We start from the raw sequence: 57,671 nt of genomic DNA on the forward strand, positions 1-57,671 counted from the left end.
GAGGGTGCCGCCCAGATCTAGGATGGTGTTCCAGGCGTAGGCGCCGTCCAGCCGGTCCATGCCGAGACGCGCTTCCGCCATCAGGCGGTCAGAAGTCTGGTGAAGCGGCTGCATCGAGGCGATGATGCCATTGTCGGCGAGCTTGGGCAGGTCTGCCGGATCGACAATCTGGGCATGCTCGACACGCCAGCGCCGGTCGCCGTCGAAGCTCTCCGCAATCTCGTCGATCGCGCTGAGGAGTTCGGCGTTAGCCGCGGTGCCGATGGCATGGACGGCGGGCTGGAACCCACCTTGCGCGGCGCGGACAAGGTTGTTGCGCAGCTGGGCAGGGGTCTGGAGCGGAAGGCCGTAATTGCCCGGATCGTCGGCATAGGGGCGCTTCAGCCACGCCCCGCGGCTACCCAAAGCGCCATCGAGATAGAGCTTCACGCCATTGAGGCGAAGCTTGTCGTCATAGAGCCACAGCGAGGGACCCGATCCGCCGATCAGCACCATCTGTTCCGGACCGAAGGCATAGGACATGATGCGCAGGTTGAGCGAACCTGCATCGCCCGCGCGGCGGAAGGATTGCCAGTCTTCGATGGTCGTTCCCATGTCGGCAACCGAAGTAATACCGTAGCGATGGAAGACCTTCTGCGCCTCTGCCAGCGCGAGATCGCGTTCCACCGCGCGCGGCGCGGGGACCGCCTTGCTCACGAGGTCCATGGCGAGATCGATGAAAACGCCCGATGGCGTCTTCTTGCCGGCGAGGAGTTCGATCTTGCCGCCACTGGGCGATTCGCTGGCGGCGGTGATGCCGGCAGCCTTCATCGCGAGCGTATTGGCCCATCCGGCATGGCCATCGACCCGTTCGAGATAAACGGGGCGATCCGCAATCGCGCTGTCGAGTTCGGCGGCGGTCGGAAAGCGGCCGAGACCCCATTTCTCCTGGTTCCAGCCGCGCCCGAGGATCCAGTGCCGCGCCTCGTTCTCGGCGGCAAAGGTGCGGATTTTTTCCAGCGCCTCGTCGAGCGAATTGGTGTCCGACAGATCCAGCGTCAGCGCACCGAAGCCGACACCCATTACGTGGGCATGCGCGTCGATCATGCCGGGCAGCATGACGCGGCCTTCTCCGTCTTCGCGATAATCCGTGCGCGGCCGGTCTTCCCCGCGTTCGATCAGCTTCGCGATGCGGCCATCGTCGTCGATCACCAGCGCCTCGAAGCGCTTCACCTTGCCTTCTTCATCCATCGTGATGCCCGAGACGTTGTCGACGAGGACGTCGGCGTGAGCGGGGACGGCAATGGTCGTAGCGAGCAAGGCGGCAAGGTACTTCGTCTTCATCAGGCAATCCCAATCCGTAAATTTCTGCCATCGTCGATAAGGCAAAGCTTGGCAGGGGCAAACCCTTTCGCCGATTGCACGCTGCCTTGGCGGCACGTAGGCCTGCCGTATGACCCAGGCAAATCCCATGCCCGCCGGAGACAAGGCCACCGATCTCCTGACACTCGACGATGTGCGCGCAGCTGCAAAGCGCATCGAAGGCGCGGTCGTACGGACCGAGCTGATGCATTCCATCACCCTGTCGGAGATTACCGGCGCGGATATCTGGCTCAAGTTCGAAAACCACCAGTTCACCGCCGCCTACAAGGAACGCGGTGCGTTGAACGCCCTTTTGCACCTTACCGAAGAGCAGCGCAGCCGCGGGGTCATCGCGGCGTCGGCGGGCAATCATTCGCAAGGGCTTTCCTACCATGGCAGGCGCCTTGGCGTGCCGGTGACGATCGTCATGCCGTCGACCACTCCTAGCGTGAAGGTCATGCAGACCGAAAGCGTTGGCGGAAATGTCGTTCTGTTCGGCGAGACTTTCGACGAGGCCTATGGCCATGCGCTTGAGCTGGAGAAAGAGCGCGGCCTCACCTTCGTCCATCCTTTCGATGATCCCAAGGTGGCGGCCGGGCAGGGCACTGTCGCGCTGGAAATGCTGGCCGCGAAAGACGATTTCGATTGCCTCGTCGTGCCGATCGGTGGCGGCGGCCTGATGAGTGGCATGGCAACCGTTGCAAAGGCGCTGCGCCCCGAAATCGAGATGATCGGCGTGCAGGCCCAACTTTATCCGTCGATGTATTCCGCGGTGACCGGAGACGAGCTACCCTGCGGGGGCGATACGCTGGCCGAAGGCATCGCCGTGAAGAAGCCCGGCGACTTCACCCGCCAGATCATTGCCGAACTGGTGGACGAGGTCTTGCTGGTCGGTGAGCCCAAGCTGGAGCAGTCCGTCTCCCTCCTCCTCCAGATCGAAAAAACGGTCGTGGAAGGGGCAGGCGCAGCAGGCCTGGCAGCGGTCCTTTCGAACCCGGAGAAATTCGCCGACAAGAAAGTCGGCCTGGTCCTGTGCGGCGGGAACATCGACACCCGCCTGCTCGCCAACGTTCTGATCCGCGACCTTGCGCGAAGCGGCCGCCTGGCGCGCCTCCGTGTGACACTGCAGGATAGGCCGGGCGCGCTCTACAAGGTGATGCGCGAGTTCAACGACCACAACGTCAACATCATCGAGATCTACCACCAGCGGATTTTCACGACCCTGCCGGCCAAGGGACTCGTGACCGAAATCGAGTGCGAAGCGCGCGATCAGAGCCAGATCGACGGCCTGATCAAGACGCTGGAGGCCAAGGGCTATTCGGTCGAAATGGCCGAGCTGGAATAGAATCGGCTCGCAAGCGGCGGAATCCCAAGGCTTTTCCGCCGGCGGATCCTTTTTCATGGTTAAGAGACTTTTAACCGGGCCTTCGATCCTGCATAAAGAATGCGTTAAACATAAATAATCGCACGCAATTCGAAGGATGCCTTGCACTCGTGACGGCCCCGATCCGCTTCCCCCGCTTTTTCGTGACGAGCCCTGCGCCGTGCCCCTATTTGCCGGGCAAGAGCGAACGCAAGGTCTTTACCGAATTGCGCGGCGAAAGCGCTGACGAGCTGAACGAAGCGCTCGGGCGCATCGGATTCCGGCGGAGCCAGACTGTTGCCTATCGGCCTTCGTGCCTCGATTGCCAGGCTTGCGTGTCCGTCCGTGTGGTAGCCGACGAATTCAAGCCTTCGTCCAGCCAGAAACGCACCATGAAGGCGAACGACGATCTCGTGGTCAGCGAATGCCGTCCGTGGGCGACCGACGAACAGTACGAATTGCTGCGCAAATATCTCGCCCATCGCCACCCGGGAGGGGGCATGGCCGAGATGGACGAATCCGACTTTGCAGATATGGTGGAACATACGCCCGTATCCAGCTATGTGGTTGAATATAGGGAGCCGGGAGTTGGATCGGAGCCAGGTCGTCTGGTCGGTGCCTGCCTCACGGACATTCAGGGTGACGGGCTGTCGATGATCTACAGCTTCTACGACCCTGAAATCGAGGATCGCGCGGGACTTGGGAACTTCATCATCCTGGATCATATCCGCCGTGCGGGCGCGCATGGCCTCCCCTATGTCTACCTCGGATATTGGGTCGAAGGCTCTGACCGGATGCAATACAAGGTTCGCTACCGCCCGCTCGAACGGCTTACCCGTGGCGGATGGGAGCGCATGCCCGAATTCGAACAGAAGCGCCTCATCGCCGCAGCAACCAGGCCGCGCGAGCAGCGCGATTCGGAACCGCTTCCAGCAAAGGATGGAAGCCAGCGCGAATACAAGCTCGCAGACTAAGGGCCCAAGCCTGATCCTCAGAACCTGCACCGCTGCGCTGGCCTTGATCAGCTATCCCGTGCTCGCGCAGGATCCGCAGGCGCCCGAGCGTCTCGAAGACCTAATTCCCGACAGCGCGCTGGAGGATCCGGAAGCCTGGGCGCAGCAAGGCGTAGATGCACCCGCCGAGGATACATCCGAGGACATTCCAGACCCGAGCACCCCGATCGCGGATCCCATCGGGATCGAGATCGCATGGCCGGACGAGCTGGAAATCGACGGGTTCGAAGCCCTCGAGCCCGAAGAAGAGATAGAGTTTGCCGATCTCGACACCGGCGCGCCCGTCATCGCCTTCGAAGATGCAGAAGTCGAAAAGCTCGCCGACAATCTGGTCCTCGGCTTTCCTCAGGCCGAACCACCGTTCTCCGAACGCGGAGATTTCGTCGCGCGGTACGAGGCGCTCTCCACGATCGAGGAACTGGACGATTCCGATGCCAACGTCGCGCAGCTCGCAGCGCGCGCGCGTGAAGACGAGGAACTGCTCGGCAATCTCCTGCGCGTCTATGGCTATTACGATGGCGAGATCATCCGATCGATCGGGACTGTTGCCCCGGGTGACGAAGTAGCTCTCGAGCGCCCGTCAGTCCGTTTCGACATCATTCCCGGTGCGCGCTTCCGTTACGGCACGATCAATCTAGGCAATCTCGATGCAGCGCCAGATTACGCCTTGCTGCGTGACACTTTCGATATCCAGCCCGGCGACTTCCTTCAGAGCGACAAGATACTGCAAGAGCAGTTCAACCTCGATCGCGCGCTGGGCGAGAACGGATACGCTTTTGCCGAAATCGACGAGCCCGAACTGCTGATCGATCACGATCGGAATGAAGGCGACCTTACCCTCGCGGTCGAGCCGGGCGGAAAATACGTGTTCGGTGAGGTGGTCAGCAGCGATCCCGACTTCCTTTCGGGGCGGCACATCGCCTCGATCGCGCGCTTCGAGCCGGGCGAAACCTACCAGCGCAGCCTGTCTCTCGACCTGCGGCGCGCAGTGACCGCTACCGGCCTCGTATCGGCAGTCTCGGTCACGCCGCGCGAAGTCCAGGCGCCCGTAGGCGACGAGCCCGGCGTTGTGGCGATGGACGTCGAGATGACCCGCGCCAAGCTGCGGACCATCGCCGGGGCAATCGGCTACGGCTCCGAAGAAGGCTTCCGCGTCCAGGCGAGCTGGGAGCACCGGAACATCTTCCCTCCGGAAGGTTCTCTGAGGGTTCGAGGTATCGCGGGCACGCAGGAGCAGCTGGCAGGGATCACCTTCCGCAAGAACAATTTCGGCGGCAGGGACAAGGTCCTTACGCTGGACGCCTACGCGTCGAACGTCGACAATGTCGCCTACGAGGCTCGTACGGTTGCCATAACGGGGACCTACGAGCGTTCATCGACGCTGCTGTTCCAGAAACCGCTGGCGTGGGCGCTCGGCGCGGAAATCCTTGCCACGGATGAGCGCAACCGTGTCATCTCGGGTATTCCCCGCCCCAGGCAGACCTATCTCATCGCGGCAGTCTTCGGGCGCGCCACGATCGATACAACGGATTCCCTCCTCAATCCGACCGAAGGTTTCCGCCTGACCGGATATCTGGCACCCGAAACTTCCCGCACTGCGGGACAGCAGTATTACTACCTGCGCAACCAGGCAGACGCGTCCTATTACCAGTCGGTAGGTAGCGATACCGTCCTCGCCGGACGGGTGCGCTTCGCCAGCATTCCCGGGGCTCCGCTGTTCGCCATCGCGCCCTCACGCCGGCTCTACGCCGGTGGTGGCGCATCGGTACGAGGTTATGGCTATCAAGCCGTCGGTCCGCGCAACGATCTGGGCGAACCGGTCGGCGGTCGCAGTCTCGTGGAGGCTTCCGTCGAAGCCCGGGTCGGGACCGGCTTTTTCGATGGAGCGCTGTCCGTGGTTCCCTTCTTCGATGTCGGGTCGGTATCCATCGAATCCACTCCCAATTTCAGGTACATCAAATACGGCGCGGGTGTCGGCGTCCGCTATGAATCCGGTTTCGGGCCTCTGCGCCTCGATGTCGGCGTACCTCTCAATCCCGAACCCGACGACGCGCCTGTCGCGGTGTATGTTTCCTTGGGCCAGGCATTCTGATGTCGGACGTTGAAACCCAGGCCGAGGCCAGGCCGCAGAAGCGCCGCTCGCGCGTTGGGCGCGCGGGTAAGTGGTTGTTCGGCCTTCTTGGCGCAGCCCTGCTCCTGATCGCCGGGGCCCTGGTCATCCTGAACACCCCCATCGGCGAGCGTTTCCTCGCGGACCGGATTGCGCGGCAGACCTTCCCTAACGGGCTCAATATTTCCATCGGCCGGATTGACGGGAATATCTACGGTGAAGCGGTGCTCCACGATGTGCGACTGTCCGATCCGCAAGGCGTATTCCTGACGATCCCGCGTGCCGAGATCGACTGGAACCCTCGAGGCTGGCTCAACAACCGGCTCGACATCGACAGCTTCGTGGCGCGGCGTGCGACCCTGGCGCGCTTGCCGGAATTCCTCCCGAGCGAAGAGGAAGGCCCGATCCTGCCGGGTTTCGACATTGCCGTCGACGAGCTCGAGATCGACAATCTCATGCTAGCGCCCGGCATCGCCGGTAACGAGGCGCAGCGCGTCGACCTCACGGCACAAGTCCAGGTTGAGGACCGTCGCCTCTTCGTGGACGGAGATGCCCGCCTGGGACAGTCGGACAGGCTCGCAGTCCTGATCGACGCGGAACCTGACGGGGACAATTTCGATATAGAGGCCGATGTCTCCGCATCCGCAGAAGGCGCCATCGCCTCCCTGCTTGGCCTTTCGGCTCCTTACGAGGCGAGGATCAGCGGAGATGGCACCTGGTCTGCATGGAACGGGTATCTCTACGCTGAAAGCGAAGGCGAACGCGTGGCTGCTCTCAAGCTGTCGAACCGCGAAGGCACCTTCGGCCTGCTGGGCAAGATCGACCCATCGGATTTTCTCGAGGGTATCCCTGCCGATGCACTTGGCAACGATGTTGCGCTGAGTTCCCGAGTGACAATCGATAATCGGGCGTTCGACGGGCGCACTATCGTGTCGGGGCGGGGAATCTACCTCGATGGCGAAGGCCTCATCGACCTCGCCGAGAACAGGCTGGGCGACTACGATGTTTCCGCTCGATTGCGTGACCCAGCCCTATTCGGTGAGAGCCTGAGGCTTGAGAATACGACGGCCACTGCAACATTGAACGGTGCATTCAGCGACCTGGACATAGCCCATGACTTGCGTGTGGGGGCGCTCGTATCAGGTGAGACGCGACTGACCGGGCTCGCGCAGCAAGGCACGGCCCGCTTCGACGGCAGCACCTGGACGTTACCATTGTCGGTGAGCGTCGAACGCGTTTCGACCGGAAATGCGCTCGTCGATCCGCGCTTGGTCAACGGCGATCTCAGGGGCCGGCTGCAACTGGCAGGTGACCGTTTGACCGGGGACGACTTGCGGGTCGCATTCCAGGGTCTTGCCGCCAACCTCGCTTTAAGAGGCGATCTTGCCGCCGGGCGATACCAGATACGCGGCCCTGTGCGGGCCGACGGCCTCCCGCTCGAAAATGTCGGAAGGGCGGGCGGAACTGCCATGATCGATTTCGATCTCCTGCCTTCGGGATGGCGACTTGGCGCGGAACTGGATGCGCGGGTAGCGCCGGTGACCAACGACACCCTCGCCAATCTCGCCGGCAGCACCATCCGTGTGCGCGGCGGTATCGCGACGGGCAGCAGGTCCGCGCTCGATTTCCGGACCATGCGGGTCAACGCCGAGAAGCTGCGCATGCAGCTTGACGGTTCCATTGCCGGGGGGACCACGCAGCTGGCGGGGACAGGCACGCATACCGAATATGGCGACTTCACAGTCGAGGCGAGCATCGCCGATGACGGACCGACTGCCGAGCTCGTGTTCGCGCGCCCGCTCACGGGGCTGGAGGATGTTCGTGTCGCGATCGCGCCCACCGATGAAGGTTTCGCTATCGACACGCGGGGCGGTTCGGTCCTCGGCCCGTTCGACGGGACGCTCGCGCTCTTCGCTCCCGCCGACGGTCCTACCCGCATCGACGTCGAGCGGCTGACACTGTCCGACACTTCGGTCGAGGGCAGCCTCACCCTGGCCGAAGGCGGTGCGGACGGCGTCCTGAACCTTTCCGGTGGCGGGCTGTCCGGCACGATCGCTCTCGCGCCGCGCGGCGACCAGCAATTCGTCGATCTCGATGTAACAGCCCGCAACGCCAGTTTCGGTGGAGACACGCCGATCACGGTTGCACGCGCGGAAGTCGACGCCGAAGGATTGATTGGCGGCGGAACCACTAATTTCAGCGGATCGGCAAATGCGCAGGGCCTGCAATACGGAAACATTTTCATCGCGAGGCTGGCGGCCCAAAGCGAAGTGGAGAACGGGGTCGGCAGCGTCGATGCACGCATCACCGGGCAGCGAGGGGTGCGCTTCGCATTCGATCTCAACGCGCGTTTCCAGCCCGAACGGATTGCGGTGGCGGCACAGGGCGAATTCGCCGGTCGCTCGATCGAAATGCCGCGTCGCGCCGTTCTGACGGCACAGGAAGGGGGCGGCTGGATCCTCGCGCCGACGCAGATTTCCTACGGCGATGGTGGTGCGATCGCGTCGGGCCGATTTGGCGGAGGCGACCTGGCGGTCGACCTCAAACTGGCGCGGATGCCGCTCTCGCTTGCCGATGTCGCTCTTTCCGATCTCGGGCTTGGCGGCACTATTTCCGGGACTGTCGAATACAGGAGCCCGAAGGGCGCCCTGCCGACCGGACTGGCACGAGTGAAGGTCGACAATCTGACACGCTCGGGGCTCGTGCTTTCGTCAAAGCCGATGGACATGGCACTCGTCGCGCGGCTCGATACCGACCGCTTCCAGGCGAGGGCGACCCTGGACAACGAGGACATTCAGCGCGGCCGGATCCAGGCACTGATCACGAACCTCCCCGCGCAGGGCGACATTACTCAGCGGCTGCGAGCGGGGCGGCTCGATGGTCAGATGCGTTTCCAGGGCGCTGCCGAAAGCCTGTGGAGGCTGGCAGCTATCGACGCGTTCGATCTTACCGGGCCGGTGTCGATCGCGGCGAATGCGACGGGCTCGCTCGCGGAGCCTCGTGTCAGGGGAACCGTAAACAGCGACAGCCTGCGCGTGCGCAGCTCGCTTTCGGGGACGGACATCCGCGAGGTGGAGCTGCGCGGGACCTTCGCCGGGTCGCTATTGCGGTTGCGTAGTTTCGCGGGGACGACGGCCAATGGCGGCCGCGTTTCCGGAAGTGGCACGGTGGATCTCGAAGGCTTGGGAGAACGTGTCGAGGGCAGGTTCGTCGAGATCCGGGGTCCCTCGCTCGATTTGCGGGCGGCTGCCGACAATGCCCAATTGCTCGACGCGAACGGACTGTCGGCAACGATTACCGGTCCTCTTCGCATCGTGTCCAATGGCCTTGGGGGGATTATTGCGGGGCGGGTTCGCGTGAACCGGGCGAGCTGGAAGCTGGGCACTGCAAGCGACGATCTGCGCCTGCCGCGCATCAGCACCCGCGAAGTGAACCTGCCTGCGGACCGGAGACGCCGCGTGGCAGCATCGAGGCCATGGCGGTACCTGATCGATGCCAGGGCGGACAGCAGGATCGACGTCGACGGGATGGGCCTCGATAGCGAATGGGGCGCGGACATCATCCTGCGCGGCACCACCGACGATCCACGGATCGGCGGAACGGCAGAGGTGGTGCGCGGGGATTATACCTTTGCCGGGACGCGGTTCGAGCTCACCCGCGGCGAAATCGACTTCGATGAAAACGTGCCGGTCGATCCGCGCCTCGACATACGCGCCGAGACGGAAGCGAACGGCGTCAACGTCATTGTCACGATCACGGGCAGCGCGACACAGCCGGAAGTAGCTTTCAATTCCGATCCGGCACTTCCGGAGGAGGAAATTCTCGCACGCCTGCTGTTCGGCGGCTCGATCACGTCCCTTTCCGCCACCGACGCACTGCAACTGGGCGCGGCTGTCGCAAGCTTGCGCGGAGGCGGCGGGATGGACCCGATCAACCAGCTGCGCTCGGCAATCGGCCTCGACCGGTTGCGCATCGTGGGCGCAGATGCCGCGCTGGGCCGGGGAACCGGTGTCGCACTAGGCAAGAACATCGGACGACGTTTCTACGTCGAGATCATCACCGACGGACGCGGCTATAGCGCGACACAGCTGGAATTCCGCGTCACCAGCTGGCTTTCTCTCTTGGCCAGCGTCTCGACCATCGGGCGCGACAGCGTGGTCGCCGAGGTAAGCCGCGACTACTAAGGGGCGAGGACGCCGTCGATCGGGATAATCACCCCGTTGGTGGCTGCTTCCGCATTGCCGACAAAGGTGGCGCTTGTCCCATCATCTCGCGTCACGGTGAGAGTATCACCTTCGCTGCTGAAAACGACATCACCGCCGCCCATCGTGGTAACCGTCACTTCGCCTCCCTGACTCTCGATCGCAGAGAGAATATCCTCCGGACGCAGGTACCCAGGCAGCATGTGGTCGCGCAGCAGGCCGACGAGCAACGGACGCTGCTCTTCAGTCATCAACTGTTCCCCTGCTTCGCCCAAGGCCTCAAAGGCCTCGTCTCGGGGAGCAAGCAATGTGTAGCTGCCGACCCCGTCGAAAACGCCCATGAGGTCGGAGTTCACAAAGGCTTTGTTGATCGTCGAGAGATCGGAGGCCGCACCGAGGGTTGCAGCCATGGTCTGGCTACCATTCGAGTGTGTGGCGCCATCAGTTTCGACATCGCTGCCGGTGTCACCGCAGGCCGGCAAAAGGACCAGTCCACTGAGGGCGAGCGATAGGGCGAAGCGGTTTCGTATCTTCGTCATTGGTTGAGATCCCTCAGGTGAGCAAATCGATGGCGGCCGCGACAAGCCGGGTTTCGGGATCGACCCGATACACATAGCCATCGGAATAGCGGTACATCGCGTCCGGCGTGTCGTAATAGCGATCGCGATAGGGCGCGGGCACGTTGTAGACGTCGTAACCCCTTGGCATGGGCTGACCCACACTGAATTCGTCGCCGGTGATCAGAGCGGCAACCGACATGATCGCTGCATCTTCCGGATCGACGCGGTAGATCACATTGTCGGCATAGCGATAGCGATCGCGACTGCCGAGGCCGTAATAGTCGACGTAATAGTCGGGCACATCGTAGCTGGCGTAACCGCTAGGCCAGACATTCCCGATGCCCAGCGCACCGCCAAGCAGCGGCAGCCAGCCGGAAATGCCGCTGTCGCCGTAACGCACGAGATAACCGTCACGGTAATAATAGTCGCCGCGACCGTAATTGCTCAGGCCGAACAGGCTCGGGCGATATTCGTTGCCGAAGAGGCTGCGGCGGTAGTCGTCCTTGACCTGTCCCGGCGGGTTGCAGCCGTTACGCTTTTTCGCAAGGCCAGGGGGGCACCCGTCTACCAGGCCGCGGTCGCGCTGCTCGCGCTCGAGCCAGAAACCGCGCCCGTCGTATGAGACACGGACGTCGCGATAGTCGTTGCCGCGATCATTATAGCGGACGCCATTGCTGTTGCCGTTATTACCGTTTCCCTGACCATTGCCGCGGTCATAGCTGAGCACGGCATTACGGTTCGCGTTGCCGTTTCCATTTCCGTTGCCGCGGTTGGAATTTGCGGACTGTACCAGACGGCGATCGGGGCCACGGTCGGCCTTCGCGTTTCCGTTTCCATTCCCACGGGCCTGTTGCTGCTGCGGGCCGCGATTAGCCTTTGCATTGCCGCCGCCCTTGTTCTGGGCAGCCGCGGGCGGACCGCCCCCGCGATCGTTTCCATTGCCCTTGCCGTTACCGTTGCCGTTTCCTTGGGCGTAAGCTCCGCTTGCGGCGAGCGCGAAAGCAGCTGCTCCTGCCAGCAAAATACGCATTTGTTAGTCTCCTTTGCGAGCTTCAACGGAGGGTCGGCCCATCCGGTTCCGGTTCATTTTTCGGCAAGGTTTTCAACCGCGAAGCCTAAGACCGATAAATCCGTGCTTCTGCTGCGCGTCTTCTGACCAGACCCTTCAGCACCTTGCCCCCCGCATGCTTCCAGCGCGCGAACTCCTGCGCCGCCTCGTCGAAGCGACCGGCGCGATGCAGGCGGGTGAGGGTGGCGCGGCGGATAGCTCCGGTGTTGTAATGGAAGCTGACAAGCGCATCGAACTGGCCTTGCGTGGTCGATGCGTCGCCGATGGCGGCCGAGACTTCTACCGCATAGCGTTCCAAGTCGGCTTCGAGCCGAGCGTCGCACTCCTCCTTTGTCCAGACGGTGTCGGGGCCTATCCCGGGGCCTGTCGCCCCCCAGCCTATGGTCCAGGGGGCTCCGCCGGTTCCGGGATCTGGATAGGCTTCGATCATGCCGTCGCGGCGCAAGCGCGCGCAGCCTTCGAAACTCTTGATCAATTGGATTCCCGCTTCGCCGATCCGACAGATTGGAACGGGTGGAACACGGTCCTGGGACAAAACTTCCGAGGACCGGTCGATCGCCTGGTCCAGAGCCTCGACTTCGGATTGCCGAAAGCTCCGGCCGAGCAGGCGGCGGACAAGATCGAATATCGGTTTGCGGTTCATTTTTCTCGTACCTCGCAGATTGGTGAGGCCGAGGGATTAGGCAGATTCCAGCCGAGTAGGAAAATAGCGAGCGAAGCGCTGTCGCAGTGCCGGACGAATACTGCGGCCAAAATAAAGGGCGCCCGGATTTCTCCGGACGCCCACTCGGTGATCACTGCGCTATAATGCTGAAAGATTAAGCGCTTATGTATCGTTTTGCCGGCGCAGATCAGGCGCTGTAATACATGTCGAACTCGGCCGGGCACGGCGTGGTTTCGACACGCAGCACTTCTTCCCACTTGAGCTCGCAGTAAGCCTCGATCTGGTCCTTGGTGAACACTTCGCCCTTGAGCAGGAAGTCGTGGTCGGCTTCCAGCGCTTCGAGAGCTTCGCGCAAGCTGCCGCAGACGGTCGGCACTTCTGCCAGTTCTGCCGGCGGCAGGTCGTAGAGGTTCTTGTCCATCGCTTCGCCCGGGTGGATCTTGTTGGTGATCCCGTCGAGACCGGCCATGAGCAGGGCCGCATAGGCAAGGTAGGGGTTTGCCATCGCGTCGGGGAAGCGGAATTCCACGCGCTTCGCCTTGTCGCCCGTGCCGTAGGGAATACGGCAGGATGCCGAACGGTTGCGTGCCGAATAGGCCAGCAGGACCGGCGCTTCGAAGCCCGGGACCAAGCGCTTATAGCTGTTGGTCGTCGGGTTGGTGAAGGCGTTCAGCGCCTTGGCATGCTTGATGACGCCTCCGATGTAATAGAGGCAGTTTTCCGACAGACCGCCGTACTGGTTGCCCGCGAAGGTCGGCTTGCCACCGTCCCAGATCGACATGTGGGTGTGCATGCCGCTGCCGTTATCGTCCTTGATGGGCTTGGGCATGAAGGTCGCGGTCTTGCCGTAAATATGCGCGACCTGGTGCACGACGTACTTGTAAATCTGCATCTGGTCGGCGGTTTCAACGAGCGTGCCGAAGGTGAGGCCCAGCTCGTGCTGCGCTGCGGCCACTTCGTGGTGGTGCTTGTCGCAGTTGAGGCCCATTTCGATCATGGTCGAAACCATCTCGCCGCGGATGTCGACGGCGCTGTCGACCGGAGCGACGGGGAAGTAGCCGCCCTTGGCACGCGGACGGTGTGCGAGGTTGCCGCTCTCGTATTCCTTGCCGCTGTTGGTCGGCAATTCGATGTCGTCGATCGCGTAGCCCGAACCGGCATAGCCATCTTCGAAACGCACATCGTCGAACATGAAGAATTCGGCTTCGGGGCCGACGTAGATGGTGTCACCGATGCCGGTCGACTTGAGATAGTTCTCGGCGCGCTTGGCGGTGGTGCGCGGGTCGCGCGAATACCAGTCGCCGGTCGACGGTTCGACGATGTCGCAGAACATGATGAGCATCGGTTCGGCGCTGAAGGGGTCGACATAGACGCGTTCCAGATCGGGCTTCAGGATCATGTCGCTTTCGTTGATGACCTTCCAGCCGGCGATCGAGGAACCGTCGAACATGAGGCCGTCTTCAAGCTGGTCTTCGTCGAGCGTTTTGGCGACCATGGTGAGGTGCTGCCACTTGCCCTTCGGGTCCGTGAAGCGCAGGTCGACCCATTCGATTTCCTCGTCCTTGATACGCTTCAGGACGTCCTTCGCATTTGCCATTAGATTGCCTCCTGTAGGGGTAGTTCGTGTTGGTCCCGGCTTTGGGCCGGTTTGAAATTCAGATTGCGTCTTCGTCTTTTTCGCCGGTGCGGATGCGCAGCGCGCTCTCGATGGCGGAAACGAAGATCTTGCCGTCGCCGATGCGTCCGGTCTGGGCGGCTGCGGCGATGGCTTCGACGGTGCGTTCGGCGATATCGCTGGAAACGATCACCTCGAGTTTCACCTTCGGCAGGAAGTCGACGACGTATTCGGCGCCGCGATAGAGTTCGGTATGGCCTTTCTGGCGGCCGAAACCCTTGGCCTCGGTCACGGTGATGCCGGACACGCCGATTTCGTGCAGCGCCTCCTTCACCTCGTCGAGCTTGAAGGGTTTGATGATCGCTTCGATCTTTTTCACGTCTATCCGATTCCCGCCTGCTTGTGTGAGTGCGCCCTCGATAAACGAATGCGCCTCTGCGCGCGGTGTTCCAAGAATCGTGCCAAGCTGGAGAGGCAAGGTCTCGGCAGGCGGAATCGCGTAATTGCGTGGTCCCGCGAGAGATGGCCTCTTCCTAGCCGGAAGCGACTGCCCAATGCGCAGTCTGGCGCTGCCTAATTTTTAGGCATCTGGAAGAGCCAAGCCCGCCGTTTCAGGAAGACCGCACAGCAGGTTCAGGTTCTGCACGGCGGCCCCGCTGGCACCCTTACCGAGGTTGTCCAGCCGTGCCACGAGACGTGCGTGCCAGCCGCCTTCATTGCCGAATACGAACAGCTCCATCGCATCCGTTGGCTCTGCATTTTTCTCCAGGACGAGCTTGTCGACACCGGCGCTCTCGCGCACCGAGACGACCGCGCTGTCGGCATAGAATTCGCGCAGTGCCTCGCGCAGCGCGTCGGCTGTGGGATCGCCTTCCATTGCGCCGAGGTGCAGGGGCACTTCCACGATCATGCCGCGATAGGCGGGGACGACGGACGGCGCGAAGATCACCCCGTGAGTGAGCCCTGCATGGGCTTTCATTTCGGGGCGATGCTTGTGCGCCATGGAATAGCCATAGCTCTGCAAGGCAGGCGCGCCATCCTGCTCGAATTGCGCGATCATGGCCTTGCCGCCACCGGAATATCCGCTCGTCGCGTTGATCGTGTACGGCCAGTCGGCAGGTAGCAGGCTCTGCTTCACGAGCGGGGCGACGAGCGCGAGGAAGCCGGTCGGATAGCAACCGGGATTGCTCACCCGCCGCGCATCGGCAACGCGTTCGCGGCCGACAAGCTCGGGGAAACCGTAACACCAGCCCTCGGCGGTGCGATGGGCGCTGGAGGCGTCGATGACGCGGGTGCCGCCAACCGGATCGATCAGCTCGACAGCCTCGCGTGCGGCATCGTCAGGCAGACACAGGATGGCGACGTCCGCCTCGTTCAACGCCTCGCGTCGTGCACCTGTGTCCTTGCGCCTCTCGTCGTCGAGAGTGATGAGTTCGAATTCGCGGCGACCTTCGAGACGCGCGGCGATCTCCAGGCCGGTGGTCCCGGCAGCGCCGTCGATGAAGACCTTATGCACCGGTGTCGGGCGCGAGGGCGTTCATGCGGACATAGCCGCTCGGCCCTTCCGGTCCCTTGGTAATCCAGGCCCAGTCGCCGGCCACGTCGAGCAATTCGACATCGCTGTTTGCCGCGAGAGTGGAGCCATCGTCCGCATCGTCGCGCATGGCCAGTTTCAGCACGGCGTCACTGGCACCGATCGCACGTTTCACGGGAACGACATAATGCGCTGCCAGATAGCGACCGGCCAGCGCGATATGCGCCAGGTCGCCTCTGAGCGGCAGGGTGCCGGGCGCAGGCCGATCCACCGGACCTTTCAGTCCGACAATACCGTCCGGCAGGGAATACTGTGCGTCTTCGCTCACGAAACCTGTCTGGCTTGATATTTGTTACAAGCTCGGGCGCTTAGCCGCGCGCGCCCGTTCTCGCAAGACATGCGCCGGTCATGTCCCCGTATAGCGCGCTTTGAGCATGTGCCACGCAGCGCGCAGGCCATAGGCATCGCCGCCCTTGGGGCGTCCGGGCTTGGCAGCGGGTCGCCACGCGAAGGTATCGAAATGGGCCCAATCCAGTCCCTCGCCCACGAACTTGTCGAGGAAGAGACCGGCAACGCTGGCACCTGCAAAGGAATTGCCATGCGCATTGTTCGTATCGGCAATGTCGGATGCCAGCCATTCCTTGTAGGCGTCGGGAAGCGGCAGCCTCCACGGCTCGTCGTCGACACCCCGTCCGGCTTCGATCAGCGCGTCTGCCGTTTCGTCGCGGCGGGTCATGAGGGCCGGGTAATCGGGACCGAGTGCCACGCGGGCCGCGCCTGTCAGCGTCGCGAAATCGAGGATCAGGTCGGGGTTCTCCTCGCTCGCCCGCGTCAGGGCATCGCCCAGGATCAGGCGGCCTTCCGCATCGGTATTGCCGATTTCCACCGTCAGTCCCTTGCGGGACGACAGCACGTCGCCGGGACGGAAGGCATTGCCTGCAATGGCATTTTCGACCGCGGGCACCAGCAGGTGCAGGCGGACGGGCAGCTTGCCGCCCATGATCAGCCCGCCGAGAGCCAGCGCGTGGGCGGCGCCGCCCATGTCCTTTTTCATCAGCTTCATTCCGGCTGCGCTCTTCACGTCGAGCCCGCCACTATCGAAGCAGACCCCCTTGCCGACGACGGCCAGCACCGGATCGCTTTCCTTGCCCCAGGTGAGGTGGATGAGACGCGGTGCGTGCTTGCGTTCGGCAGCGCGGCCGACTGCGTGGACCAAGGGATAGTCCTGCTCCAGCGCATCGCCGCGGACGACCTTGAGATCTGCGCCATGGGCCTTGGCGAGCTTTTCCGCCTGCGCTTCGAGCGAGGCTGGTCCCATGTCTTCGGCAGGCGTGTTGACCAGATCGCGCACGAGGCACACGGCTTTCGCTTCCGCGATCGCGCCTTCGATACGTCCGGCCTGTTTGGTCAGGAGGATGCGCGGCCCGGTCGGGTTTTCCGGCTTCTTGTAGCGTTCGAACGTATATTGCGCCGTCTGCCAGCCATGCATGGCAGGTCCGGGCTCTCCCTCGGCGCGGCGATAGGTGCCTTCCGGCAGGACCTCGGCCAGCTTGGCCATGCACCAGCTTGAAAGCTCGTCCGGGTTCGCTACACCGCCGACAGCAAACCATCCGTCACCATCGGGCACGATCGCGGTCTGGTAGCCGCCACCATCGAATTTCTGCGCCTTCAGGGCCTCGCGTTGGCCTGCGGACAGTTTTTTCGCCCAATTTTCGAACCCGTCCTTGTTAACAAGGTGGATAAGCGTTGCGTCCTGGCCCTGGTCGGGCTGGATGAGAGCTGCGGTTTCGGCCATTGGTATTCACCCCGTACTAATTTGATCTCGGGCATGGAAATGAGATGCGGCACCGCCTGTTCCTGATTTCACTCGCCCTGTCGAGTGCTGCTTGTACGCAATCGCCCGCCTTTACCGAGGTCCAGGACGATGCGCCTGCGGCTACGGCAAAAGCCAGCGCCGATGCCGCGCCGGCCAGTGACGCCGCGCCTGCCGCGGTGATCTTCGAGGACGATGCGCGCAACGGGGATGCGGCTCGCGAATTCGCTTACAGCTGGCCCGCGGAAGTGTCCGCTATTCCTGCGCTGGAAAAAATCCTGCGCAGCGAGCGGGACCAAGCGCTGGCCGAGCAAAAGGCAGAGTGGAAGCGCTCGCTGGCCGAGTTCGCCGGCGAGGATTGCGTGAGCTGCGTGGGCCGGGGCTATGAAGTCACGTGGAAGGTCGCTGCCGACATTCCCGGCTGGCTCAGCCTGACCCGCGATATGTATCTCTATACCGGCGGCGCGCACGGAATGTCCGGCCGCACCTCGCTGGTCTGGGACCGTGCTAATGGAGTCGGGATAAAAGGAGTGGAGCTTTTCGAATCCGCAGTGGCCCTTGAGAACGCGCTCGGCGCGAAGCTTTGCGCGACCCTCAACAAGGAACGCGAAGAGCGGCGCGGCAGCCCGGTCGATCCGCAAAGCGATGCGATATTCGAGGATTGCCCCAGTCTCGATGAAGCCAGCATCTTCATCGGCTCGTCCGACGGGAAGCATTTCGACCGCATCGGTATCTATTTCGGTCCCTATGTCGCGGGTCCATACGCCGAAGGCAGCTACGAGCTGGATTTTCCCGTCACCGCATCGGTGCTCGACGCAGTGAAGCCCGCCTATGCCGCAGCGTTTCGCGTCCGCAACTGACGGACCTCGCAATTTGCGCGCATCATCGCTACATGGGCGCGCATGACCGAATATCAGGTAATCGAGAGCGACCAGACCGTCTATCGTGACGGCACGATCAAGCTGCACGGAGCGGAAGGCTTCGAGGGCATGCGCAAGGCTGGACGGCTGGCTGCGGAAATCCTCGACGAATTGACCGGTTTCGTGAAGCCCGGCGTCACCACCGGCGAGATCGACGACCTCGTGCGCACCATGACGCTCGATGGCGGCGCGGTTCCTGCGACCATGGGCTATCGCGGTTATGCGCATAGCTGCTGCACCTCGATCAACCACGTGATCTGCCATGGCATCCCGAGTGAAAAGGCGCTCAAGGATGGCGACATCGTCAATGTCGACGTGACCCCGCTGCTCGACGGCTGGCACGGCGATACCAGCCGGATGTTCTTCGTCGGCGACGTGCCGCTCAAGGCGCGCAAGCTGGTCGACGTGACTTACGAATGCCTCATGCTCGGCATCGAGGCCGCCTCGAAGCCCGGCGCGCGGCTGGGCGATATCGGTGCGGTCATCGAATCGCATGCGCGCCAGCACCGCTATGGCGTGGTGCAGGAATTTTGCGGGCACGGTCTCGGCCGCCTGTTCCACGATGCGCCCGAGGTGATCCACACCGGCCGCATGGGCACGGGTCCGGAACTCAAGCCCGGCATGTTCTTCACCATCGAACCGATGATCAATCTCGGCCGCCCGCACGCGAAGCTGCTGCGTGACGGCTGGACCGCGGTAACGCGCGACAAGTCGCTTTCGGCCCAGTTCGAACACTCGATCGGGATTACCGAAAACGGGGTGGAGATCTTTACCGAAAGCCCCAAGGGCCTCCACAAGCCGCCTTATTCGTAAGCGCCCTCAGTCGCCGGGCGCAGTGCGTCCGCACTGCTTGGCTACCTCGCAATGGCTCGGGCGGGCGGTCGCCCTTGCGACACTGCGTGTCGTAGGTCCCGTCAGCTTTCGCGCGCTGCCTTGATCGCGGCACCTGCTGCCAACGGGGCGAGTGCACATAGCCCAAGACTGATTGCTGCCGTCAGCAACAGGCCGCTCGGGTCCGGGCGGGCCAGCGTGCCCGCGCCGAAAATCAGGATCGGCACTGCCAGCGGGATAACCATCAGACCGGCCAGCGCAGCGCCACCCCTGAGGCTGGCAGTCAGGGCTGCGACCGCAAGGCCCACTGCAGCAAGGCCGGGCGTCCCGGCCAGCAGGCCCAGCAGCACGGTGCGGGTGGTCTCTCCCGAAAGGCCGAGCAACGCCGCTGCGGGCAGCGTTGCGACCAGCAGCAGCGGCGCAAAGGCCAGCCAGTGCGCGAAAAGGCGCGACAGCATGGCCCATTCCTCGGCAACGCCGCGCAGGGCGAGCTGGTCGAAGACACCGGCTTCCAGATCGCCCGACACAAGCTTCTCCAGCGGCAGGATCGCAGCCAGCAGGGCAGCCACCCAGATGACGCCGCCACCGGTACGGGCCAGCAATTGCGCATCGGGGCCGACAGCGAATGGGTAAAGCATGGCGACGGCGAGGAAGAAAAGGAGCGGAAGGACACCCGCTCCGCCGCGACCACCGGGCAGCAGCAGGCCGAGATCGCGGCGAAGGAGAGTGGCGAGAGCGCTCATGCCGCGTACTCGGCGAGGTCGATGGTCCTTACGTCAGGCAGGGCCATCGCCTGGTGCGATGCCACCACTGCAATACCTCCGGTATCGCAGTGCTGCGCCACCAGCGTTTCCACGCTCGCGACGGCCTGCGCGTCCAGGCCGTTCAACGGCTCGTCTAGCAGCCAGATCGGACAATTGCCATTGAGCAGGCGGGCAAGGGCCGCACGCTTTTTCTGACCGGTCGAAAGGTAACGAACGGGCACATCCATGAGGGGGCCCAGCTGCAACAGGTCGAACGCGCGTCCCGGATCGCGGCACCCGTCGAGTTTCTCGTAAAAAGCGAGCGCCTTGCCCAGCGACAGGTTCTGGTCGAGCGCCAATCGCTCGTCGACCAGGCCCATTGCGCCATCGCTTTCCACGGTTCCGGCGAAGGGGCGCAGCAGGCCGGCGAGGATGCGGATCAGGCTCGACTTGCCGATCCCGTTTGCGCCCGCGATGTGGATGGCGCTGCCGGAGATGGCCTCGAACGACAGCGCGCGGAACAGCAGCCGCTCGCCGCGGCGGCAGGCGAGGTCGGATGCTGCTAGGCGCGCTTGCATGGGCGGGAGCGATAGGCAAAAGCGCTGCCAGCGACAAGCAGGAGAGATTCGCAAATGGGTTCCGTCGAACAGCTCACCCAGGAAGAACGCGACAGCTGGCTGCGGGCATTGCCTGACTGGTCGCTGGCGCGCGACGGCGACGCGATCGAGCGCAAGTTCGAATTCGACGACTTTTCCAAGGCCTTCGCATTCATGACCCGTGTCGCGATGATCGCCGAGACGCGCGACCACCATCCCGAATGGTTCAACGTCTACAACCGCGTGGAGATCACGCTGACCACGCATGACGCAGGCGGATTGAGCCTGCGCGACGTGAAAATGGCCCGCAAGATCGACGCGCTACTCGCCTAGATTGCCTTCGCGCGGCGTCGGGCCGAGCTCCAGCAACAAGCAGCGGTAATAGATCGCCTCGCGGGCCCGCTCCGCCGTGCCTGGCGTCATCGCGATGCTGTTTTCGCGCGTGCATTCCTGTTCGAGAAGCGCATTTTCCTCGGCACTGCGCTCCCTGATTTCCGGGCCGCCGATGAGCGGATAGCTGCGATATTCGCGGCTGGGCGTGCCGTAGAGGGCGCGGAAAGCGTCGAGGGCCATCGGGTGATAGAGCGTTCCGTGGGTCTCGCTTTCGCCGGCATCGATGAAGGTCCATGTCAGGTTTTCGGGAGCATGCAGCCGTAGTGCGGCGATCAGGTGCTCGGTCCCCTCGCGGTGCCAGTCGCCTTCGTTGGCGGTCGAAAGATACAGCCGTTTTGCACCGGAGCCCATGGTCTCAAGGTAGCCACCGGCTTCGCGGCCATACTTCATCTTTTCCCACCACATGCTTGGCGAAATGGCGATGTAATCGTCGAACAGCGCCGGCTCTTCGAGCAGCGTTTCCACCACGAACAGCGCGGCGAGAGATTCTCCCATGATTGCATCGCGTCCATCGGTGCGGAACTGCGCTTCGACCATCGGCTTGAGTTCTTCCTTCAGGAAGCGCCGGTAGTCCGCCGAACCACCGGGGGTGGCCCTCAAGGCCTCTTCATATGGCGCGGGATCGGCAGCGGGAGGCGAAAGTTCGTGCCTGCGGTTCACGCTCTGGATGCCAACCAGGATGAAAGGCTCGAACGAATAATTCATCTCGCGGCTCTGCGCGATGCCGGCGATGTGAGCGAAGTCCTGCTCCGGTCCGCCATCGAGGAGGTACACGACGGGAAAAGCGCGCTCCGGCTCGACATCGTACTCGGCCGGCAAACGCACAGTTATCTTGCGCGTGCCTTCTTTCAGTATCGCGCTTTCGAGCGTGTAGGTCTGGCCGAGGACATAGGGCTCGGCCTCGGTGAGCTGGGCGCTAACGGGCGTGGCAAGCAGCAGCGCTGCCAGCGACAGGATAACTCGCATGATTGTGGGTCCTTACTGGCCGAGGGGGCGGGCCGACTGGCGTGTCTGCTTGCGCACGCGGCCGGGCATCCAGCGCGATCCGAAAGCGATACGCTTTGCCGTCTTGCCGACGGTCGTGTGAAGTTTGTCGCCGTGCACCGCATCCCACGCTGCCTGCGCAACCTCGACCACCGGAGTGATCTCGAGCCCTGCGTCCTTCACGCGCTGGCGAATGCCCTCGTTGCTCTGTGCATTGGGTGTGTGATCGAGCAGCGGCGTGTCGATAAAGCTCGGCATGATCGAGCGGACGTTGATACCGTCTTCCGCCCATTCGCCATCGAGGCTTTCGGTAATCGCCCGCACGCCGAACTTGGTCGCGGAATAGACGCTTGCGCCGGGCGTGCCGTAGATCCCGGCAGCGCTCGCGGTGTTGAGCAGGCATGATCCCGGAGCGGTCTTCTTGAGATGCGGATAGGCTGCCTGCGCGCCGAAAAGGACGCCCTTCAGGTTGATGTCGAGGCATCTCTCGATCTCGGCTGTCGAGTTTTCCATCAGCGATCCGCCGAGCGGAATGCCCGCGTTGTTGGCCAAAACGTCGATCCGGCCACCGCTCGCGGTGGCAAAGCCGTCGAGTGCGTGGTCCCATGCCTCGCGATCACGCACGTCGAACTTGTGGGCGAAGGTGAACCCGTTCTCGATCAGGGATAGCGTCTCGTCCATGCCTGCCTGGTCGATATCGCCAAGGCCCACGAACCAGCCTTCATCCGCGAATTTCAGCGCGATCGCGCGGCCGATGCCAGATCCGCCACCCGTGATGAAAATCGCTTTGCGTTCGCTCATGTCTCTCTCCCTCCCGCGCCCGTCAAAGCGCGGCATTGTTGTAGGTGTGCCATGTGAAAATGGCCATGGCTCCGCGATAGGGACGCCATTGTTCGCCCAACTCGCGGGTGTGTTTCTCGCTCGGACGCTCGGGCAAGCCAAGCAGGCGTCCCACCGCTTCCTGGACTGCCAGATCTCCTGCGGGCCAGATGTCCTGCCGACCTTCTGCGAACAGCAGGTAGATCTCGGCCGACCAGCGTCCGATGCCCTTGATGCGGACCAGTTCGGCGATGGCTTCCTCGTCATCCTGCGGTAGGCTCTCCAGGTCGAGTTCCCCACTCTCGACGAGTTCGCACAGCGACCTCGCATACCCCTGTTTCTGGCGCGAAAGCCCGCACGCCCTCAATGTATCGAAGTCGCGGTCGAGCAGTTCGCGCGCCGCCATGTCCTCGCCCAGTTCCGCCTCCAGTCTGTTCCAAACCGAGGCTGCCGCAGCGACGCTGACCTGCTGTCCCACGATGGTGCGAAGCAGGGTGCGATAGCCGGTCGGGCGGATGCGTTCTTCCGGATAGCCGCAGCGCTCAAGAGCCGCTGCTACCACCGCGTCCTTTACGGCCACGGCATCGAGATGCTCGCGCAGTTGCGAATTGGTCAGGCCCACCTTGCGCTTCCGCTCCCTATTGAATAGCAGCGCAACGCATAGGGCCCGTTTGGCGGGCGAGGCAACAAGGATACGCAATCGATGCCCAAGCTGATCGTCACCACCCGCGAAGGCGAGACGAGCGAGATCGAAGTCGAAGACGGCCTGACCGTTATGGAAGCCATTCGCGACAACGGCTTCGACGAATTGCTGGCACTGTGCGGCGGCTGCTGCTCGTGTGCGACCTGCCACGTCCATGTCGATCCCGCCTTTCAGGACAAGCTTCCCGAGATGAGCGAAGACGAGGACGACCTGCTGGAATCGACCGAGCACCGCGTCGAGACTTCGCGCCTTTCGTGCCAGATTCCCTTCACCGGAGAACTGGACGGGTTGAAGGTTACTATCGCCCCTGAAGATTGATGTTGTTTGCGAGGTAGGTCGGCCGCGCCTACCTCACGCAGCATGACACAAATTCCCATTCGCGAGCATGCGCTCGACCTGATCGGCAACACGCCGCTCGTCCTCCTCGAAGGGCCGAGCGCGGAAGCCGGCTGCGATATTTACGGCAAGTGCGAATTCGCCAATCCGGGCGCCTCGGTAAAGGACCGGGCTGCGCTTTACATCATTCGTGATGCAGAGGCACGCGGCGAACTTAAGCCGGGTGGCTGCGTGGTCGAAGGCACGGCTGGCAACACCGGCATCGGTATCGCGCTGGTGGCCAATGCCCTCGGCTATCGCACGATCATCGTGATGCCGGACAACCAGTCCAAGGAGAAGATGGACACGCTGCGCGCTCTGGGCGCGGAGCTGGTTACCGTCCCGCCGACTAAGTTCGCCGACAGCAATCACTTCGTGCACACCTCGCGCCGCCTGGCAGAGGAGACCGAAGGCGCGGTCTGGGCGAACCAGTTCGACAATACCGCGAACCGCAAGGCCCATATCGAGGGCACGGCGAAGGAAATCTGGGAACAGACCGGCGGCAAGGTCGATGGGTTCACCTGCGCGGCAGGCACCGGCGGCACCATCGCCGGCGTGGGCATGGGCCTTAAGGAGCTGGACGAAAATGTCGTCATCGCGCTGACCGATCCGCACGGCGCGGCGCTCTACAGCTATTATGCGAGCGGCGAGCTGAAGGCCGAAGGCTCTTCGGTTGCCGAAGGGATCGGGCAGGGCCGGATCACCGGCAACCTGGAAGGCGCGCCGATCGACACGCAATTCCGTATCTCGGACGAAGAAGGTCTCGACTGGGTCGCACGCCTGCTGCGCGAGGAAGGGCTGTGCCTCGGCCTGTCCAGCGGCATCAATGTCGCGGGCGCGGTCGCGCTCGGGAAACAGCTCGTCGCGGAAGGACGGGAAAGTCCGAAAGTCGTCACAATCCTTTGCGACACCGGCTTCCGCTACCTTTCCAGCCTCTACAATGCAGAGTGGCTGGAGGCCAAGGGCCTGCCGGTATTCGACTGGTTGAAGGCTTCCGATTGACGAGAGGCTCGAAGGAGCGCAGAATCATGAAAATGCCGCGCTATTTCGATCTTTCCTCCAGCAAGCCGCAGATTGGCGGCCTACCTGAAGCTCCGCTGGGCGGTTCGCGAGCGCAGGCGGTCCATCGCCTGCAGATCGGGATCGCCGGCGTAGTCCTCATGGTCCTGCTCGTCGGATTGGCGAGCCTGGTGCAGGATCGCGCGCGCGAAGTCGACGCGTCCTCCGTACCCCAGGCTGCCGCCACCACCGAACCCAGCGCCGAGCCAACGCAGGCCGACCCCCTGGTCGAAGCCGGTGTGGTCCCCGATCTACCTGCCGAGCCCGTACCTTCGAGCACGCAGAGCCCTGCCGTGGTGCCCGAACAGGGTATCGGCGATCCGAATGCCCCTGCTGAATAAGGCGGCTCTTCTTTCGGCCTTCCTTTTGCTCGCAGGCTGCGCGGCCAGCGAGGAGGAGGCGCGCGGCGGGGCGGATATCGAACAAGAACCGCTGGGCCTGTTTACCTCCCTCCCGATCTATTGGGCGGAAGGGCAGGACATTGCCGCCATGCTGGAAAGCAATTCGCAAGAGCCGAGCTGGGTGCGCTCCCTGCTCGAAGAGCGATACGATCTGACGCCTCTCGACACGCTTGAAAAAGATGCCATCGACGGTCTCGACCGGCTTGTCATCGCACAGCCGCGGGCATTGGCGCCGTCCGAAAACGTAGCGCTCGACGAATGGGTGCGAGGTGGGGGCAGGGCGCTGGTGTTCGCCGATCCGTTCCTTACCCAGCATTCCGAATTCGCGCTCGGCGATCCGCGTCGCCCGTTCGACGTCGTGCTGGTTTCGCCGATCCTGGCGCGCTGGGGTCTGACGCTCGAATTCGACGACACGCAGAGCCAGGACGAACGGGTCGTCGCAGGGCCGGACGGCGATTTTCCCGTGCAGCTGGCAGGCCGTTTCGCACTTGGCGACGGGGGAGAGGATGCGCGCTGCAGCCTGTCTTCCGATGCGCTTGTTGCGGACTGCGCGATCGGCGCAGGGCGGGTGTTGCTGGTCGCGGATGCCGCCGTGCTCGACACGGAGAGTGGCGATGCGCAGCGGCGGGCCGCGTTGTCCGGGCTGCTCAAGCGACTCGACTGAAGGATATCCCGCGGGATTTCACGGGAAGGAACCCGGGAAAGCACGGGCCGGATGACGATTCCCCGTATAAAACCGGCACTTGCGTTAGGATGATGGTAAGAATGACAGTCGCCATGAAGAGAAATTAATCCATATAAATCAGATATTTGCGGGTTTATCCCGTAAAATCCCGCAATTTTCCCTTCCATCCCCGCGTCTCCCGCGATAAATCTTTCCCACATCGGACAGCCAGTGTCTTTGCGCGCTCTCCCAATCGGGTTGGCGAGCCGGTCGAGCACGTGCTTGGGCGGACGGGGAGGATGTGTCCGAGGGGGATTTGAACACAAGCCGGGGACAAGGCGTTGCAATTCGGAGGGTATAGCGGACAAGCCTACTCGCCTGCTGGCGACAAGGGCCGCTTTGTGCTCCCGCCGATCTTCCGCAAGGCCTTGAAGGAATCGAGCGACGGCCGCGTGCTGTGCCTGATGAAGCACACCAGCTGGGATTGCCTCGTCGGCTTCGGCCTGTCCCGCAAGGAAGAACTCAACGCACAGCTCGACCGCGAAGAAGAACTGGCCGTCCGTCTCGGCAAGGAATTCGACCGCGACACGCGCGCCAGCCAGCTTTTCGGCTTCCTTGAAATGCCCTTCGACGACAGCGGTCGCTTCGTGATGCCCGAACATTTGCGCGCTCTCGGCAAGATCGAGGACGGGCTTTATTTCCAGGGCGGTGGACGCTTCTTCACGCTGTGGAACCCCGCCGAACTCGCCAAGATGGGCGATGACTGGGCCGGCGCGAAAGCTGCCTGCGAAAGCTTCCTTTCCGACGCGAAGGCGAAGGGCAAATGACCGGCGCGCCCCACATCCCCGTCCTCCTCGACGAAGTGATCGAAGCGCTCGATCCGCAGCCCGGCGACGTCATCATCGACGCGACCTTCGGGGCGGGCGGCTATACGCGCGCGTTGCTGGAGCGCGGCGCGACCGTGCATGCGTTCGACAGGGATCCCGACGCAATCGCTTCTGGTCGCACATGGCGCGAGACGGGGGAAAACCCGCCGCGCCTTATTCTCCATCCCCATCGTTTCTCCGAAATGCTCGACGTCATGACGTCGGCCGGATTGGCGCGAGTCGATGGCGTGGTGATGGATATCGGCGTGTCTTCAATGCAGCTTGACCAGGCGGAGCGCGGCTTTGCCTTTTCCTCGGACGGGCCGCTCGACATGCGGATGAGCCAGGACGGCGAAAGCGCTGCCGACTTTCTCAATTCCGCCGACGAAAGCACGATCGCGGACGTCATCTACCAGTATGGTGAAGAGCGCCAGTCGCGCCGCGTGGCCCGCGCCATCGTTGCTGCGCGTCCCCTGGAGACGACCGGAGAGCTGGCGCGCGTCGTGCGCAAGGCGCTGGGTCACAAGCCGCATGACAAGAAAGACCCGGCCACCCGCACATTCCAGGCCATCAGAATTCACGTGAACGGCGAACTCGACGAACTGTCCCAAGGGTTGTCGGCTGCCGAACACCTGCTGTGCGAAGGGGGCCGCCTTGCGGTGGTCAGCTTCCACAGCCTCGAAGACCGGATCGTCAAGCGTTACCTTCGCGAGGCCTCCTCAACCCCGAGTGCTTCGCGTCATGTCCCAATGGTGACGCAGGACGATCCGGTTTTTTCGAAAGTCAGCAAGGCGATCAAGCCCGGCAAGGCCGAGCTGGAGCGCAACCCGCGCGCGCGGTCCTCGGTCCTGCGCCACGCCACGCGTACCGCCACCCCGGCAAGGGAGGCCGCGTAATGGTGCGCTCCTCCCGCCTCCGCCAGATCGGCTGGCTCCTTGCGCTTGGCGCCTGCCTCGCCGCCTTGCTTGCGCTCACGTTCAAGGTGAATGCGGTGAAGAGCGACGTGCGCCTGGTCGAGCGCCAGATCATCGCTGCCGAACGCTCCAAGCTCATGCTCGAAACCGAATTCCAGACGCGTGCCAGCCAGCACCAGCTGGCGGCCTGGAACCAGGTAGAATTCGGATATTCCGCGCCCCGTGCCGACCAGTATGTCGAGCAGGAGCGCCAACTGGCCGTGCTGGGAACGCCGCGCGGTCACGACGCCCCGCAGCCCATTCGTGTCGCGATGCTGCGCCCTGTCAGCCAGGGTGAAGACGAAGAGAGCCTCTTCGGGGACTGGCTCGGCGAGGAGGAACAACCTCCCGCCGTCGCCAGCACCACGCCTGCGCGTGGTCTCGCCACGTCGCTCGCCCAGCGACTGGCTGAGCCGGGTAACGCCTCCCTTGCGTCGGCAGAGGTGGCGCGGTGAACGCTTTTTCCGCCATCAATGGCGGACCGGGCGCAGTCAGCATGGCCGTTGCCAGCGGCCGGGTCCAACTGGTTACCCTGCGTGAACGCTCGCTCGACCTGGCGCGCTGGCGCGTCCTGTGGATCGTTGCGGCATTCGCCTTCCTCGCCCTGATCGCGGTGATGCGCATCTCCTACCTCGGCATGAACGGTGCCGAGGCGCGGGCGACCACGCTGGCCGACGCGCTGCTGCCCCCGCGCGGTGAAATTACCGACCGCAACGGCGTGCCGATGGCGCGTGCCTTCCCGGCCTATGCCCTGTGGTTCAATCCCAAGGCGCTGGGTGAAGACGGCGAACCTCTGGTGCGTGCACCCGAAGAAGTCGCCGCGAAGCTGGGTGAGATATTCCCCGATCTCGATCAGGCCAAGGTCGCGCGGCAACTCGCTGCAGGCAAGCAGGGTTACCTGCGCAGAAGGTTGCTCCCCGAAGAAGCAAATCGGGTGCAGGAAATCGGTGAACTGGCTCTTGAAATCCCGATGGAAGAGGACCGTCACTACCCGCAGGGCAAGATGGCGGCCCACGTGCTGGGCTATGTGGCCGCCGATGGCAGCGGCCGCGTCGGCATGGAGCAGGTCCTCGACGAACACTTGAGCAATCCCGACACGCGCGGAACGCCCGTCGCCCTGTCGATCGACGTTCGCGTTCAGGGCGCCCTCGAAGACGAACTGCGCCGCGGCATGAAACTCACGCAGGCGCAGGGCGGGGCGGGGATCGTGCTCGACGTGGATACGGGCGAGGTCCTCGCGCTGGCATCGCTTCCCGAATTCGATCCGAACAAGATCGACAAGGACGGCCAGTCGCTGATGTTCAACCGTGTGACAAACCAGGTTTACGAGCTGGGTTCGACCTTCAAGCCGTTGTCTGTCGCAGCCGCGATCGACGCGGGCGTCGTGCGCGATCTGGGCAAACGCTACGACGCCTCGCCAGTGAAAGTCGGCAGATTCTCGATCAAGGACAGCCACGCGATGGGGCCGGACCTCAACGTGGTCGAAACGCTCATCCATTCCTCGAACACTACAACCGCGCGGATCGCGGACGAACTCGGCCCGGAACGCCTGCGGCGCTACATGATAGACATGGGTATGAACGAGCGCCCGCATATCGAATTGCCGGCCAAGGGTTTCCCGATCTGGCCGGGCGAGAAATGGCCGCGCCTGCGCAGCATGACGGTCAGCTACGGACACGGCATCGCGGTTACCCCGCTTCACCTTGCGAGCGCCTATGCAGCGATGGTCAATGGCGGGGTGTGGCGCCCGGCCACCCTGCACAAGCTGGGTGCGGGCGAAGCGCCCAAGGGTCGCCGCGTGTTCAAGGCTTCGACCTCCAGCCGGATGCGCCAGATGCTGCGAGCGACGGCAATCTACGGGACGGGCCGCAATGCGGACGCTCCGGGCTACCGCGTCGGCGGAAAGACCGGCTCGGCCGAAAAGCCGGGCGGCAAGGGAGGCTATCGCCGGACCGCTCTGGTCTCGACCTTTGCAGCCGCCTTCCCGATGGATCGCCCGCGCTATGTCGTGATCGCCATGCTCGACGAGCCGCGCGGCACGCTCGCCAGTTCCTACCAGCGCACGGCGGCATGGAACGCGGCGCCCATCGTTGGTCGCCTGGTTCCTCGCATCGGCCCGCTGATCGGCGTGCGTCCTGACGACACGCGCGACATCGACATTTCTGCAATCAAGCCGCTTATCCCGGGAGCCATGGAATGAGGCTCGACAAGCTTTGCGAAAAAGCGGGCATCGCTTGCCCGGGTGACGGTAGCGCCAACGTCACCGGTTTCGCCATCGACAACCGCAAGGTCGCGCCCGGCACCGTGTTCGGTGCTTTCCAAGGCAGCGTGGTCAATGGCGAGGACTTTATTCCCGCCGCTATCGAAGCGGGCGCGATTGCCGTCGTCGCCCGGCCAGAGGCCAAGGTGGAAGGCGCGATCCACATCGCGAGCGAAGAACCGCGCAAGGATTTCGCCAAGCTCGGCGCGCAGTTCTTCACGCCGGTGCCGGAACACATTGTCGCGGTTACGGGCACGAATGGTAAGACATCGACCGTCGAGATGACGCGCCAGATCTGGCGCATGGCGGGCGAGCGGGCTGCCAGCATCGGGACGCTCGGCGTCACGACCCCCGACGAGAGCGTGTCTACCGGCCTGACCACGCCCGACATCGTAACCTTCCTGTCGAACATGAGCGGCCTCGCTCGCGAGGGCGTCACGCATGTCGCCTACGAGGCGTCGAGCCATGGCCTGTCGCAATCGCGCAACGAGGGCGTTCCGGTCCAGGCGGCGGCGTTCACCAACTTCAGCCGCGATCATCTCGACTATCACAAGGACATGGAAGATTACTTCGCGGCCAAGATGCGGCTGTTCGACGAAGTGGTATCGGACGGAGCGACCGCGGTTGTCTGGCTCGACGGCAGCGAATGGAATGCGCGCGTGGTCGAGCATGCCAAGGGCCGTGGCCTCAATGTAATGACGGTGGGCGAGAAGGGCGAGGATATCTGCCTGATCGACCGCCAGCCCACCCAGCTCGGCCAGACCCTCAAGGTCTCACACGAAGGGACCGAGCACACGATCAACCTGCCGCTGATCGGCGCCTACCAAGTGTCGAATGCCCTGACCGCCGCGGGTCTTGCTCTTGCAACGGGCATCGATGCGGGCCGCGTATGGGACGGTGTCGCCCGCCTCCAGCCGGTTCGCGGACGGCTTGAGCGAGCAGCCATCGCGCCCAGCGGAGCGCCTGTCTATATCGATTATGCACACACGCCGGATGCGATCGAGGCGGCAATCGCCGCGCTTCGCCCCCATGTTGGCGGACGGCTCATCACCGTATTCGGCGCCGGCGGCGACCGCGATCACGGCAAGCGCAAACCCATGGGTGAAGCAGCAGCCAAGGCGAGCGACGTGGTTATCGTCACGGATGACAATCCGCGCGGCGAGGATCCTGCGGATATCCGCCGCGCCGTGCTTGAAGGCGCGCCCGAAGCCAGAGAAATAGGCGGCCGTCGCGAAGCAATACATGCCGCCATTGCAGAAGCCGGACCCGACGACATCGTGCTTGTCGCGGGCAAGGGTCATGAAACGGGTCAGATCATCGGATCGGGAGAAAACATGAAGGTCCTTCCCTTCGACGACGTGGAAGTCGCCCGCGAATGTGCGGCTGCCATCGCCAGAGGTGATGCATGAGCGCGGCTATCCTGCGCCACCCCGCCTATGTCGAATGGACGAGCGATCCGCGCGATCGCCTGCCCCTGACCCTGTGGGATTCCAATACGATAGCCGAAGTCACCGGCGGCACGGCAAGCTGCGATTTTCAGGTTTCCGGTGTAGAGATGGATAGCCGTGACGTAGTGCACGGAGACCTTTTTGTAGCCCTGAAGGGCGAAGCGATGGACGGACATCGCTTCATCGACAAGGCATTCGAAAACGGCGCGGCGGCAGCCATCGTAGACCGCGTGGTCGATTATCCTCACGTGCTGGTCGACGACACCACCGAAGCTCTCGCAGCGCTCGCCAGGGCAGCCCGCAGCCGGACCGAGGCGCGGATCATCGGTGTCACCGGATCGGTCGGCAAGACCGGCGTGAAGGAAGCGATTTTTGCAGCGCTGGAACGTGCCAGTCGCGGTGCGGCGCATCGGTCGACCCGCAGCTACAACAACCATGTCGGCGTCCCGCTCAGCCTCGCGCGGATGGGAGCGCGCAGCCGCTTTGGCGTGTTCGAGATGGGCATGAACCATGCCGGCGAGATCGAAGGGCTGACCGCGCAAGTCCGCCCGCATGTCGCCGTCATCACCACCATCGCTCCCGCGCACATCGAGAACCTCGGTTCGATGAAGGCGATCGCCAACGCCAAGGCGGAAATCTTCTCCGGCCTCGAACCGGGCGGCACGGCAGTAATCCCTGCCGACAGCGAGCATTACGAACAGCTCAAACTCGCCGCCCTGCGTGTCGGCGCGAAGGTCGTCAGCTTCGGCAAGTCACGCCATGCCGATATGCGCCTGCTCGATGCGATCCCGAGCGCCAATGGCGGCAGCCTCGTGACCTGCGAATTCGACACCGGACGGTTGTGCTACACCGTGGCCGAACCGGGCGAGCACTGGGTCGCCAACTCGCTTGCCGTCATGGCGGCAGTGCGCGCCGCGGGCGGCGATATGGCCGCAGCCGGTCTCGCGCTTGCCGAAATGGGCGGTCTGAAGGGCCGGGGCGAACGGCACGGCATCGATGCACCTGGCGGCAAGGCGCTGATGATCGACGAAAGCTACAACGCCAATCCTGCCAGCATGCGCGCAACGCTGGCGCAACTCGGCACCACGCCTTCGACCCGTCGCATCGCCGTCCTCGGTGCGATGAAGGAGCTGGGCGACTTCGCTCCCAAGTTCCATGCCGCGCTTGCAGAGCACGTCATTGCAGCGGATATCGACTATGCGGTGCTGGTGGGCGACGAGATGGGCGCTTTGGCCCGCGAACTGGGGAAACCCGTCCTCAACTCGCTTGGCAAGCCGCTAGAGTGGGAGCATTGCTTGACTGCCGACGAGGCGATCGGATTGCTCGAGGATTTCGGCATCGTGGCGGGCGACGCGGTGCTGGTCAAAGGTTCCAATTCGGTCGGGCTCGGCCGGCTCGTGGACCGTTTCACCCGCCCTGAATAGGAGGCCCCGCGCGGCCCGATGCTCTACCTCCTCGCCGAGTATTTCAATTTCGAAGGCCTGTTCAACCTGGTCCGCTACCAGACGGCGCGGGCAGGGGCGACGCTGCTTACCGCGCTGCTGATCGGCTTGCTGATCGGCCCGCGCTTCATCGATATGCTGCGCGTGCGCCAGGGTAAGGGCCAGCCGATCCGCGAAGACGGACCGCAGACGCACCTGGCGAAGGTCGGCACGCCGACCATGGGCGGCCTGATGATACTCGTCAGCCTGTTCATTTCGATGATCTTGTGGATGGACCTGTCCAACCCCTTCATCTGGGCCTGCCTCGCGGTGACCGGCGGGTTCGGCCTGATCGGTTTCCTCGACGATTACGACAAGGTGTCCAAGGCCAGCCACAAGGGCGTTTCGGGCCGCACCCGCCTGTTGTTCGAATTCATCGTCGCAGGCGCGGCCAGCTGGATCATCGTCAGCCAGATCAACACCTTCGTCTACGTCCCCTTCATCAACGATTTCGGGGTCGAGCTGGGGCCGTTTTATTACGTCTTCGCCGCCTTCGTGATCGTAGGCGCAGGAAATGCGGTGAACCTTACCGACGGGCTGGACGGGCTTGCAACCATGCCGGTCATTATCGCTGCCGGTACCTTTGCGATCATCGCCTATCTCGTGGGCCGGGTGGACTATTCCGAGTATCTCGGCATTCCGCATGTTGCGGGTGCTGGCGAACTGGCGATAATGTGCGCGGCGATCATCGGCGCGGGTCTCGCCTTCCTCTGGTTCAACGCCCCGCCTGCCGCCGTTTTCATGGGCGACACGGGGTCGCTGGCCCTGGGCGGTGCGCTCGGCGCGATTGCCGTGGCAACGCACCATGAAGTCGTGCTGGCCATCGTCGGCGGCCTGTTCGTGTTCGAGGCGCTTTCGGTCATCATCCAGGTCTTCTGGTTCAAGCGCACGGGCAAGCGGGTCTTCCGCATGGCGCCCATCCACCACCATTTCGAGCAGCTCGGCTGGTCCGAGAGCAAGGTCGTTATCCGCTTCTGGATTGTCGCCATCGTGCTCGCACTCCTGGGGCTGGCAACGCTCAAGCTCAGATGATCACTTCACCTGCCTGGAAGGACAAGAGATACGCGGTGCTCGGCCTCGCGCGGTCCGGCCGGGCGACGGTCGAGGCCTTGCTCGCGGTTGGCGCGGAGGTGCTCGTGTGGGACGACCGCCCCGAAGCGCGCGAGCCTTACAACGGGCGCTGCGCTATCGGCGATCCGCTGGAGGCTGACCTTACCGGCTATGCGGGTGTGGTGGTCAGTCCCGGCGTCCCGCTCAACACGCATCCGATCAAGCCTCATGCCGATAGTTTCGGCGTGCCCGTGATCGGTGATGTGGAGCTGTTTGCGCAGGCGCGCGCCGATTTACCGGCTCACCGCGTCGTCGGCATCACCGGCACCAATGGCAAATCGACCACCACGGCGCTGGTCTACCACATCCTGAAACAAGCTGGCGTGCCGACCACGATGGGCGGCAATATCGGCCTGCCGATCCTCGAGCAGGAGCCGCTACCCGAGGGTGGCGTCTATGTGCTAGAGCTGTCGAGCTACCAGATCGACCTGACCTATTCGCTCGATTGCGAAGTGGCGGTGCTGCTCAACATCACGCCGGACCATCTGGATCGGTACGATGGCGACTTTGCAAAATACGCCGCGAGCAAGTTTCGCCTGCTTTCCATGCAGACGCGGGGGCACAATTCCATCGCCCGGTTCAAGGATGCGCGGTCGCTCGGAAAGTTCGCCGAGGGCTCGATTGCGAGCATCCTCGAAGACGTCTTCGAGAACCGGGGTATCGCTCCCGAAGAGCAGGCCAACTGGCCCTCGCTCCAAGGCCCGCACAATCATGAAAACGCTGCTGCGGCTATCGAGGTGTGCGACATTCTCGGCCTGTCGCAGAGCCAGATCAAGGCAGGCCTCGAAAGCTACCGCGGCCTTCCGCACCGCATGGAGCGGGTCGCCGAAATCGCGGGCGTAGCCTACGTCAACGACAGCAAGGGCACCAACACTGCTGCCTCTGCCCCCGCGCTCGCAGCATTCGACAATATCCACTGGATCCTCGGCGGGCTCGCCAAGGAGCCGGGGCTGGGCGAATGCGAGGCCGAACTTCCTCGCGTGAAAGCCGCCTACACGATCGGCAAGGCCGGACCGGACTTTGCAGCGCTGCTGGAAGGCCGCGTGCCGGTGGAGCAGTGCGAAACGCTGGATCGCGCGGTTTCAGCCGCCGCTGACAGCGCGGAAGATGGCGATACCGTGCTCCTCTCGCCCGCCTGTGCCAGCTTCGACCAATATTCCGATTTCGAGAAACGCGGCGAGCATTTCCGCGCACTGGTGGAGGGGCTGGAATGAGCACCATGCAGCCCTACGTCCCCGGCGCGAAACGCAAGCCTGCGCACATCCCTTCGGGCAAGATATCCCGCTGGAGCGAGATCAAGATCTGGTGGCGCGAGATCGACCGCGTGCTGCTCGGCCTCGTCCTGCTGGTGATGACGCTCGGCACGATCGCGGTTGCTGCCGCAAGCCCCGCCAGCGCGGATCGCCTGTCCACATCGAGCACCACGCTCGACCCGCTCTATTTCTTCTATCGCCATGTCGTATGGCAGGCGCTTGCGCTGGGCGTGCTGTTCGGCGTCTCCATGCTCAGCCGCGAAAATGCGCGGCGCCTCGGCGTGGTGCTGGCTGCCGCAATGCTCGGCCTCCTCTTCCTCGTTCCCTTCATCGGGGTGGAGATCAACGGCGCAAGGCGCTGGATTAACCTGGGCATGCAATTCCAGCCATCCGAATTCCTGAAGCCCGGCTTCGCGATCACCATGGCGTGGATCCTGTCCTGGCGCATGCGCGATCCCAACCTGCCGGTGCTGATGATCTCGACCGCCTTGCTGGTCCTCATCGCGGCCCTGATGATGCTGCAGCCCAATTTCGGCGGCACCATCCTGTTCGGCGGCGTGTGGTTCGTGATGGTGATCCTTTCGGGCGTTCCGGTGAAGCGCCTTGGCGCGGTCATCGGCGGCGGGATCGCGGGCATCACCGCGACCTATTTCCTCTATGACAATGCGCGCCACCGTATCGATGCCTTTTTCGGCGGCGGCACCGCTTTCGACCAGGTCGACCTTGCCAGCCGCACCCTGCTGGCCGGCGGCTGGACGGGCGCAGGATATGGCCTTGGCATTCGCAAGATGAGCCTGCCCGAAGCGCATACGGACTACATCTTCTCCGTCATCGGCGAGGAATTCGGCCTGATCGCCTGTGCGCTGATCGTGCTGCTCTACCTCGCCATAGTGGTGCGCGTGCTGATGAGGCTGGTGGACGAGGACGATCTGTTCGCGCTGCTGGCCGGAACGGGCCTCGTCTCGCTGCTTGGCGGGCAGGCCTTCATCAACATGCTTGTGAACCTCCAACTCTTTCCGTCCAAGGGCATGACGCTGCCGCTGGTGAGCTATGGCGGCTCGTCCACCATCGCCGTGTGCCTTGCCATCGGGCTGCTGATCGCGATCACGCGGCGCAATCCCTATCTGAAAAGGTCCACCCGGGGGCTTGGCGACCTGATCGGTTTCGGGCAGGCGGACCGGATGAACGACAAACCATCGCATCTGTCGCGCGATATCTACCAATGACGACATCGAACCGACATTACGTGCTGGCCGCCGGGGGCACCGGAGGGCACTTGCTGCCCGCCTTCGCGCTGGCCGCTGAACTTGACCGGCGTGGCCATCACGTCGCGCTGATCACTGACGAGCGCGGAGCCGAAATTCCCGGCAAGGCCGATTTCATGCCCGCGCATGTCCTGCCCGCCGGGCGCTTCGGCAAGAACCCGCTGCAATGGGTGAAGGGCACCAAGGCGGTGCTGGAAGGTCGCAAGATGGCGCTGCGCCTGTTCGAGAGTTTCGAGCCGAGCGCGGTCGTCGGCTTCGGCGGCTATCCCTCGCTTCCGGCCGTGCTTGCCTCCACCTCGGCGAAGATCCCGACGGTGCTGCATGAACAGAACGCCGTGCTGGGCCGGGTGAACCGCCTACTGTCGGGCCGCGTTCAGGCTATCGCCACCGCTTATCCCGACGTGCAGCGGCTGAAGCCCAAGCATGGCGACAAGGTCCACCTCGTCGGCAATCCGGTGCGCGCAGAGGTGCTGTCCCTGCGCGAGGAACCGTTTCCTTCCTATGGCGAAGACGGCCTGCTCAGGGTGCTGGTCACCGGCGGCAGCCAGGGCGCGCGGGTCCTGTCCGAGATCGTGCCCGACGGGCTCGCCATGCTGCCCCCCGCCATTCGCGAGCGGTTGCAGGTCACCCAGCAATGCCGCCCCGAAGACCTCGACACCGTGCGCGAACGTTATCGCAGCCACGGCATTCCGGCAGAGCTCGCGACCTATTTCGAAGACATGGCCACGCGCCTTGCCGATGCGCACCTGTTCATCGGGCGCGCTGGTGCATCGACCATCGCAGAGCTGACTGCCGTGGGTCGGCCGGGCATCTTGATCCCGCTCCCCATCGCGACCGACGACCACCAGGCGGCCAATACCCGCGAAATGGTGAAGGCGGGCGGCGCGCGCATGATCCGGCAGGACAGGTTCGAGGCGAAGGAACTGGCGAAACAGATCCGCGTGCTGGCCGATGATCCCAAGGGTCTCGCCAATGCCGCGCATGCCGCATGGAATTGCGGCCGTCCGCGTGCGGTCGAAGACCTCGCCGATCTCGTCGAAAGCTTCGGCGGGGCGGACATGATGGACGTCATCCGCGTCGGCGGAAACAATGCCCGCGGCACAACGCAGGGCGCGCCCGCCGGGCAGGGCGCAAGCAGGGAGATCTCGGAATGAAGGGTGTCCCCACCGACATCGGAACGATCCACTTCGTCGGCATCGGCGGCATCGGCATGTCGGGCATCGCCGAAGTGATGAACAACCTGGGCTATACGGTGCAGGGTTCCGACATCAACGAAGGCCCGACGGTCGAACGCCTGCGCTCGCAAGGCATTGCCGTGAAGATCGGCCACGAGAAGGAAAACGTGGAAGGCGCGGCTGTCGTCGTCACCTCCACCGCCGTGCGCCGGACCAATCCGGAAGTCGCGCACGCGCTCGAAAACCGCATCCCCGTGGTGCGCCGCGCGGAAATGCTGGCCGAACTCATGCGTTTGAAATCGACGGTCGCCGTTGCCGGGACGCATGGCAAGACGACCACGACCAGCATGATCGCGGCGCTGCTCGATGCGGGCAATGTCGATCCCACCGTCATCAACGGCGGCATCATCGAACAGTACGGCTCCAATGCGCGCCTTGGCGACAGCGACTGGATGGTCGTGGAAGCCGACGAAAGCGACGGCAGCTTTCTGCGCCTCGATGGCACGATCGCGGTGGTCACCAATATCGATCCCGAACACCTCGACCATTACGGCGATTTCGACGGCGTGAAGGACGCTTTCGTCGAGTTCATCCACAATGTGCCGTTCTACGGCGCGGCGATCCTTTGCATCGACCATCCCGAAGTGCAGGCGGTGATCGGAAAGGTCCGCGACCGGCGCGTGATGACCTATGGCTTCAGCCTGCAGGCGGACATCTGCGGCGTGAACGTGCAGCCGCACGAAGGCGGCAACCGCTTCGACGTGATCGTGCGCCAGCGCGGTGAGGAAGACCGCCGGATCGAGAACGTGACCCTGCCCATGCCGGGCCGCCACAATGTCCAGAACGCGCTGGCCGCGATCGCCGTGGCGATCGAAATGGGCTGTCCCGACGAAGTCATCTGCAACGGCTTTTCCAGCTTCGGCGGCGTGCGGCGCCGCTTCACCAAGGTCGGCGAAGTGCCGTGCCGCGAAGGCAAGGTCACCATCATCGACGATTACGGCCACCACCCGGTCGAGATCCGCGCAGTGCTGGCGGCAGCGCGCGAAGCGACGAAGAGCCGCGTGATCGCCGTTATGCAGCCGCACCGCTATACCCGCCTGCAGGACCTGATGGACGACTTCCAGAGCGCCTTCAACGAGGCCGATGTCGTCTATGTCACGCCGGTCTATGCAGCTGGCGAAGACCCTATCGAAGGCGTCGATGCCAATGCGCTGGTCGAAGGCATCAAATCGCGCGGCCACCGCGCCGTCTCGACGGTCGAGGACCAAGGCGACCTTGCACAGAAACTCGCCGGAGAGATCGAGCAGGGCGACATCGTCGTATGCCTCGGCGCAGGCGACATCACGAAATGGGCCGCTGGCCTTGCCGACGCGATCATCGAGGAGCGCGCCGCGTGATGCAGCAGCCCGATGACGTGCCCAATTGGGATAGCGGTATGGCCCCGGACTGCGAAGTCGAGGGCAGCGTTGCCGCGCCGGTCTCGACCCAAGGGCTGCGCGGCAAGCTGACGGCGCAGGCCCCGCTGGCGAAACTGGTCTGGTTCAAGACAGGCGGCTGCGCGGACTGGCTGTTCGAACCGGAAGACCTCGAAGATCTGCGCCTCTTCCTCGAACGCCTGGACGGTGATCTTCCCGTCATGGCGCTGGGGCTCGGCTCCAACATGATCATCCGCGACGGCGGCGTACCGGGCGTGGTCATCAAGCTCGGCAAGCCCTTCGCGAACGTCTCGATCGAGGATCAGGTCGTAAGCTGCGGCGGCGGTGCACACGGCATCCTCGTCGCCAGCGCGGCGCGCGATGCTGGCGTCGCAGGGCTCGAATTTATGCGCGGCATCCCTGGCACGGTCGGCGGGTTCGTGCGCATGAACGGCGGCGCCTACGGGCGCGAAGTGTCCGACGTGCTGATCGATTGCGATGTCATCCTGCCGGGCGGCGAACTTGTCACGCTGCCCGCGACCGATCTCGAATACACGTATCGCCACTCGGCCCTACCGGAAGGCGCCGTGGTCGTCTCCGCCCGGTTCCAGGGGCACCCGGGCGATCCCGAAGACATCGGCGCGGAGATGGACCGGATCGCCGAAGCGCGCGAAAATTCGCAGCCGCTACGCACCAAGACCGGCGGTTCGACCTTCAAGAACCCGCCGGGCAAAAAGGCATGGGAACTGGTCGATGCGGCCGGGTGTCGCGGTCTCACCATGGGCGGCGCACAGGTGAGCGAGAAACACACCAATTTCCTGATCAATACCGGCGATGCCACCAGCGCCGATATCGAAGGGCTGGGCGAGGAAGTCCGGCGCCGCGTCTACGAGCATTCGGGCGTCGAACTCGAATGGGAAATCCAGCGGGTAGGAAGGCCGTGAGCGAGCGTCCTCTCAGCGAGTTCGAGCAGGGCATCCTCGAAAATATCGAGAAGTCCGGATGTCAGGTGAATACCATCTTCGACCCAGAGGGTTTTGAGCCAACCTTCAGTTACTCGATCGGTTTTCCGGAAACGGTCGGTCAACCCGAAGTCATCATTTTTGGACTGAGACGCGAGGTCATGCATGCCATGATCAACGTTCTTCTAGACAAGTGCCGTCAAGGCCTGACTTTAAAAGATGGGCTGACGGTCGAGGGCCTGCTTGACGGGTACACTTGCATCACAAGATCGGTCTTGAGCGACAACATCGTAAGGGACTATTTCAATTCTGCCATCTGGTACGAGAAATATCGCACCGGCAGCGATATGGAAGAAGCCTACCAGATCGTCTGGCCAGGCGTGCAGCAGCGCCTGTTTCCTTGGGACAAAGGCTGCGATCAGATCGTCATCGATAGCCAACCTTCTCTTTATCTACCGGAATCCGTGCATTGACCGATCTCCCCAAACTCCATGTCGCCGTCCTGATGGGCGGCTGGGCCAACGAACGCCCCGTCAGCCTGATGTCGGGCGAAGGCGTTGCGAAAGCGCTGGAAGAGCGCGGTCACAAAGTCACGCGCATCGACATGGACCGGCAGGTCGCCGCGCGGATAGCCGAGGCTGCGCCCGACGTCGTTTTCAACGCACTCCACGGCGTTCCCGGTGAAGACGGGACGGTTCAGGGCATGCTCGACCTGATGGGCGTGCCTTATACCCATTCGGGCCTCGCCACATCGGTCGTCGCCATCGACAAGCAGCTGACCAAGCAGGCGCTTGTCCCCCACGGTATCCCCATGCCCGGCGGGCGCATCGTAAAGAGCGCGGACCTGTTCGAACGCGATCCGATGCCGCGCCCCTATGTGCTCAAGCCCGTCAACGAAGGCAGCTCGGTCGGGGTCGCCATCGTTACCGATGACGGAAATTATGGCAATCCGATCGCGCGAGACGCGAAGGGGCCGTGGCAGGATTTCGACGAGCTCCTGGCGGAACCGTTCATTCGCGGGCTTGAGCTGACCTCCGCCGTGGTGGATTTCGAGGACGGGCCGCGCGCACTGGCCGTGACCGAACTCAAACCCAAGAGCGGGTTCTACGATTTCGATGCCAAATATACCGACGGCATGACCGACCACATCTGCCCGGCCGAAATCCCGGAGCAGATCGAGAAACTGTGCCTCGAAATTGCCCTGAAGGCGCACAGACTGCTCGGCTGCAAGGGTACCAGCCGTACCGACTTCCGCTGGGACGATACGCAGGGCGAAGACGGTCTGTTCGTGCTGGAAACCAACACGCAGCCCGGCATGACCCGGCTCAGCCTCGTGCCCGAACAGGGCCGTTATGCGGGGATGGAATATGGCGAGCTGGTAGAAACCATAATTGCCGCCGCGCTGCGCGATTTCGCCGCGCGCAAAGGGGGCGGCGATGGCTAAGGTCAAGCGCAAGCCGACGGGTGTGCGGCGCTCTGCCGCCGCCCGCAATCGCAGCCAGAAGGCGCGCGCGGCCAAGCGGCACACGTCCGGCTTCCTCGACCGGGCCATGGCAGCACTGCCCTTCACAGAAGAGCAGTGGCACAAGTTCTTCCTGTTCCTGATCGCGGCGGCAGGGCTGGCCATAGCCTGGACGGTCGCGAGCTATGCGGGCGTGCCGGAACTTGCCCGCACCGAACTGGCGAAGTCGGCCAGCCGTGCAGGCTACGAAGTCCGCACGGTGCGCGTCACCGGCGTCGAGCGGATGAGCGAGCAACTGGTCTACCAGCGCGTGCTTGGCGAAACCGACCGGCCCATGCCGCTGGTCGATGTGGAAGAGGTGCGGGAACGCCTGCTGGAGCTGTCCTGGGTCAAGGATGCGCGGGTTTCGCGGCAGCTGCCCGATACCTTGCGGATCGACATTGTCGAACGCGCGCCTCACGCCGTCCTGGTCAAGCCCGACCGGCTCGTCCTGGTCGACCCGGAGGGCCATGAGCTCGAGCCCGTGTCGTCGGAAGATGCCAAGGGGCAGCTGCTCATTTCCGGTCCCGGCGCGCAGAAACAGGTCGCCGAACTCGGCAAGCTGCTGGATGCGGCGCCTGCCTTGAAGCCTCAGATCGTGGCCGCCGAATGGGTGGGCAACCGCCGCTGGAACCTGACTTTCAAGACCGGCCAGCTCCTGGCCCTGCCGGAAGGCGACCAGGGACCTGCCGCGCTGGTGAAGTTTGCGGAGATGGACGGGCGCAACCGCCTGATCGGGGGCAAGGCCGTGGCGATCGACATGCGGGTGCCCGACCGTGCCTATCTGCGCTGCCAGGACGGCCCGTGTCCCAAAGGGATGAGCGCACAGTAATGGCGTCCGCAGCTCCCCTTCCGCGCGTCAATCGCGTCTTCGGCGCCGTCAACATCGGCTCCTTCCGCGTGTCGGCCATGATCATGGGTCAGGCGGAAGACGGCGAAATGGTCGTGCTCGGCTCCTCGCACCGCAAGAGCGAGGGTATCAAGCGCGGCTATGTCACCGATATGCGCGCTGCGACGCATGCGATCCGCAATGCGGTCGAGAAGGCGGAAGCGAACGCGAACACGTCTGTTTCCAGCGTCTGGATCGGCTGCGCGGGAGCAGGCCTATCGAGCAAGGTCGCGAGCGTGGAAATAGCCATCGGCGGACGGCGGATCGACGAAGACGATATCGAACACCTGCTGTTTGCCGCGCGCGACCATATCCAGCCCGACGGGCGCATGGTCCTCCATGCACAGCCAGCGCATTATTCGCTCGACGGGGCGCATGGCATCGCGAACCCTTCGGGGCTGCACGCGGAATCGCTCGGCGTCGATGTCCACGTGACGCTGGCCGAAGGCGCGCCGGTACGGAACCTCATCGAAGCGGTGCAGAGCGCGCACCTGGACGTCGAAGGCGTGGTCGCCAGCCCGCTCGCCGCCGCCTATGCCTGCCTCAGCGCCGAGGAACGCGATCTCGGCGTCGCGCTGGTCGAAATCGGCGCGCAGGTTACGAACGTCTCCGTCCATGCAGGCGGCATGCTTCTGGGGCTGAGGTCCATTGCCGTCGGCTCCAACGACATTACCGATGCCATCGCGTCGTCACTTGGCATCAGGCGCAGCCAGGCGGAGCGCCTGAAATGCGTGTCCGGCTCAGCCATCGCCACGCCCAGCGACCACCGCGAGATGATCCCCGTCAATTCGCCGGAGGAAGAGCCGAGCGGCCAGCCTGCGCGCGGGGCGGACGAACACAATCGCATCCCGCGTGCCGAGCTCGTCTCGATCGTCACCGACCGTCTCGGTGCGCTGACCAGCGAAGTCGGCAAGAGCCTGAAGGGCATGGGATTTTCGGGTGCGAGCGGGGGGCAGGTCGTTTTGAGCGGCGGCGGGGCGGAATTGCACGGCATCGCGGAATTCATGCAGGGTGCGCTAGGCATGCCCGTTCGCATCGGAAAACCGCCATCCTTGCGCGGTTTGCCCGAAGCGCACGCAACCCCGGGTTTCGCCACGCTGGCGGGCCTGTGCCTCTACGCGGCGGAAGATCCGGTCGACATCCGGTCCATTGGCCCGGGTTACCAACCGACCCGCCGCTATTCGGGGCTGGGACTGGTCAATCGCGTCATGCAGGCAGTGAGAGAGTATTTTTAGGGGGTGATACGTAGCGTAACCCCTGCTTCAGCCCTTGTGGATAAGGCTATTTACCAAGGTCACAGCGATTCGCTTTTGCGCTTAGGTGTGACATAACCGTTTTCAGGCGACTTTTTACTTCGAGGAAAGCTCAATGAGCATCAATATCGGTCCCGCATCCAGCGACGATCTCCGCCCCAAGATCATGGTCATCGGCGTTGGCGGTGCAGGCGGCAACGCAATCGCGAACATGATCGAAGCCCAGATCGAGGGCGTCGACTTCCTCGTGGCGAATACCGATGCGCAGGCGCTTTCCACTTCCGCATCGGAAAAGCGCATCCAGCTCGGCCCCGACATTACCGGCGGCCTCGGTGCAGGCGCCCGTCCCGAAGTGGGCAAGGCAGCGGCCGAAGAAACGGTCGAGGACCTCGAAGACGCGCTTGAAGGCTGCAACATGCTCTTCATCGCGGCCGGCATGGGCGGCGGCACCGGCACCGGTGCAGCGCCCGTCATCGCCGAAGCTGCGCGCCGCAAGGGCGTCCTCACCGTCGGTGTCGTGACGAAGCCGTTCCTGTTCGAAGGGTCGCGCCGCATGCGCGCCGCCGAAGCAGGTATCGAAGAACTGCAGAAGCACGTCGACACGCTGATTGTCATTCCGAACCAGAACCTGTTCCTGGTCGCCAAGGCGGAAACCACCTTCAAGGAAGCCTTCATGCTCGCCGACGAGGTGCTGCAGCAGGGCGTCCGCTCGATCACCGACCTCATGGTCATGCCCGGCCTCATCAACCTCGACTTCGCCGACGTGCGTTCGGTGATGAGCGAAATGGGCAAGGCGATGATGGGTACCGGCGAAGGCGAAGGCGACAATCGCGCGCTCGAAGCTGCGGAACTGGCCATTGCCAACCCGCTGCTCGACGGCGTCAGCATGACCGGCGCGAAGGGCGTCATCATCTCGATCATCGGCGGTGAAGACATGAAGCTGCTCGAAGTCGACGAGGCGGCCAATCACATCCGCGAACTGGTCGACGAAGATGCCAACATCATCTGGGGTAGTGCGTTCAACCCCGATCTCGAAGGCAAGATCCGCGTATCCGTGGTCGCCACCGGGATCGAACAGTCCGGCATCGGTGCCGCTCCGCAGTCGCAGAGCTTCTCGATGTCCGACGCGCGCGCACCGCAGCGCCCGGTCCTCGACCTGCCGAGCGACAGTGTCGAAGAAGACGACGAGCCGTTCGAGTTGAGCGAAGGTCTCTCCGCCGGCCTCGACGACGAGCCGCAGGAAGACACCCACGATAACGGGGTGAGCTCGACCGGCCTCTCCGCCGCAAGTGCCGACGATTTCGGTGACGAGGGCGAGGAAGAAGACGATGTCGACGGCATCGTCGACCCGCTCGCAGGCCTGCGCAACGAAGAGACCGAAAAGTTCGATTCCTTCGGCGGCGAGGCACCCGAACCGGCCGAAGACGGCTCGTTCGGATCGGGCGACGGCTGGACCGACGAAGGCGAGGGCGCATCGGGCTCACCGCTCGACCTGTCCGATCCGATCGACGATGGTGCGGGCCAGGACGAACTCCAGCTCGGTGCGGACCAGTTCGCCGACGGCGACAGCCCGCTGCAGAGCAAGCCCGCGAAGAAGCAGCCGGTGCTTGGCGGCGGCAATGAAGGCGGCGCATCGCAGGGCAGCACGCTGTTCGAGCGCATGGCCAACCTGTCGCGCGGTTCCGGTTCTTCCGAAAGCGAAGTCGACAGTGACGACGAAGACGATGATGGCGACAACAGCAGCAGCGGTTCGCTCAACATCCCGCGCTTCCTCGGTCGCCAGAACAACCAGTAATCTCCTGAAACTCTCGCGGCGCGTCAGGCGTTGCAAGGGGAGATCATGACCAGTTCCGTGACATATCGTGCCCTGCGCCTGGCTGCCAGCGCTCTTGCGCTCGGTGTGCCGGGCCAGTTGGCTGCGCAGGAAGTCGTCCAGCCGCTGCCGCCCGAAGGCACGAGCGAGTTGAATTCGGCTTTGCAGCGACTGGCCCGCGATTCCGGCGATGTCGGCGCCTTGCTCGATGCCGGGGAAGCGGCGCTCAAGCTCGGCGATATTCCGGCCGCGATCGGCTTTTTCGGCAGGGCGCAGGACATTTCGCCCAACAATAGCCGCGTGACCCTCGGGCTTGCGCAAGCCTACACTTATTCGCGCCGTCCGGTCGAAGCCCTGCAATTGTTCGCGCAAGCAGAGCGGGCTGGCGTGCAGCCGCAGCGCATGGCGAAAACCCGTGCGCTTGCCTTCGACCTGGTAGGGGATTCCGCCAGTGCGCAGTCGCTTTACCGGCTTGCCCTCCAACAAGGCGAAGATGCCGACGTGCGTCGCAACCTCGCGCTGAGCCAGGCAATTTCGGGTGACAAGGCGGGCTTCGAGGCGACCTTGCTCCCGCTCTTGCAGCAAGGCGACAATGCCGCTTTCCGCACGCGCGCCTTTGGCCTTGCCGTTCTTGGCGAAACGGACGCAGCGATCCAGATCGCCCGCGACATGATGCCACGCGGCATGGCGAGCAGGGTCGAACCCTACCTCAGATACATGCCGCAGCTTACGGCTGCACAACAGGCAGCTGCCGGTACTCTCGGCGTGTTTCCGCGCACGGCGGCGATCGGGCGCGATGATCCGGCCATCGCGCGCTATGACAGCCCTTCGGTGCGATCCGCCGACGTGGCACTCGCTCCGACCGGTCCTGCGATGGGTCAGCCGAGCGTACCGCGCAGGGCTGAGGAGTCCACGCGCCAGCGGACGGCACCGCCGCGTGAACGTGCAGAGCAGCCGAGCACCAGCTCAGACCGTTCGATCTTCCGGCCCGCCCGCAGTGCGGATCGCCCGGCAAGGGTGGAGCAACCTGCCCAGGCCGCGGCTCCGGTAGCGCCGCCGTCTGCCCGGCCGCAAGCGGCGCCGCCAAGGCAGGCAACCACCGTGGCAACTGTCTCGCCCACGACCCCGCCCGAGGCCCTGCTCCCCCAGCGCGAGGAAGAAGTAAGCGTTGCCGACGCCTTCGCCGGCTTCGACCTTGCAGAGGCGAGCGCGGCGCCGCGGCAGGGTGCGGTCGACATCACGCGCATCCAGGCGCCTCGCGAAGTGGCCGAGCCGCCTGCGCCGCCGCCGCCCGCGCACCCGGCGCGCCACTGGGTCCAGGTCGCGACGGGCCGCGATACGTCTGCCCTGCGCTTCGACTGGCGCCGCATCGCCCGCAATGCCGACGGCTTGCTGGACGGCAAAGGGCCTTTCGTCACGCCCTGGGGGGAAGCCAACCGCCTGCTTTCCGGGCCTTACGAATCGCGCGATGCCGCGCGCGAGGTGGTAAACCGTTTGCGCGCTCTCGAAATCGACAGCTTCCCGTTTTCGAGCGACGAAGGTCAGGAAATCGCCGAGCTCGATTAGCCTGTCCGCCCATCCGTAAGTTGGGCTTGTGCACAAGCTTTGCACAAGCCGATTGCGTTCTCCCCAACCCGCTTGGGACCTTCGATTGCCAAGCGGGCGGGGCGACCTGCACAAGGCTCGCATGAGAGCCACGGGATCGCCACGATGAGAACCTCCGAAAGCCGTTTCGAGGCAGAAGAGGACGCAGCTCCGCTTGAAATGCTGACCGCCCTGTTCGAGGCGCGCGGCTGGCCGTGCGGGTCCACCGGCGACGAGATGAGCGGCGAAGTGCAGGGCAGCTGGACCACCTACCAGCTGCGCGGGATCTGGCGTCCCGAGGATATGGTCCTGCAATTGCTGTGCCTTCCGGAAATCCGGATTTCCGATGAAAAACGGGCGGTTGCGCAGGAACTCGTCACCATGGTCAACGAGCAGATGTGGCTCGGCCATTTCGATATCTGGTCGAACGGCGGCGTGCTTCTCTATCGCAATGGCACAATGCTGGGGGACGAGGGGCTACTGAGCCTCGGCCAGGCGCAATCGCTGGTCGAAATCGCGGTCGAGGAATGCGACCGCTTCTATCCAGCCTTCCAGTTCGTCCTGTGGGGCGACAAGAGCCCAGCCGATGCCTTGAAAGCCGCGATGGTGGACGCGGCGGGCGAAGCCTGAGCGACGCTAGTGGCTGCTCGGCATGCAAATGGTTGATTTCCATTAGTCAAACCGCGTCCGGTTTCGCTTGAAATCGGCGGGAATAATGCCGATATTCCCCCAAGAAGCGGGGTGAATTGTCCCCGCAATTGGGAGTTTTTGAAAATGGCCGATTGGAACGACACCGACCAGAGGCAGGCGACCTCGTCCGTGCCGCGCGCGGGTGATGCCGTATCCCGCCAGACCACTTTCGACGCTGGCCTGCGCCAGCACATGCTGTCGATCTACAACATGATGGCTTCGGGCGTGCTGCTGACCGGCATCGTCGCCCTGCTGTTCGTCCAAACCGGACTGTTCGAAGCGGCCTATCAGGTCATTCAGACGCCGCGCGGTGCTGCGGTTCAGCCGACCATGCTTGGCTGGATCATCTCGCTTTCGCCGCTCGCCTTCATCCTGGTGCTGAGCTTCGGGGGGGTACAGCGGTTCAGCAAGACCACGCTGCAAGTCTTCTTCTGGAGCTTCGCCGTGCTGTTCGGCATGTCGATGTCGACGATTTTTGCCACCTACACCGGTGAATCGATCGCTTCCGCCTTCTTCGCTTCGGCCGCGGCCTTCGCGGGCCTGAGCCTGTTCGGCTACACCACGAAGAAGAACCTTTCGGGTTGGGGCAGCTTCCTGCTCATGGGCCTGATCGGCATCATCGTGGCGATGCTGCTCAACGCGTTCTTCTTCCAGTCGGGCGCGATGGGCCTCGTGATCAACATCCTCGGCGTACTGATCTTCGCAGGCTTCACCGCCTACGATACGCAGCGCCTGAAGAATGAATATCACTATGTCCGCGGCACCGAATATGCGGGCAAGGCGATCGTGATGGGCGCACTCAGCCTCTATCTCGACTTCATCAACCTGTTCATGTTCCTGCTGCAGTTCCTCGGCAGCCGGGAATAATCCCAACCGCCGACCGCAACAGCGAGTCGTTTGATCGTGCCCGGGGCGTAACTCGCGCCCCGGGCATTTTCTTTGTCCGCTCAAGGGGGTAGGAGAGTGAAACGCTTCATCGCGGGTCAATCAAGACGCTTTCATGGTGAAGACAGAAAATTCCTTGAGGAGGGTACGCGCGCCGTGAGCCGCAATTCGCACATCACCATCCGCTTCGCCGCCATCGCCGGCGGTTTGCTTGCACTTTCGGCCTGCGCGACGCCGCCACCACCTCCTCCTCCGCCGCCTCCCCCGCCACCGCCTGCGCCGGTCGTGATCCCGCCGCGCCCGGTTCCGCCGATGGGTGCGACGACGGGAATGACCATTCCGCTGGTTGCTGCCGATGGCGTGCGCCAGACGGTGAATGCGAACCTGACCCCGGCACAGACGGTGTGGAACCTGCGCTCGGCCCTCAATGTCGCGGCGCTCAACTGCCCCGAACCGCAAGCGACCATGCTGGTGGACAATTACGGTGCCTTCCTGAAGCGCAATGCGCGCCAGCTTTCGGCCACCAACCGCGCGCTGCAGGGGGAATTCCGCCAGAAGTACGGTGCGACCTACCGCGACGTGCAGGATTCCTACATGACGCAGGTCTACAACTATTTCGCCCTGCCGCCCGCCATGGGCAACTTCTGCGATACGGCGCTGGCCGTGAGCCGCGATGCGCTGACTGCGGAAGTAGGCACGCTCGATAGCTTCGCTGCTATCGCGCTGCCGCGGATCGAAAGCGTCTTCAACGATTTCTACCGTGCCTACGAACAGTACCGCGTGAACCTTGCCGCGTGGGATTCGAAGTATGGTCCGCCCACCGTCACCACGACCGTGCAGGGTTACACCAACCCGCTTAGCCCGGATGTCGACATCGCACCGGGGGAAACCGTCGTGAATTCCATGCCCGCAACGGCACCCGTTACCGTGGCCAGCGAAACGCAGGCTCCGGTGGACCTGCCGCCCGCAGCAGGGGTTCAGCCCGTGATCGTCGCGACGCAGGATGACGCAACCGGAGAGACGGTGTCGACGCTGCCCACCGAAGGTCCGATTTTCCAGTCGGGTGAAGTGGTACAGGGCCAAGCGCAGGCCGGGCCGGACGACACGCCCGATCCGCAAAGCTGAGCTTGCCTAAACCGGAGCGTACTCCGGAAAATTGAGCGCGCAGGCGGCCAGCATCTTGCCGGTCGCCTCGCGATCCGCAACGTCCAGCCCGGGTGGTGGCTCCTGCATCTTGGCAGGCGGCGGGAATGTTCCATAGCCTGCGAACAGCGCATGCCAACTCATCGGCGCGTAGGGTGCGGCTGGGCCATAGGCCTTGGCATTGACCTCCTCGATCGAGCCGTGCGTGAACCAGGCCGTCATCATCGCCTTGAGATTGTCCGATAGCGACTGGTTGGTGGCATTCTCGCGCCAGTAGTCCGTGTCGGTCCGCTGGTTCATGCGATAGTGCGCCACGATATAGTCGCGAATACCTTCGTAACGCGCGGCGATCCTCTGGTTGAAAGTCTCGCGGTGGGCGTCGGTAAATCCGCCGCTTTCGTATGCCTTCGCAAAATCGAGCGCGGTCGCGATGACGATATGGAGAGCGGTTGCTTCCAGCGGCTCGATAAAGCCTTGCGAGAGCCCGGTGGCAAGGCAGTTGCGGACCCAGCTGTTCTCCAGCCGTCCGACCTTCATCTTGAGGAAACGCGGCTGCGCCTTGTCGGCCGCTACCCCCAGCGCGCTAGCCAACTCTGCGGCGGCGTTGTCATCGCTGATGTGGCGCGACGAATAGACATATCCATTGCCCACCCGCGAGGTGAGCGGGATCGACCAGCGCCAGCCTGCGCTCATGGCGATGCTCTCGGTCTGCGGCACGATCGGCCCGGCGTGGGAGGTCGGCATCACTACCGCGCGATCGTTGAAAAGGTTTTCTGCGAACGGGAGGAAGTTTGCGCCGAGTTTCTGCTGTGCGAGCAGTGCTGCAAAGCCCGAGCAATCGACGAACAGGTCGCCCTCGATCCTCTCCCCGTCTTCGCACAGCAAGGCCGCGATATCGCCGCTCTGATCAAGCTCCACATCTTCAACCTTCAGCGGACGATGCGTGACACCGCGAGGGACCGCCCAGTCGCGCAGGAAAGCGCCAAGTTTGTGGGCATCGAAATGGTACCCATAGCTTTGCGGGAAGGGGAAATTCGCTTCCGGCACCGGGCCGCGACACGACTTGGCGAGATGCGCAGCCAGGAACCAGTCGTCCGGATGCGCGGGCAAGTCTATGCCCCGGCGGCGCAGCCCGCAATTCTTGACGAAGCCCGGTTCCGAATGGAGGTCGACCGGGCCGGGGAAGGGATGGAAATAGCTTTCGCACCCCTCTCGCTCGCTCCAGCCGGTGAAACGGATGCCAAGCTTGTAGGTGGCATCGCAGGCCGCCATCCACTCGGCCTCTTCTATGCCGAGGTGGTCGAAGAACGCTTTCAGTTGCGGCGTGGAGCCTTCGCCGACACCGATGATCCCTATCGCGGGACTTTCGACAACTGTGACACTGCCCCCGCGTGCAGCCCATTCGTGGTGCAGCAGGCAGGCGGTGATCCACCCTGCGCTGCCGCCGCCGAGGACGACGACGCGAGGAGCGGAGCCTGTGCTCACCCCTGCGGCACGAACTCGATCGCGAAGCCGCCTGCGGGCGCAAGGCGAAGATCGAGCGTCTGGTCGGCTGTTACGGTCATGGTCTCGACATCCATCGCATGGCGGTCCGCGCCAAGTCCATCGGCATTCGCGCCATCACGCCAGATCGTTGCGGCATAGGACTTGCCGGGATCGAGGAAGGACAGCGGGACCGAGGCGACGCGCTCATCCGCATCGGTGACTGCGCCCACATACCAGTTGAGCGTATCGCGATCGCGGCGGGCTATGACGGCGTATTCGCCGACCTTGCCATCGACAAGCAGGCTCTCTGCCCAGTCGGCCGGAACGCGTTTCACGAAGTCGAGGGCGCGAGGATATTTCGCCAGGTTTTCAGGCAGGTCCGCGACCATCTGTATCGGCGAATAGATCGCGACATAAAAGGCCAGCTGGCGCGCAAGCGTGCTCGGGAGGTCGGGAGCGGTCGCGCCGCGCCCTTCGAGCGAGAATACGCCCGGCGTATAGTCCATCGGACCCGACAGCATCCGAGTGAAGATGAGTTCGGGCACATGGCCCGGATCGTTCTTCGGCACCGCCCATGCATCGTATTCCGCCCCGCGTGCGCCCTCGCGGCTGACCCAGTTTGGATAGGTGCGGCGCAGTCCCGTGTCCTTCACCGGTTCATGCGGGTTCATGGCGATCTTGTGCTCGGCCGCTTCCTTCACAACCTTCAGGTGATGGCGGACCATCTCCTGCCCGTCGTGCCAGACGAAGGTCTCGCCCATGCCGCCTTCACCGGCGGGTGCGATGACGCCGCCAGCATCGGCGACATAGCCGCTCTTCACGGCGTCGATGCCCAGGCTTTCATAGAAGGCCATCGCGTCTTCGAGCTGTTCCTCGTAGACCTTGATATTGCCGCCTGTTTCATGGTGGCCGATAATGCACACGCCCTTTTCTTCGGCATAGCGCGCCACTTCCTCGATATCGAAATCGGGATAGGCGGTGGTGAAATCGAACTCGCGGCCGTTGCCGAACCAGGTGCCGTCCCAGCCCAGGTTCCAGCCTTCGATCAGGACGCCGCGAAAGCCGTGTTCGGCGGCGAAATCGATGTGCCGTTTGGCGTTTTCGGTGGTCGCGCCGTGCTTCTCACCGCTTGCCCAGCTGCTGTCATCGAGGTGCATTTCCCACCAGATGCCGATGTATTTGTGCGGCGTGAACCAGCTCACATCGCCGAGCTTGTTGGGCTCGTTGAGGTTGAGGATGATATTGCTCTCGAACAGGCCCTTGGGGCCGCCTGCGATCTGGATCGTGCGCCACGGCGTGGTGAAGGCGCCTTCGCGGATTACCTTGGGACCGCGCGGCGACGGCGCCAGCTGGGCGCGGAAGCGCGTGTCGTCCACGCGGCGCAGCCACATGCCCGAATAGTCGACCAGTGCCGCCTCGTGGAAAGAGAGGTGCAGGCCATTGTCGAGCACCATGGTGACCGGCGTGTGCACGGTCGAAAGCGCGCTCACCGGGGTCTTCGAATAGAGATATTCATAGCGATTCCAGTCGCCTGCGGGGATCGACCAGGCCTTGCCATCGGCGGCAATATTGAACTCGGTCAGTTCCTCCGCGATGCGATAGACGGGCTGGCGCTCCGTCTCCGGGAATTCGACGCGGAAGCCCAGACCATCGTCGAACACACGCATGCGCACGGTAATTTCGCGCGCGTCCTCATCGCGCTGGCGGAAGGTGAGGGCCAGTTCGTTGTGGATGTCCTGCACCCACTGGCGCTCGCCCCAGGGTTGCTCCCAGGTGCTGGCGTGGCTTTCCTCGCGAAAGGCGACCACTTCGAAATTGCGGCGCATCGGGTCCGCGTCGGTGAAGGCGAAGCCGAGGTTCGACTTGGCGATGACCGGCACGCCATCGCGCGTGACTTCGTAATAAGGAATGCCTTCGCCGTCCGCGTCGAGCGTTACCGCGATACGCCCGTCGGGCGACGTGACTGTTTCCGCCTGCGCCGTAGCGATCGGCAGGAGCGAGGCACCGATGAAGAGGGCGATATGGCGGATCATGTGTCGGTCTCCAGGATGATGGCGGCGAAGGGGGGGAGGGCGGTCGGCTCCGCGCCGTTGATCGCAAGCAGCGTCCGGCCTTCGCAGTCGTCGCAAAGTACCGGCTTGCTGCCGAGGTTGAAGCGGCAGCGCAGGCGCTGGCCGCCGGCTTCGCGCACCAGTTCCAGCAGGTCGCCGTCGTGATTGCATTCCACCACGCGGCCATGGTGCAGGGCCGGGTTCGCCTTGCGCAATGCGATCGCCTGCTTGGTGAATTCGAGCAAGGAGTTCGCATCGCCCTGCTGCGCAGCAACCGAGCGAGGACGATTGTCGTCGCCAACCGGGAGCCATGGTGCGGAGCTGCCGAAGCCGGCGCATTCGCTATCGTCCCATGGCATGGGGGTGCGCGCACCGTCGCGGCTCAATGTGAGCGGCCAGTTCGCAATCGCCTCCGGATCGTGCAGCTGGTCGAAGGGAATATCGACCTGTGTCAGGCCGAGTTCCTCGCCGTAATAGAGGATCGCGTTACCGCGCAGGCTCATCAGGAGGAGTGTCTTGAGGCGCGCGAAGGCATCTCTATCCTCCGGCTTGCACCACCGACTGAGCGCACGGGGCGCATCGTGGTTTTCGAAAGCCCAGCTCGGCCAGCCCAGGCCCGGCTCTTCCGGCCATTCGGCGAGGGCGGAGCAGACCAGCTGCGGGGTCAGCGCGTCGGCATAGAGGAAGTTGAACCCGTAAGCGGAGTTGAGGTGCGTCTCGCCTTCGGTAAAGGCCTTCATTTCGCGCACGGCGTCGTCGCCGCCGACTTCGGCGACGGTGAAAATACCGTCGAATTCGTCGGTCAGCGCGCGGATCCGCTCGATGAAGGCGGGGATGTCCGCATGGCTCTGGTTATAGGTCTTGAGCTGGAAGTCGAATGGCCGGGTGCGCTGCTTGTCCGTCGGCGGGGCGGGCGGATTGTCGCGCAATTGCGGGTCGTGCATCGCAAAGTTTAGCGCATCGATGCGGAAGCCGTCCACACCGCGCTCGAGCCAGAAGCGCATGACGTCCAGCACCGCCTGCTGCGCTTCGCGGTTGTGGAGGTTGAGCTGCGGCTGGCTCGATAGGAAATTGTGCAGGTAATACTGCCCGCGCCTCGCGTCCCAGGTCCACGCCGGACCGCCGAAGACCGATTGCCAGTTCGAGGGCGGCGAGCCGTCGGGCTTGGCATCGGCCCAGACATACCAGTCGGCCTTGGGGTTGTCGCGGCTGGAGCGGCTTTCGCTAAACCAGTCATGCTCGTCCGAAGTGTGCGAATAGACCTGGTCGATCAGTACCTTGAGGCCGAGTTCATGGGACCGGGCGATGACTGCGTCGAAGTCTTCCAGCGTGCCGAAGATCGGGTCGACATCGCAATAATCCGATACGTCGTAGCCGAAATCCTTCATCGGCGATTTGAAGAAAGGCGAGATCCAGATCGCATCCGCGCCAAGTTCGGCAATGTGCGGCAGGCGCTGCGTGATGCCCGGAAGGTCGCCGATGCCATCGCCATTCGAATCCATGAAGCTGCGCGGATAGATCTGGTAGATCACCGCACCCTTCCACCAAGGCAGCTTGCCACTCATTCGGCAGTCTCCGCGACGCGGCAAACGGCCCAGCCGAATGCGGGTAGCGAGAAAGCCGCGCTGCCTGGAGCTATGACGCCAGCGGGGCAGGCCCCGGCAAGCTGCTCGAACGAGCGGGCGTCGTAGCCCAGCGTCACATTTGCCTGCTGCGCCTCGCCGCTGGTATTGAACACGGCAAGGTATTCCTGCCCCTCATCGGGATCGAAACGGCTCACTGCAAAAATGCCGGGCTCCTGGCCGTAGTGACGGATCACCTGCTTCCCGCGCAGCAATGCCGGGTGCGCGCGGCGCATTTGCGAGAATTCGGCAATCAGGCGGAAGAGCGGGTGGTTCTCGTCGAAATTGCTGTCCGTAGTGGTTGCATCGGTACCGATCAGGACGTTGTCGTTGTAGCTGTCCGTCCGGCTGGGAAACATGTCCTCGCGCGCGGCCTGGTCGTTACCATCGCCGACGAAACCCTGCTCCGCACCGTAATAGATGACGGGCGATCCGCGCAGCGTCAGCAGCATCGCATGGGCAAGCTTGGTTCGCGCCAGCATTTCCTCGTTCGAGATATCCGGATTGTCCCACCGCAGCATGGTGGTGAAGCGGCCCATGTCGTGATTGCCGAGGAATGTCGGCATGGCCAATGCGGCCTCTTCCCCGCCTTCATACAGCACATCGCCATCGAACAGTTCATTGAGGATGTAAGTGCCCTTGTTCTGGCTCACGACCTCGCGAATGCCCTGCTGGAAGGCGAAGTCGAGCACGGCCGGAAAGCCGTCGCGACGGGTATATTGCGCGATGTAGCCGTTGTCGTGGTCGTCGCGGTAGACTTCGCCGAAGATATGGAAGTTCGGGATGCCGCTTTCGCGTGCTGCCTCCAGCATGGCGGGCACGAAGGTCTGCCAGAACTCCGGATTGACGTGGCGCGCGGTATCGATGCGGAAGCCATCGATGCCGGTGCTGCGGATCCAGTCCGCATAGATATCGACCATGCCTTCCAGCACGCGGGGGTGTTCGGTGAAGAGATCGTCGAGCCCGACAAAATCGCCGAAGCGGCTGCTTTCGCCGGTGAAGGTCGTGTCGCCGCGATTGTGGTAATAGATCGGATCGTTGAGCCAGGCGGGGACTTTCACGTCGCGCTCTGCCTCGGGGACCACGGGGGAATAAGCGTAATCGGGATTGCGCAGCTTGGCGAAATTCGCGTCGCTGCGGTCCTCGTGACCCATGAAGCCGGGGTTGATCGCTTCTGCGGTGACCGGTCCGCGCGTCGAATAGGGATAATCGCCGAGACTGCGATAGGCATATCCGGTCTCGTCGCCCTCGGCATAGCGGATCACGTCGGCGGTGTGGTTGGTAATGATATCCATGTAGACCTTCATCCCGCGCGCATGGGCGGCATTGACGAAGGTCTTGAACTCCTCGCGCGTACCGAAATGGCCGTCCGGACGCGTGAAGTCGGTCACCCAGTATCCGTGATAGCCCGCGCTCTCATCCCCTTCCGGCCCCTGGACGGGCTTGTTCTGAAAGATGGGCGCGAACCAGATTGCCGTGACGCCGAGGTTTTCCAGATAATCGATACGCTGCGTCAGCCCCTTCAGGTCACCGCCGTGAAAGAAGCCCTTGTGTGACGGGTCGAAGCCCGTCTCCAGCCGGCCGCCGGTGAAATCGCCCAGATCATTGGAAGTGTCGCCGTTCTCGAAGCGGTCCGGCAGGACGAAATAGACGATTTCCTCGCTCGGCAGGCGGTCGCGAAAGCTCTGTTCGGCTGCGACCAGTGTGCTTTCCAGCGAGGTTTGGGCGCTGGCGCATGATGCGAGGCCGAGGGCGAGAAGCGGGAGTGTCAGGCGGATCATGCGGAAGCTTCCTGCTGGGGAGAGAGATTGGCGAAGCGGGTGAGGAAATCGCGATGCGAGGGCATTTGCCGCGCTTCTTCGACGAGCGCTGCTTCGGTTCCGTCCAGAAGCTTGCGCAAATCGTCGTCGCTAAGCGCGTCGGCGAGGCGGTTGTAGTCGCGCGGCTCGACGCCCTGTCCGGCGAAAACCTGGAACCAGCCCACTTCGGTGAACAATTCCTCGTGTTCGCGGTGGATGAAGCCGGTGGCGCGCCAGTTTTCCAGCTTCGCCGCCAACGTGTCCGGCAAGCTCATGTGCCGGACTGCGTCCCAGAAGGGTTCGCCCTCGCGCTCGTTGGCCGAGTAGTGAAGGACCAGAAAATCGCGAATGCGCGTCCATTCGAACTGCGCCTGGTCATTGAACCAGTCGACGATCGCGGGATCGGGCGTCTTGGCCGGCAAGACGGAAAGGAACCGGCTGACCGCGCTTTGCACGAGGTGGATGCTGGTCGACTCAAGCGGCTCCATAAAGCCTGCTGCCAGCCCTAGCGCGAGGCAGTTGCCGTGCCAGTGCTTGCAGCGCTTCCCGGTCGTGAAGCGGATCGGCTTGGGATCGGCCTGCGGTGAGCCGTCGAGATTGCCGAGGAGCAAGCGGACCGCCTCGTTATCGTCGAGGTGCGATGACGAATAGACCAGCCCGTTGCCGATGCGATGCTGCAGCGGGATGCGCCATTGCCACCCGGCCCTATGCGCGATGGAGCGTGTGTAAGGCGTGAAGTCGCCGCCGTTTTCGCATGGGACGGCCATGGCGCGGTCGCAGGGAAGGAAGCGGGACCAGTCGTCGAAACCGGTCTCCAGCGCCTGTTCGATCAGCAGGCCGCGAAAGCCGGTGCAATCGATGAAGAAATCGGCCTCGATCCGGCGGTCATCGCCCAGATCCAGTGCGGTGATGGTTCCGCTTTCGCCATTCTGTTCGACCCGCGCGATTGTGCCTTCGACACGCGTTACGCCGCGTTGTTCGGAATATCTGCGCAAG

The 57,671-nt window shown here is 63.6% G+C and carries 52 protein-coding genes (2 of these 52 cut by a window edge); 33 read left to right on the forward strand and 19 right to left on the reverse strand.

Annotation, left to right across the window (positions count from 1 at the left end; translation table 11 throughout):
* Positions 1-1,323: the 5' portion of an amidohydrolase gene (locus tag BM173_RS09675; protein WP_090480760.1), read on the reverse strand. The gene continues 327 nt to the left of window position 1, outside the view; 1,323 of the gene's 1,650 nt are visible here — the first part of the coding sequence; it begins with the start codon at positions 1,321-1,323; its stop codon lies off the left edge, out of view.
* 109 nt (positions 1,324-1,432) lie between these two features.
* Between BM173_RS09675 and BM173_RS09680 the strand changes: the two genes are divergently transcribed.
* The 4 genes from BM173_RS09680 to BM173_RS09695 all read left to right on the forward strand — a co-directional run bounded on the left by BM173_RS09680 (position 1,433) and on the right by BM173_RS09695 (position 10,011).
* On the forward strand, positions 1,433-2,686 hold the full coding sequence (locus BM173_RS09680) for a threonine ammonia-lyase (RefSeq protein ID WP_090480764.1): 1,254 nt from the start codon (positions 1,433-1,435) through the stop codon (positions 2,684-2,686).
* Positions 2,687-2,835: 149 nt separating this feature from the next.
* The gene (locus tag BM173_RS09685) at positions 2,836-3,678 is read left to right on the forward strand and encodes an arginyltransferase (RefSeq protein ID WP_090480767.1); all 843 of its coding nucleotides are present in this window, start codon (positions 2,836-2,838) and stop codon (positions 3,676-3,678) included.
* A gap of 43 nt (positions 3,679-3,721) precedes the next feature.
* Positions 3,722-5,809 carry an autotransporter assembly complex protein TamA gene (locus tag BM173_RS09690; RefSeq protein ID WP_090481555.1) on the forward strand — a complete coding sequence of 696 codons (2,088 nt, stop codon included), beginning with the start codon at positions 3,722-3,724 and terminating at the stop codon, positions 5,807-5,809.
* Complete coding sequence (locus BM173_RS09695; RefSeq protein ID WP_090480770.1) at positions 5,809-10,011, forward strand: translocation/assembly module TamB domain-containing protein; 4,203 nt, start codon at positions 5,809-5,811, stop codon at positions 10,009-10,011. The genes BM173_RS09690 and BM173_RS09695 overlap by 1 nt, the downstream gene beginning before the upstream one ends.
* Here the strand turns inward: BM173_RS09695 and BM173_RS09700 are convergent.
* The 3 genes from BM173_RS09700 to BM173_RS09710 all read right to left on the reverse strand — a co-directional run bounded on the left by BM173_RS09700 (position 10,008) and on the right by BM173_RS09710 (position 12,133).
* Positions 10,008-10,568 (reverse strand): fasciclin domain-containing protein, encoded by a 561-nt coding sequence (locus BM173_RS09700; RefSeq protein WP_177201867.1) that lies wholly within the window; start codon positions 10,566-10,568, stop codon positions 10,008-10,010. The two genes, BM173_RS09695 and BM173_RS09700, sit on opposite strands and share 4 nt — an antisense overlap.
* A 13-nt stretch (positions 10,569-10,581) precedes the next feature.
* Positions 10,582-11,619 carry a hypothetical protein gene (locus BM173_RS09705; RefSeq protein ID WP_090480775.1) on the reverse strand — a complete coding sequence of 346 codons (1,038 nt, stop codon included), beginning with the start codon at positions 11,617-11,619 and terminating at the stop codon, positions 10,582-10,584.
* Between the two features lie 85 nt (positions 11,620-11,704).
* Positions 11,705-12,133, reverse strand: coding sequence for a lysozyme (locus BM173_RS09710; RefSeq protein WP_245755845.1), 429 nt, complete (start codon positions 12,131-12,133; stop codon positions 11,705-11,707).
* On the opposite strand from BM173_RS09710, the gene BM173_RS14795 reads away from it, so the two are divergent.
* Positions 12,134-12,466, forward strand: a complete 333-nt coding sequence (locus BM173_RS14795; RefSeq protein WP_245755846.1) for a hypothetical protein — start codon at positions 12,134-12,136, stop codon at positions 12,464-12,466.
* A gap of 43 nt (positions 12,467-12,509) precedes the next feature.
* Here the strand turns inward: BM173_RS14795 and glnA are convergent, their stop codons facing one another.
* The 5 genes from glnA to BM173_RS09735 all read right to left on the reverse strand — a co-directional run bounded on the left by glnA (position 12,510) and on the right by BM173_RS09735 (position 17,266).
* Positions 12,510-13,919 carry a type I glutamate--ammonia ligase gene (gene glnA / locus BM173_RS09715; RefSeq protein ID WP_090480780.1) on the reverse strand — a complete coding sequence of 470 codons (1,410 nt, stop codon included), beginning with the start codon at positions 13,917-13,919 and terminating at the stop codon, positions 12,510-12,512.
* Between the two features lie 58 nt (positions 13,920-13,977).
* Complete coding sequence (locus BM173_RS09720; protein WP_090481558.1) at positions 13,978-14,316, reverse strand: P-II family nitrogen regulator; 339 nt, start codon at positions 14,314-14,316, stop codon at positions 13,978-13,980.
* Between the two features lie 201 nt (positions 14,317-14,517).
* Positions 14,518-15,453, reverse strand: a complete 936-nt coding sequence (argC, locus tag BM173_RS09725) for an N-acetyl-gamma-glutamyl-phosphate reductase (protein ID WP_090480783.1) — start codon at positions 15,451-15,453, stop codon at positions 14,518-14,520.
* Entirely contained in the window at positions 15,446-15,799 is a 354-nt protein-coding gene (locus tag BM173_RS09730; protein WP_090480786.1) for a hypothetical protein, read from the reverse strand. Before BM173_RS09730 ends, argC begins: the two co-directional genes overlap by 8 nt.
* Before the next feature lie 78 nt (positions 15,800-15,877).
* Complete coding sequence (locus tag BM173_RS09735; protein ID WP_090480789.1) at positions 15,878-17,266, reverse strand: leucyl aminopeptidase family protein; 1,389 nt, start codon at positions 17,264-17,266, stop codon at positions 15,878-15,880.
* A 44-nt stretch (positions 17,267-17,310) separates the two neighbouring features.
* Between BM173_RS09735 and BM173_RS09740 the strand changes: the two genes are divergently transcribed.
* Positions 17,311-18,144 (forward strand): DUF3298 and DUF4163 domain-containing protein, encoded by an 834-nt coding sequence (locus BM173_RS09740; protein WP_090480792.1) that lies wholly within the window; start codon positions 17,311-17,313, stop codon positions 18,142-18,144.
* A 42-nt stretch (positions 18,145-18,186) separates the two neighbouring features.
* Positions 18,187-19,017: a type I methionyl aminopeptidase gene (gene map / locus BM173_RS09745; protein ID WP_090480795.1), complete on the forward strand. Its 831-nt coding sequence runs from the start codon at positions 18,187-18,189 to the stop codon at positions 19,015-19,017.
* Positions 19,018-19,118: 101 nt separating this feature from the next.
* Here the strand turns inward: map and BM173_RS09750 are convergent, their stop codons facing one another.
* Positions 19,119-19,778: a heme exporter protein CcmB gene (locus BM173_RS09750; RefSeq protein ID WP_090480798.1), complete on the reverse strand. Its 660-nt coding sequence runs from the start codon at positions 19,776-19,778 to the stop codon at positions 19,119-19,121.
* On the reverse strand, positions 19,775-20,356 hold the full coding sequence (gene ccmA, locus BM173_RS09755; RefSeq protein ID WP_090480800.1) for a heme ABC exporter ATP-binding protein CcmA: 582 nt from the start codon (positions 20,354-20,356) through the stop codon (positions 19,775-19,777). Before ccmA ends, BM173_RS09750 begins: the two co-directional genes overlap by 4 nt.
* A 54-nt stretch (positions 20,357-20,410) precedes the next feature.
* Here ccmA and BM173_RS09760 point away from each other — a divergent pair, with 54 nt between their 5' ends.
* Positions 20,411-20,707 (forward strand): 4a-hydroxytetrahydrobiopterin dehydratase, encoded by a 297-nt coding sequence (locus tag BM173_RS09760; protein WP_090480803.1) that lies wholly within the window; start codon positions 20,411-20,413, stop codon positions 20,705-20,707.
* On the opposite strand, the gene BM173_RS09765 is transcribed toward BM173_RS09760, so the two are convergent.
* The 3 genes from BM173_RS09765 to BM173_RS09775 are packed head-to-tail and all read right to left on the reverse strand — an operon-like array spanning position 20,696 to position 23,192.
* A complete protein-coding gene (locus BM173_RS09765; RefSeq protein ID WP_090480806.1) occupies positions 20,696-21,733 on the reverse strand; it encodes an alpha/beta hydrolase in 1,038 nt (345 codons plus the stop codon). The two genes, BM173_RS09760 and BM173_RS09765, sit on opposite strands and share 12 nt — an antisense overlap.
* Before the next feature lie 12 nt (positions 21,734-21,745).
* Positions 21,746-22,552 (reverse strand): SDR family oxidoreductase, encoded by an 807-nt coding sequence (locus BM173_RS09770; RefSeq protein ID WP_090480809.1) that lies wholly within the window; start codon positions 22,550-22,552, stop codon positions 21,746-21,748.
* Between the two features lie 22 nt (positions 22,553-22,574).
* On the reverse strand, positions 22,575-23,192 hold the full coding sequence (locus BM173_RS09775) for a DNA-3-methyladenine glycosylase family protein (RefSeq protein WP_090480812.1): 618 nt from the start codon (positions 23,190-23,192) through the stop codon (positions 22,575-22,577).
* 81 nt (positions 23,193-23,273) lie between these two features.
* On the opposite strand from BM173_RS09775, the gene BM173_RS09780 reads away from it, so the two are divergent.
* From BM173_RS09780 to BM173_RS09900, 25 genes are all read left to right on the forward strand, one after another.
* Entirely contained in the window at positions 23,274-23,591 is a 318-nt protein-coding gene (locus BM173_RS09780; protein WP_090480814.1) for a 2Fe-2S iron-sulfur cluster-binding protein, read from the forward strand.
* A 42-nt stretch (positions 23,592-23,633) separates the two neighbouring features.
* Complete coding sequence (locus tag BM173_RS09785) at positions 23,634-24,650, forward strand: cysteine synthase A (protein ID WP_090480817.1); 1,017 nt, start codon at positions 23,634-23,636, stop codon at positions 24,648-24,650.
* A 26-nt stretch (positions 24,651-24,676) separates the two neighbouring features.
* Positions 24,677-25,048: a hypothetical protein gene (locus tag BM173_RS09790; RefSeq protein ID WP_090480820.1), complete on the forward strand. Its 372-nt coding sequence runs from the start codon at positions 24,677-24,679 to the stop codon at positions 25,046-25,048.
* A complete protein-coding gene (locus BM173_RS09795) occupies positions 25,032-25,772 on the forward strand; it encodes a DUF4350 domain-containing protein (protein ID WP_090480822.1) in 741 nt (246 codons plus the stop codon). The genes BM173_RS09790 and BM173_RS09795 overlap by 17 nt, the downstream gene beginning before the upstream one ends.
* 341 nt (positions 25,773-26,113) lie before the next feature.
* The gene (locus BM173_RS09800; RefSeq protein ID WP_090480825.1) at positions 26,114-26,599 is read left to right on the forward strand and encodes a division/cell wall cluster transcriptional repressor MraZ; all 486 of its coding nucleotides are present in this window, start codon (positions 26,114-26,116) and stop codon (positions 26,597-26,599) included.
* Positions 26,596-27,534, forward strand: coding sequence for a 16S rRNA (cytosine(1402)-N(4))-methyltransferase RsmH (gene rsmH, locus BM173_RS09805; RefSeq protein ID WP_090480828.1), 939 nt, complete (start codon positions 26,596-26,598; stop codon positions 27,532-27,534). The genes BM173_RS09800 and rsmH overlap by 4 nt, the downstream gene beginning before the upstream one ends.
* Positions 27,534-28,046: a hypothetical protein gene (locus BM173_RS09810; RefSeq protein WP_090480830.1), complete on the forward strand. Its 513-nt coding sequence runs from the start codon at positions 27,534-27,536 to the stop codon at positions 28,044-28,046. Before rsmH ends, BM173_RS09810 begins: the two co-directional genes overlap by 1 nt.
* Positions 28,047-28,087: 41 nt before the next feature.
* Positions 28,088-29,791, forward strand: a complete 1,704-nt coding sequence (locus BM173_RS09815; protein WP_090480834.1) for a peptidoglycan D,D-transpeptidase FtsI family protein — start codon at positions 28,088-28,090, stop codon at positions 29,789-29,791.
* Entirely contained in the window at positions 29,788-31,260 is a 1,473-nt protein-coding gene (locus BM173_RS09820) for a UDP-N-acetylmuramoyl-L-alanyl-D-glutamate--2,6-diaminopimelate ligase (RefSeq protein WP_090480837.1), read from the forward strand. The genes BM173_RS09815 and BM173_RS09820 overlap by 4 nt, the downstream gene beginning before the upstream one ends.
* Positions 31,257-32,723 (forward strand): UDP-N-acetylmuramoyl-tripeptide--D-alanyl-D-alanine ligase, encoded by a 1,467-nt coding sequence (locus tag BM173_RS09825; protein ID WP_090480840.1) that lies wholly within the window; start codon positions 31,257-31,259, stop codon positions 32,721-32,723. The genes BM173_RS09820 and BM173_RS09825 overlap by 4 nt, the downstream gene beginning before the upstream one ends.
* 18 nt (positions 32,724-32,741) lie before the next feature.
* Positions 32,742-33,812, forward strand: coding sequence for a phospho-N-acetylmuramoyl-pentapeptide-transferase (gene mraY, locus BM173_RS09830; RefSeq protein WP_090480843.1), 1,071 nt, complete (start codon positions 32,742-32,744; stop codon positions 33,810-33,812).
* The gene (gene murD / locus BM173_RS09835; RefSeq protein ID WP_090480846.1) at positions 33,809-35,104 is read left to right on the forward strand and encodes a UDP-N-acetylmuramoyl-L-alanine--D-glutamate ligase; all 1,296 of its coding nucleotides are present in this window, start codon (positions 33,809-33,811) and stop codon (positions 35,102-35,104) included. Before mraY ends, murD begins: the two co-directional genes overlap by 4 nt.
* A gap of 5 nt (positions 35,105-35,109) precedes the next feature.
* Positions 35,110-36,369 (forward strand): FtsW/RodA/SpoVE family cell cycle protein, encoded by a 1,260-nt coding sequence (locus tag BM173_RS09840; RefSeq protein ID WP_245755867.1) that lies wholly within the window; start codon positions 35,110-35,112, stop codon positions 36,367-36,369.
* Positions 36,366-37,562 carry an undecaprenyldiphospho-muramoylpentapeptide beta-N-acetylglucosaminyltransferase gene (gene murG / locus BM173_RS09845; RefSeq protein WP_090480851.1) on the forward strand — a complete coding sequence of 399 codons (1,197 nt, stop codon included), beginning with the start codon at positions 36,366-36,368 and terminating at the stop codon, positions 37,560-37,562. The genes BM173_RS09840 and murG overlap by 4 nt, the downstream gene beginning before the upstream one ends.
* Positions 37,559-38,980, forward strand: a complete 1,422-nt coding sequence (murC, locus tag BM173_RS09850) for a UDP-N-acetylmuramate--L-alanine ligase (RefSeq protein ID WP_090480854.1) — start codon at positions 37,559-37,561, stop codon at positions 38,978-38,980. Before murG ends, murC begins: the two co-directional genes overlap by 4 nt.
* Positions 38,981-39,018: 38 nt before the next feature.
* A complete protein-coding gene (murB, locus tag BM173_RS09855; protein WP_090481560.1) occupies positions 39,019-39,942 on the forward strand; it encodes a UDP-N-acetylmuramate dehydrogenase in 924 nt (307 codons plus the stop codon).
* Positions 39,939-40,433 carry a DUF4262 domain-containing protein gene (locus BM173_RS09860; RefSeq protein WP_245755847.1) on the forward strand — a complete coding sequence of 165 codons (495 nt, stop codon included), beginning with the start codon at positions 39,939-39,941 and terminating at the stop codon, positions 40,431-40,433. The genes murB and BM173_RS09860 overlap by 4 nt, the downstream gene beginning before the upstream one ends.
* Positions 40,430-41,404: a D-alanine--D-alanine ligase gene (locus BM173_RS09865; RefSeq protein ID WP_090480856.1), complete on the forward strand. Its 975-nt coding sequence runs from the start codon at positions 40,430-40,432 to the stop codon at positions 41,402-41,404. Before BM173_RS09860 ends, BM173_RS09865 begins: the two co-directional genes overlap by 4 nt.
* Positions 41,397-42,293, forward strand: a complete 897-nt coding sequence (locus tag BM173_RS09870; protein WP_090480859.1) for a cell division protein FtsQ/DivIB — start codon at positions 41,397-41,399, stop codon at positions 42,291-42,293. The genes BM173_RS09865 and BM173_RS09870 overlap by 8 nt, the downstream gene beginning before the upstream one ends.
* Entirely contained in the window at positions 42,293-43,585 is a 1,293-nt protein-coding gene (gene ftsA, locus BM173_RS09875; RefSeq protein WP_090480862.1) for a cell division protein FtsA, read from the forward strand. The genes BM173_RS09870 and ftsA overlap by 1 nt, the downstream gene beginning before the upstream one ends.
* Positions 43,586-43,718: 133 nt before the next feature.
* Positions 43,719-45,398 (forward strand): cell division protein FtsZ, encoded by a 1,680-nt coding sequence (gene ftsZ, locus BM173_RS09880; RefSeq protein WP_090480866.1) that lies wholly within the window; start codon positions 43,719-43,721, stop codon positions 45,396-45,398.
* Between the two features lie 45 nt (positions 45,399-45,443).
* Positions 45,444-46,982, forward strand: coding sequence for an SPOR domain-containing protein (locus BM173_RS09885; RefSeq protein ID WP_090480869.1), 1,539 nt, complete (start codon positions 45,444-45,446; stop codon positions 46,980-46,982).
* A 144-nt stretch (positions 46,983-47,126) separates the two neighbouring features.
* Positions 47,127-47,630, forward strand: coding sequence for a type III secretion system chaperone family protein (locus BM173_RS09890; protein ID WP_090480873.1), 504 nt, complete (start codon positions 47,127-47,129; stop codon positions 47,628-47,630).
* A 144-nt stretch (positions 47,631-47,774) separates the two neighbouring features.
* On the forward strand, positions 47,775-48,557 hold the full coding sequence (locus BM173_RS09895; protein WP_090480875.1) for a Bax inhibitor-1/YccA family protein: 783 nt from the start codon (positions 47,775-47,777) through the stop codon (positions 48,555-48,557).
* 174 nt (positions 48,558-48,731) lie between these two features.
* Positions 48,732-49,700 carry a hypothetical protein gene (locus BM173_RS09900; RefSeq protein ID WP_090480880.1) on the forward strand — a complete coding sequence of 323 codons (969 nt, stop codon included), beginning with the start codon at positions 48,732-48,734 and terminating at the stop codon, positions 49,698-49,700.
* 6 nt (positions 49,701-49,706) lie between these two features.
* On the opposite strand, the gene BM173_RS09905 is transcribed toward BM173_RS09900, so the two are convergent.
* The 5 genes in view from BM173_RS09905 to BM173_RS09925 are tightly spaced (each overlapping or abutting the next) and all read right to left on the reverse strand, a layout consistent with a single transcriptional unit that may run on beyond the window.
* Entirely contained in the window at positions 49,707-51,203 is a 1,497-nt protein-coding gene (locus BM173_RS09905; protein WP_090480883.1) for a tryptophan halogenase family protein, read from the reverse strand.
* Positions 51,200-53,236, reverse strand: a complete 2,037-nt coding sequence (locus tag BM173_RS09910; protein ID WP_090480885.1) for a glycoside hydrolase family 97 protein — start codon at positions 53,234-53,236, stop codon at positions 51,200-51,202. The genes BM173_RS09905 and BM173_RS09910 overlap by 4 nt, the downstream gene beginning before the upstream one ends.
* On the reverse strand, positions 53,233-54,819 hold the full coding sequence (locus BM173_RS09915) for an alpha-amylase family glycosyl hydrolase (protein WP_090480888.1): 1,587 nt from the start codon (positions 54,817-54,819) through the stop codon (positions 53,233-53,235). The genes BM173_RS09910 and BM173_RS09915 overlap by 4 nt, the downstream gene beginning before the upstream one ends.
* Positions 54,816-56,657, reverse strand: coding sequence for an alpha-amylase family glycosyl hydrolase (locus BM173_RS09920; protein ID WP_090480891.1), 1,842 nt, complete (start codon positions 56,655-56,657; stop codon positions 54,816-54,818). Before BM173_RS09920 ends, BM173_RS09915 begins: the two co-directional genes overlap by 4 nt.
* A protein-coding gene (locus BM173_RS09925; RefSeq protein WP_090480894.1) for a tryptophan halogenase family protein crosses the window boundary here: on the reverse strand, positions 56,654-57,671 show its 3' portion. The gene runs 500 nt beyond the window's last position; 1,018 of the gene's 1,518 nt are visible here — the last part of the coding sequence; its start codon lies off the right edge, out of view; it ends in the stop codon at positions 56,654-56,656. Before BM173_RS09925 ends, BM173_RS09920 begins: the two co-directional genes overlap by 4 nt.

Origin of the sequence: Qipengyuania nanhaisediminis (genome assembly GCF_900115585.1) — a bacterium.
GTDB lineage: Bacteria > Pseudomonadota > Alphaproteobacteria > Sphingomonadales > Sphingomonadaceae > Qipengyuania > Qipengyuania nanhaisediminis.

Bases quoted from the DNA above. Each gene is read 5' to 3' on its own strand.
- ftsA (WP_090480862.1), top strand. From the start codon at position 42,293: ATGGCGTCCGCAGCTCCCCTTCCGCGCGTCAATCGCGTCTTCGGCGCC.
- BM173_RS09770 (WP_090480809.1), bottom strand. From the start codon at position 22,552: ATGAGCGAACGCAAAGCGATTTTCATCACGGGTGGCGGATCTGGCATC.
- BM173_RS09780 (WP_090480814.1), top strand. From the start codon at position 23,274: ATGCCCAAGCTGATCGTCACCACCCGCGAAGGCGAGACGAGCGAGATC.
- BM173_RS09700 (WP_177201867.1), bottom strand. From the start codon at position 10,568: ATGACGAAGATACGAAACCGCTTCGCCCTATCGCTCGCCCTCAGTGGA.
- BM173_RS09750 (WP_090480798.1), bottom strand. From the start codon at position 19,778: ATGAGCGCTCTCGCCACTCTCCTTCGCCGCGATCTCGGCCTGCTGCTG.
- BM173_RS09815 (WP_090480834.1), top strand. From the start codon at position 28,088: ATGGCCGTTGCCAGCGGCCGGGTCCAACTGGTTACCCTGCGTGAACGC.
- glnA (WP_090480780.1), bottom strand. From the start codon at position 13,919: ATGGCAAATGCGAAGGACGTCCTGAAGCGTATCAAGGACGAGGAAATC.
- BM173_RS09820 (WP_090480837.1), top strand. From the start codon at position 29,788: ATGAGGCTCGACAAGCTTTGCGAAAAAGCGGGCATCGCTTGCCCGGGT.
- BM173_RS09795 (WP_090480822.1), top strand. From the start codon at position 25,032: ATGCCCCTGCTGAATAAGGCGGCTCTTCTTTCGGCCTTCCTTTTGCTC.
- BM173_RS09895 (WP_090480875.1), top strand. From the start codon at position 47,775: ATGGCCGATTGGAACGACACCGACCAGAGGCAGGCGACCTCGTCCGTG.
- BM173_RS09705 (WP_090480775.1), bottom strand. From the start codon at position 11,619: ATGCGTATTTTGCTGGCAGGAGCAGCTGCTTTCGCGCTCGCCGCAAGC.
- BM173_RS09765 (WP_090480806.1), bottom strand. From the start codon at position 21,733: ATGCGAGTTATCCTGTCGCTGGCAGCGCTGCTGCTTGCCACGCCCGTT.
- mraY (WP_090480843.1), top strand. From the start codon at position 32,742: ATGCTCTACCTCCTCGCCGAGTATTTCAATTTCGAAGGCCTGTTCAAC.
- BM173_RS09870 (WP_090480859.1), top strand. From the start codon at position 41,397: ATGGCTAAGGTCAAGCGCAAGCCGACGGGTGTGCGGCGCTCTGCCGCC.
- BM173_RS09920 (WP_090480891.1), bottom strand. From the start codon at position 56,657: ATGATCCGCCTGACACTCCCGCTTCTCGCCCTCGGCCTCGCATCATGC.
- BM173_RS09785 (WP_090480817.1), top strand. From the start codon at position 23,634: ATGACACAAATTCCCATTCGCGAGCATGCGCTCGACCTGATCGGCAAC.
- BM173_RS09910 (WP_090480885.1), bottom strand. From the start codon at position 53,236: ATGATCCGCCATATCGCCCTCTTCATCGGTGCCTCGCTCCTGCCGATC.
- ftsZ (WP_090480866.1), top strand. From the start codon at position 43,719: ATGAGCATCAATATCGGTCCCGCATCCAGCGACGATCTCCGCCCCAAG.
- BM173_RS09760 (WP_090480803.1), top strand. From the start codon at position 20,411: ATGGGTTCCGTCGAACAGCTCACCCAGGAAGAACGCGACAGCTGGCTG.
- murD (WP_090480846.1), top strand. From the start codon at position 33,809: ATGATCACTTCACCTGCCTGGAAGGACAAGAGATACGCGGTGCTCGGC.
- BM173_RS09915 (WP_090480888.1), bottom strand. From the start codon at position 54,819: ATGAGTGGCAAGCTGCCTTGGTGGAAGGGTGCGGTGATCTACCAGATC.
- murB (WP_090481560.1), top strand. From the start codon at position 39,019: ATGGCCCCGGACTGCGAAGTCGAGGGCAGCGTTGCCGCGCCGGTCTCG.
- rsmH (WP_090480828.1), top strand. From the start codon at position 26,596: ATGACCGGCGCGCCCCACATCCCCGTCCTCCTCGACGAAGTGATCGAA.
- BM173_RS09825 (WP_090480840.1), top strand. From the start codon at position 31,257: ATGAGCGCGGCTATCCTGCGCCACCCCGCCTATGTCGAATGGACGAGC.
- murC (WP_090480854.1), top strand. From the start codon at position 37,559: ATGAAGGGTGTCCCCACCGACATCGGAACGATCCACTTCGTCGGCATC.
- BM173_RS09680 (WP_090480764.1), top strand. From the start codon at position 1,433: ATGACCCAGGCAAATCCCATGCCCGCCGGAGACAAGGCCACCGATCTC.
- BM173_RS09810 (WP_090480830.1), top strand. From the start codon at position 27,534: ATGGTGCGCTCCTCCCGCCTCCGCCAGATCGGCTGGCTCCTTGCGCTT.
- BM173_RS09890 (WP_090480873.1), top strand. From the start codon at position 47,127: ATGAGAACCTCCGAAAGCCGTTTCGAGGCAGAAGAGGACGCAGCTCCG.
- BM173_RS09695 (WP_090480770.1), top strand. From the start codon at position 5,809: ATGTCGGACGTTGAAACCCAGGCCGAGGCCAGGCCGCAGAAGCGCCGC.
- BM173_RS09885 (WP_090480869.1), top strand. From the start codon at position 45,444: ATGACCAGTTCCGTGACATATCGTGCCCTGCGCCTGGCTGCCAGCGCT.
- murG (WP_090480851.1), top strand. From the start codon at position 36,366: ATGACGACATCGAACCGACATTACGTGCTGGCCGCCGGGGGCACCGGA.
- ccmA (WP_090480800.1), bottom strand. From the start codon at position 20,356: ATGCAAGCGCGCCTAGCAGCATCCGACCTCGCCTGCCGCCGCGGCGAG.
- map (WP_090480795.1), top strand. From the start codon at position 18,187: ATGACCGAATATCAGGTAATCGAGAGCGACCAGACCGTCTATCGTGAC.
- BM173_RS09840 (WP_245755867.1), top strand. From the start codon at position 35,110: ATGCAGCCCTACGTCCCCGGCGCGAAACGCAAGCCTGCGCACATCCCT.
- BM173_RS09790 (WP_090480820.1), top strand. From the start codon at position 24,677: ATGAAAATGCCGCGCTATTTCGATCTTTCCTCCAGCAAGCCGCAGATT.
- BM173_RS09735 (WP_090480789.1), bottom strand. From the start codon at position 17,266: ATGGCCGAAACCGCAGCTCTCATCCAGCCCGACCAGGGCCAGGACGCA.
- BM173_RS09740 (WP_090480792.1), top strand. From the start codon at position 17,311: ATGCGGCACCGCCTGTTCCTGATTTCACTCGCCCTGTCGAGTGCTGCT.